At 72.5% G+C, this 56,721-nt stretch carries 47 protein-coding genes (2 of these 47 only partly in view); 28 read left to right on the top strand and 19 right to left on the bottom strand.

Annotated features, from left to right (window positions below; genetic code table 11):
- Positions 1-297 carry the 5' portion of a cell division protein SepF gene (locus ACH4LD_RS14245; protein WP_103812297.1) on the bottom strand. The gene continues 141 nt to the left of window position 1, outside the view, so the window shows 297 of its 438 coding nt (coding positions 1-297); the start codon lies at positions 295-297; its stop codon lies off the left edge, out of view.
- Between the two features lie 266 nt (positions 298-563).
- Between ACH4LD_RS14245 and ACH4LD_RS14240 the strand changes: the two genes are divergently transcribed.
- Positions 564-1,844 (top strand): DUF5685 family protein, encoded by a 1,281-nt coding sequence (locus ACH4LD_RS14240; protein WP_398055700.1) that lies wholly within the window; start codon positions 564-566, stop codon positions 1,842-1,844.
- Positions 1,845-2,343: 499 nt separating this feature from the next.
- Here ACH4LD_RS14240 and ACH4LD_RS14235 read toward each other — a convergent pair whose 3' ends face one another.
- The gene (locus ACH4LD_RS14235) at positions 2,344-9,240 is read right to left on the bottom strand and encodes a polymorphic toxin-type HINT domain-containing protein (RefSeq protein ID WP_398055701.1); all 6,897 of its coding nucleotides are present in this window, start codon (positions 9,238-9,240) and stop codon (positions 2,344-2,346) included.
- Between the two features lie 411 nt (positions 9,241-9,651).
- Here ACH4LD_RS14235 and ACH4LD_RS14230 point away from each other — a divergent pair, with 411 nt between their 5' ends.
- A complete protein-coding gene (locus ACH4LD_RS14230; RefSeq protein ID WP_398055702.1) occupies positions 9,652-10,719 on the top strand; it encodes a Tat pathway signal sequence domain protein in 1,068 nt (355 codons plus the stop codon).
- 19 nt (positions 10,720-10,738) lie between these two features.
- Here ACH4LD_RS14230 and ACH4LD_RS14225 read toward each other — a convergent pair whose 3' ends face one another.
- Positions 10,739-11,659, bottom strand: a complete 921-nt coding sequence (locus tag ACH4LD_RS14225; protein ID WP_398055703.1) for an ABC transporter substrate-binding protein — start codon at positions 11,657-11,659, stop codon at positions 10,739-10,741.
- 486 nt (positions 11,660-12,145) lie between these two features.
- Here ACH4LD_RS14225 and ACH4LD_RS14220 point away from each other — a divergent pair, with 486 nt between their 5' ends.
- The 9 genes from ACH4LD_RS14220 (at position 12,146) to ACH4LD_RS14180 (ending at position 24,787) form a co-directional block, all read left to right on the top strand.
- Positions 12,146-13,003 (top strand): amino acid ABC transporter permease, encoded by an 858-nt coding sequence (locus ACH4LD_RS14220; RefSeq protein ID WP_132786366.1) that lies wholly within the window; start codon positions 12,146-12,148, stop codon positions 13,001-13,003.
- The gene (locus ACH4LD_RS14215) at positions 13,000-14,760 is read left to right on the top strand and encodes an FAD/NAD(P)-binding protein (RefSeq protein WP_398055704.1); all 1,761 of its coding nucleotides are present in this window, start codon (positions 13,000-13,002) and stop codon (positions 14,758-14,760) included. Before ACH4LD_RS14220 ends, ACH4LD_RS14215 begins: the two co-directional genes overlap by 4 nt.
- Positions 14,757-15,518 (top strand): amino acid ABC transporter ATP-binding protein, encoded by a 762-nt coding sequence (locus ACH4LD_RS14210; RefSeq protein ID WP_132786368.1) that lies wholly within the window; start codon positions 14,757-14,759, stop codon positions 15,516-15,518. The genes ACH4LD_RS14215 and ACH4LD_RS14210 overlap by 4 nt, the downstream gene beginning before the upstream one ends.
- Positions 15,519-15,696: 178 nt before the next feature.
- A complete protein-coding gene (locus ACH4LD_RS14205; RefSeq protein ID WP_398055705.1) occupies positions 15,697-16,779 on the top strand; it encodes an LLM class flavin-dependent oxidoreductase in 1,083 nt (360 codons plus the stop codon).
- Positions 16,776-18,155 (top strand): NtaA/DmoA family FMN-dependent monooxygenase, encoded by a 1,380-nt coding sequence (locus ACH4LD_RS14200; RefSeq protein WP_398055706.1) that lies wholly within the window; start codon positions 16,776-16,778, stop codon positions 18,153-18,155. The genes ACH4LD_RS14205 and ACH4LD_RS14200 overlap by 4 nt, the downstream gene beginning before the upstream one ends.
- A 24-nt stretch (positions 18,156-18,179) precedes the next feature.
- On the top strand, positions 18,180-18,977 hold the full coding sequence (locus ACH4LD_RS14195) for a DUF1684 domain-containing protein (RefSeq protein ID WP_398055707.1): 798 nt from the start codon (positions 18,180-18,182) through the stop codon (positions 18,975-18,977).
- Positions 18,978-19,167: 190 nt separating this feature from the next.
- Positions 19,168-20,070, top strand: coding sequence for a S1 family peptidase (locus ACH4LD_RS14190; RefSeq protein ID WP_398055708.1), 903 nt, complete (start codon positions 19,168-19,170; stop codon positions 20,068-20,070).
- 200 nt (positions 20,071-20,270) lie between these two features.
- Complete coding sequence (locus ACH4LD_RS14185; protein WP_398055709.1) at positions 20,271-23,792, top strand: DNA polymerase III subunit alpha; 3,522 nt, start codon at positions 20,271-20,273, stop codon at positions 23,790-23,792.
- On the top strand, positions 23,789-24,787 hold the full coding sequence (locus ACH4LD_RS14180) for a DNA polymerase thumb domain-containing protein (RefSeq protein ID WP_398055710.1): 999 nt from the start codon (positions 23,789-23,791) through the stop codon (positions 24,785-24,787). Before ACH4LD_RS14185 ends, ACH4LD_RS14180 begins: the two co-directional genes overlap by 4 nt.
- On the opposite strand, the gene ACH4LD_RS14175 is transcribed toward ACH4LD_RS14180, so the two are convergent.
- Positions 24,765-25,139 carry a cupin domain-containing protein gene (locus ACH4LD_RS14175; RefSeq protein ID WP_398055711.1) on the bottom strand — a complete coding sequence of 125 codons (375 nt, stop codon included), beginning with the start codon at positions 25,137-25,139 and terminating at the stop codon, positions 24,765-24,767. The genes ACH4LD_RS14180 and ACH4LD_RS14175 overlap by 23 nt on opposite strands.
- 102 nt (positions 25,140-25,241) lie before the next feature.
- Between ACH4LD_RS14175 and ACH4LD_RS14170 the strand changes: the two genes are divergently transcribed.
- The 3 genes from ACH4LD_RS14170 to ACH4LD_RS14160 all read left to right on the top strand — a co-directional run bounded on the left by ACH4LD_RS14170 (position 25,242) and on the right by ACH4LD_RS14160 (position 27,407).
- Positions 25,242-25,688, top strand: coding sequence for a MarR family winged helix-turn-helix transcriptional regulator (locus ACH4LD_RS14170; RefSeq protein ID WP_398055712.1), 447 nt, complete (start codon positions 25,242-25,244; stop codon positions 25,686-25,688).
- Between the two features lie 168 nt (positions 25,689-25,856).
- The gene (locus tag ACH4LD_RS14165) at positions 25,857-26,717 is read left to right on the top strand and encodes an alpha/beta fold hydrolase (protein ID WP_132786374.1); all 861 of its coding nucleotides are present in this window, start codon (positions 25,857-25,859) and stop codon (positions 26,715-26,717) included.
- A 231-nt stretch (positions 26,718-26,948) separates the two neighbouring features.
- Positions 26,949-27,407: a GNAT family N-acetyltransferase gene (locus tag ACH4LD_RS14160; RefSeq protein ID WP_398055713.1), complete on the top strand. Its 459-nt coding sequence runs from the start codon at positions 26,949-26,951 to the stop codon at positions 27,405-27,407.
- 11 nt (positions 27,408-27,418) lie between these two features.
- On the opposite strand, the gene ACH4LD_RS14155 is transcribed toward ACH4LD_RS14160, so the two are convergent.
- Positions 27,419-27,553, bottom strand: coding sequence for a hypothetical protein (locus tag ACH4LD_RS14155; RefSeq protein WP_014671792.1), 135 nt, complete (start codon positions 27,551-27,553; stop codon positions 27,419-27,421).
- A 138-nt stretch (positions 27,554-27,691) separates the two neighbouring features.
- Here ACH4LD_RS14155 and ACH4LD_RS14150 point away from each other — a divergent pair, with 138 nt between their 5' ends.
- Positions 27,692-28,312: a class I SAM-dependent methyltransferase gene (locus ACH4LD_RS14150; RefSeq protein ID WP_398055714.1), complete on the top strand. Its 621-nt coding sequence runs from the start codon at positions 27,692-27,694 to the stop codon at positions 28,310-28,312.
- A gap of 22 nt (positions 28,313-28,334) precedes the next feature.
- On the opposite strand, the gene ACH4LD_RS14145 is transcribed toward ACH4LD_RS14150, so the two are convergent.
- Together ACH4LD_RS14145 and ACH4LD_RS14140 are read right to left on the bottom strand one after the other, a co-directional pair.
- Positions 28,335-28,835 carry a DUF402 domain-containing protein gene (locus ACH4LD_RS14145; protein WP_398055715.1) on the bottom strand — a complete coding sequence of 167 codons (501 nt, stop codon included), beginning with the start codon at positions 28,833-28,835 and terminating at the stop codon, positions 28,335-28,337.
- Positions 28,816-29,745 (bottom strand): GNAT family N-acetyltransferase, encoded by a 930-nt coding sequence (locus ACH4LD_RS14140; RefSeq protein WP_398055716.1) that lies wholly within the window; start codon positions 29,743-29,745, stop codon positions 28,816-28,818. Before ACH4LD_RS14140 ends, ACH4LD_RS14145 begins: the two co-directional genes overlap by 20 nt.
- Positions 29,746-29,816: 71 nt before the next feature.
- Here ACH4LD_RS14140 and ACH4LD_RS14135 point away from each other — a divergent pair, with 71 nt between their 5' ends.
- Entirely contained in the window at positions 29,817-30,188 is a 372-nt protein-coding gene (locus ACH4LD_RS14135; protein WP_014671788.1) for a GntR family transcriptional regulator, read from the top strand.
- Between the two features lie 75 nt (positions 30,189-30,263).
- Here the strand turns inward: ACH4LD_RS14135 and ACH4LD_RS14130 are convergent, their stop codons facing one another.
- Positions 30,264-31,031, bottom strand: coding sequence for a DUF72 domain-containing protein (locus ACH4LD_RS14130; RefSeq protein ID WP_132786379.1), 768 nt, complete (start codon positions 31,029-31,031; stop codon positions 30,264-30,266).
- Positions 31,032-31,046: 15 nt separating this feature from the next.
- Positions 31,047-32,141 (bottom strand): DUF5925 domain-containing protein, encoded by a 1,095-nt coding sequence (locus tag ACH4LD_RS14125; protein WP_132786380.1) that lies wholly within the window; start codon positions 32,139-32,141, stop codon positions 31,047-31,049.
- A 218-nt stretch (positions 32,142-32,359) separates the two neighbouring features.
- Between ACH4LD_RS14125 and ACH4LD_RS14120 the strand changes: the two genes are divergently transcribed.
- Entirely contained in the window at positions 32,360-33,166 is an 807-nt protein-coding gene (locus tag ACH4LD_RS14120; RefSeq protein WP_132786381.1) for an SGNH/GDSL hydrolase family protein, read from the top strand.
- 88 nt (positions 33,167-33,254) lie between these two features.
- Here the strand turns inward: ACH4LD_RS14120 and ACH4LD_RS14115 are convergent, their stop codons facing one another.
- From ACH4LD_RS14115 to ACH4LD_RS14100, 4 genes are all read right to left on the bottom strand, one after another.
- A complete protein-coding gene (locus tag ACH4LD_RS14115; protein ID WP_398055717.1) occupies positions 33,255-34,904 on the bottom strand; it encodes a serine/threonine-protein kinase in 1,650 nt (549 codons plus the stop codon).
- Between the two features lie 29 nt (positions 34,905-34,933).
- The gene (locus tag ACH4LD_RS14110) at positions 34,934-36,604 is read right to left on the bottom strand and encodes a nickel transporter (RefSeq protein WP_398055718.1); all 1,671 of its coding nucleotides are present in this window, start codon (positions 36,602-36,604) and stop codon (positions 34,934-34,936) included.
- Between the two features lie 38 nt (positions 36,605-36,642).
- Positions 36,643-38,232: a tetratricopeptide repeat protein gene (locus ACH4LD_RS14105; protein ID WP_398055719.1), complete on the bottom strand. Its 1,590-nt coding sequence runs from the start codon at positions 38,230-38,232 to the stop codon at positions 36,643-36,645.
- A gap of 85 nt (positions 38,233-38,317) precedes the next feature.
- Positions 38,318-39,886: a DUF4331 domain-containing protein gene (locus tag ACH4LD_RS14100; RefSeq protein ID WP_398055720.1), complete on the bottom strand. Its 1,569-nt coding sequence runs from the start codon at positions 39,884-39,886 to the stop codon at positions 38,318-38,320.
- A 209-nt stretch (positions 39,887-40,095) separates the two neighbouring features.
- On the opposite strand from ACH4LD_RS14100, the gene ACH4LD_RS14095 reads away from it, so the two are divergent.
- The 3 genes from ACH4LD_RS14095 to ACH4LD_RS14085 all read left to right on the top strand — a co-directional run bounded on the left by ACH4LD_RS14095 (position 40,096) and on the right by ACH4LD_RS14085 (position 41,876).
- Positions 40,096-40,638, top strand: coding sequence for a sigma-70 family RNA polymerase sigma factor (locus ACH4LD_RS14095; RefSeq protein WP_103812322.1), 543 nt, complete (start codon positions 40,096-40,098; stop codon positions 40,636-40,638).
- The gene (locus ACH4LD_RS14090; RefSeq protein ID WP_398055721.1) at positions 40,635-41,480 is read left to right on the top strand and encodes an anti-sigma factor domain-containing protein; all 846 of its coding nucleotides are present in this window, start codon (positions 40,635-40,637) and stop codon (positions 41,478-41,480) included. Before ACH4LD_RS14095 ends, ACH4LD_RS14090 begins: the two co-directional genes overlap by 4 nt.
- Before the next feature lie 126 nt (positions 41,481-41,606).
- A complete protein-coding gene (locus ACH4LD_RS14085; RefSeq protein ID WP_132786386.1) occupies positions 41,607-41,876 on the top strand; it encodes a hypothetical protein in 270 nt (89 codons plus the stop codon).
- A gap of 41 nt (positions 41,877-41,917) precedes the next feature.
- On the opposite strand, the gene ACH4LD_RS14080 is transcribed toward ACH4LD_RS14085, so the two are convergent.
- Genes ACH4LD_RS14080 through ACH4LD_RS14070 form a run of 3 tightly spaced genes read right to left on the bottom strand, consistent with a single transcriptional unit; the run spans position 41,918 to position 44,894 of the window.
- A complete protein-coding gene (locus tag ACH4LD_RS14080; protein WP_132786387.1) occupies positions 41,918-43,114 on the bottom strand; it encodes a CaiB/BaiF CoA-transferase family protein in 1,197 nt (398 codons plus the stop codon).
- 47 nt (positions 43,115-43,161) lie between these two features.
- Complete coding sequence (locus ACH4LD_RS14075) at positions 43,162-43,941, bottom strand: ABC transporter permease (RefSeq protein WP_132786388.1); 780 nt, start codon at positions 43,939-43,941, stop codon at positions 43,162-43,164.
- Positions 43,938-44,894, bottom strand: a complete 957-nt coding sequence (locus ACH4LD_RS14070; protein WP_398055722.1) for an ATP-binding cassette domain-containing protein — start codon at positions 44,892-44,894, stop codon at positions 43,938-43,940. The genes ACH4LD_RS14075 and ACH4LD_RS14070 overlap by 4 nt, the downstream gene beginning before the upstream one ends.
- Positions 44,895-44,957: 63 nt before the next feature.
- Here ACH4LD_RS14070 and ACH4LD_RS14065 point away from each other — a divergent pair, with 63 nt between their 5' ends.
- A complete protein-coding gene (locus ACH4LD_RS14065; RefSeq protein ID WP_398055723.1) occupies positions 44,958-45,689 on the top strand; it encodes a TetR/AcrR family transcriptional regulator C-terminal domain-containing protein in 732 nt (243 codons plus the stop codon).
- A gap of 17 nt (positions 45,690-45,706) precedes the next feature.
- Here the strand turns inward: ACH4LD_RS14065 and ACH4LD_RS14060 are convergent, their stop codons facing one another.
- From ACH4LD_RS14060 to hmgA, 3 genes are all read right to left on the bottom strand, one after another.
- Positions 45,707-46,861: a type ISP restriction/modification enzyme gene (locus tag ACH4LD_RS14060; RefSeq protein ID WP_398055724.1), complete on the bottom strand. Its 1,155-nt coding sequence runs from the start codon at positions 46,859-46,861 to the stop codon at positions 45,707-45,709.
- A 108-nt stretch (positions 46,862-46,969) separates the two neighbouring features.
- Complete coding sequence (locus tag ACH4LD_RS14055) at positions 46,970-47,716, bottom strand: GntR family transcriptional regulator (RefSeq protein WP_132786392.1); 747 nt, start codon at positions 47,714-47,716, stop codon at positions 46,970-46,972.
- Positions 47,717-47,762: 46 nt separating this feature from the next.
- On the bottom strand, positions 47,763-49,109 hold the full coding sequence (gene hmgA / locus ACH4LD_RS14050) for a homogentisate 1,2-dioxygenase (protein WP_132786393.1): 1,347 nt from the start codon (positions 49,107-49,109) through the stop codon (positions 47,763-47,765).
- Positions 49,110-49,260: 151 nt separating this feature from the next.
- Here hmgA and ACH4LD_RS14045 point away from each other — a divergent pair, with 151 nt between their 5' ends.
- The 7 genes from ACH4LD_RS14045 to ACH4LD_RS14015 all read left to right on the top strand — a co-directional run.
- Complete coding sequence (locus ACH4LD_RS14045; protein ID WP_398055725.1) at positions 49,261-49,782, top strand: hypothetical protein; 522 nt, start codon at positions 49,261-49,263, stop codon at positions 49,780-49,782.
- Positions 49,783-50,263: 481 nt separating this feature from the next.
- Positions 50,264-50,881: a TetR family transcriptional regulator gene (locus tag ACH4LD_RS14040; protein WP_398055726.1), complete on the top strand. Its 618-nt coding sequence runs from the start codon at positions 50,264-50,266 to the stop codon at positions 50,879-50,881.
- A gap of 117 nt (positions 50,882-50,998) precedes the next feature.
- Positions 50,999-51,355, top strand: a complete 357-nt coding sequence (locus ACH4LD_RS14035; RefSeq protein ID WP_398055727.1) for a hypothetical protein — start codon at positions 50,999-51,001, stop codon at positions 51,353-51,355.
- 29 nt (positions 51,356-51,384) lie between these two features.
- On the top strand, positions 51,385-53,625 hold the full coding sequence (locus ACH4LD_RS14030; RefSeq protein ID WP_398055728.1) for a molybdopterin oxidoreductase family protein: 2,241 nt from the start codon (positions 51,385-51,387) through the stop codon (positions 53,623-53,625).
- 124 nt (positions 53,626-53,749) lie between these two features.
- Positions 53,750-55,138, top strand: a complete 1,389-nt coding sequence (locus ACH4LD_RS14025; protein WP_398055729.1) for a CitMHS family transporter — start codon at positions 53,750-53,752, stop codon at positions 55,136-55,138.
- A 17-nt stretch (positions 55,139-55,155) separates the two neighbouring features.
- Positions 55,156-56,394: an MFS transporter gene (locus tag ACH4LD_RS14020; protein ID WP_132786398.1), complete on the top strand. Its 1,239-nt coding sequence runs from the start codon at positions 55,156-55,158 to the stop codon at positions 56,392-56,394.
- A gap of 102 nt (positions 56,395-56,496) precedes the next feature.
- On the top strand, positions 56,497-56,721 hold the 5' portion of the coding sequence (locus tag ACH4LD_RS14015) for a hypothetical protein (RefSeq protein WP_132786399.1). It continues 477 nt past the right edge of the window; 225 of the gene's 702 nt are visible here — the first part of the coding sequence; it begins with the start codon at positions 56,497-56,499; the stop codon falls past the right edge of the window.

The following is a 56,721-nucleotide window of genomic DNA, read 5'->3' as shown; positions in this document are numbered from 1 at the left end:
GAAGTCCACGACCCGCTTGGCGTCGCCGGGCTCCATGTTGGTGAGGTTCATGATGACCGGGACGCCGTCCCGGAACAGCTCGCCGATGGCGCGGGCGTCCCGGAAGCTGTCCGGGGTCACCGTGCCGATCCGGCGGCCCTTGTCCTCGGCCGTGTCCGTGGCCACCTTCACCCGGGGGTCGGTGACCCAGGCGTCCCCGGACTCGGTGCCCTCGGAGTAGTCGTCGTCGTAGTAGCGCTCGTCATCGTTGTCGTCGACGAGGCCGAGCCACGCACTCGCCTTGCGTACCGATCCCATGGACGCCTCCTCTCACAGCGGTCTTTCTTGCTTTCCGCATCCCTATGGTCATCCATGATGCGGACGGCGCGCCAAGTGGATAGACGCCGCGCGGGGGGTTTGTGACGGTACTGGTGCACAGCGGATCCGTCGAGAGTCCTTGTGCCCCAAGGGGCGAGACTCATACGGCTGCTGACTGAGAGTGAAATATGATTGTCTGCGGCGGACGGGTGATGCACGGTGCGTACGGGTGAACGCCAACGTCGTATCACAGTACGGGGGATGTCGTGTTCGGAATCGTCAGGCCCTGCGCCCACCGGCTCGGTGAGCGGTTCAGGGCCGACTGGATGGCGCACTTGTGCGGGCTGTGCCTCGCCCTGCGTCGCGACCACGGTCAGTTCGCACGGATCGTGACAAATTACGACGGGCTTCTCATATCGGTACTGACAGAGGCGCAGACCGGCCCGCTGAGCGGCACCCGCCGGACGGCCGGGCCGTGCGCGCTGCGTGGCATGCGGACCGCGTCCGTCGCACAGGGTGAGGGCGCGCGGCTCGCCGCCGCCGTCTCCCTCGTGCTCGCCTCCGCGAAGGTGCGCGACCATGTCGCCGACCGGGACGGACTGCTGGCCCGCGCGCCGGTCGCCGCCGCCGCACGCCGGCTCGCCGCGAACTGGGGCCGGGCCGGCGAGCGCGGCGGGGCGGCGGTCGGGTTCGACACCGGTGTCCTTGTCGACGCCGTCGACCGGCAGCCCGGCGTGGAGGCCCTGGCCGGGCCCGGCACTCCGGTCCTGACGGTCACCGAGCCGACCGAGACCGCGACCGCCGCGGCCTTCGCGCACACCGCGCTGCTGGCCGGACGGCCGGACAACGCCGGGCCGCTGGCCGAGGCCGGACGCCTCTTCGGCCGGCTCGCGCACCTGCTGGACGCCGTGGAGGACCGGGGGGCTGACGCCGTGTCGGGTGCCTGGAACCCGCTCACCGCGACCGGCACGCCCCTCACCGAGGCGCGCCGGCTCGCCGACGACGCCCTGCACGGCATCCGGCTCGCCCTGCGGGACGCCGAGTTCCACGACGGCCGGCTCGTCCACCTCCTCCTCGTCCACGAACTGCGCCGCTCGGTGGACCGGGCCTTCGGGACGGCACCGGGGTGCGCGGCCGATCGGCACGGGGGGCACGGGGGACCGCGGGGTTCCTACGACGCGGGGACGCAGCCGGGGCCGTACGGAGCCGGAGGGCCGCAACAGCCGTACGGCGCCGGTGCCCCGCTTCCGGGCAATCCGTATGCCGACGGCGGTTCTGCCGACGGAGGCGGCGGTTTCGGCGGGGGCGGTGGCGGTTTCGGCGGCGGCTTCGGTCCGCCGCCCGAGCCGGTCAAGGGCCGACGCGGTTTCTGGGCGGGCTGCGGCATGTTCTTCGCGCTGTGCTGCACCTGCAGGATGTGCTGCGCCGAGGAGTACGAAGGCCCGTGGTCCCGCAAGAAGCGGGAGGGCTGCTGCCGAAACTGCGACTGCTCCTGCCCCGGCGGCTGCGACGGCTGCGACTGCTGCTGCCCGTGCGACGGTTGCTGAGGCCGTCGCCGGGGCTCTCCGCGGGCGGGCCGTAGAACGCGGAAAGCTCCACCGAGCCGACGGGCTGGTGGAGCTTTCCGCAACGGCTGATCCGGCGACCGCTACAGAGGGCCTTCGGCCGGCGGGCCCGACTGATCTCCGGAATCAAGGCTCCAGGATTTCTCAAAAGCCGCCTTCGCCACTCCGGCCGTGACCCGCAGCTCTCTCCACTCCGTTGACGTTCCGAGAGCGGCCTCGTCCCAAATGGAATCCGGTCCCGCGTTCACGGCGTCGACTCTTTCGTCGACTTCCAGAAGCAGGAGGAGATCCTCTTGCCTGAGTGAACCATCGGCTGCTCTGGCGCGCGCCGTATGCAGTACGTCATCGAATTGGAGCAGGAGCTCGTCCGTCCCGACGCCCGCCTCCCGCACGTACGCGGTTTGACGGTCCGGTGGAGCGCTGAGCAGCCCCAACACGGTCAGAGTCCACCGGCGGAAGTCCGCCAGCCTTCGGTCACCGGTCACCGGATGATGCCTCCCAGGTCCCCTTCCGGACCGACGACCCTCCAATAGGCGCCGGGGCCGTGATGTCCGCCACCGGGATTCCATCGGAGCATACGTCCAGTCGGATCTCCGCGGTCCGTGTACTCGCGGACCACCCAACCGCCACCAGCGTTGTGCCCCCTTCCCAGACCTTCTTCCACCCAGCCCTTCTTGCCTGCGAAGAACGGACGAACCTGATCCGGTGTGACGCCCCCGCTGAGGACCGAAGGCGTGTCGAAAATGTCATCCGCGGAACGGATTCCAGGAAGCCTGCCCGCCTCCCTGCTGAGCTGCTTGCGCAACCGCTCGGCATCGGCGGCACTCGTGGGGCAGCTGGAATTGTGCACCAGTACCGGTGTCCCACCCGCCAGCACATAGTACGTGTGGACGTTCTCGACCGTGAGGTTGTACGTGCGGGCGTGCGTCGTGAACGGGTGGTTGGTGGTGATGATGACCGTGTGGCCGTCGTCCGTGCGCAGGGTCATGCCCGGCTTGAGGTCGCCGGCCTGGACCCAGTCGTGTTGTGACGGGGACCAGAAGGGGTGTTCGCGGGTCGCCGTCAGTTTCTCGATGCCGTCCTCGGTGGCGATGGACAGCTCGTTGAAGTGCTTGTCGGTGTCGGTGACGATGCGGCGGGTCACCCGTTGCGAGGTGGTCCTGCCGGTCTCCGGGTCGGTGGTGAGGACCTTGTCACCGACCTTGACGTCCTCGATGTCCTTGGTCGTCCTGCCGTCGCCCATCAGGACGTCCGTGCCGGCGAGGAAGCAGTTGCACCCCTTGGTGAGCTTGGCGACCCACTCCTCGGCGGCCTTGGCGCCCTTCTTCAGCACGGAGTCGGGCACCAGCTTCAGCGCCTTGCCCAGGGGCAGGTCGGTGCCGGCGATGAGGCAGCTGGAGACCCCGGAGCCCGAGAGGCAGTCCTTCCACGCCTTGGGGTCGGGCAGGAAGGTCGAGGCGAGCGCCTTGATGACCGTCACCTGGGCGGTGATGTCCAGGGGCTTGTACACGATCTTCTTGCCGAGCGGGGGCAGGTCGCTGCCCGTCTTGACGATGCTGTGCAGCTCCCCCTGTCCGTTGTAGACGTAGTTGGAGTACTCGTAGTGGTAGGACCAGGTGCCGTCACCGTTCGGGGTCATCCAGTCCCGGTAGGACTGGTCACCGTGGTCGCAGCCGTACTCGCACGGCGTGATGGGCCGCAGTCCGTCGGGGTCGCTGTAGGTGACGGGGTTGTTGAGGGAGTACGAGTAGCCGTTGAGGTACTGCGGGTCGTACGGCGAGTTCAGCGGGTCCGGGCTGAGGAACCGGCCCAGTTTCGGGTCGTACACACGGGCGCCCAGGATGGACAGGCCCGTCGCGTCGTCCTCGGTCTTGCCGAGGAAGCCCCGGTCCGAGCCGGACGGCAGGGCGGTGCCGCCGTTCTGGGCGCCGAAGGGCAGGTAGCGCCGGCGCTGCGCGGTGCCCGTGCCCGCGTCGACGGTCAGCTGGGTCGACGCCTGGGTGTCGGACATGATCCAGCTCAGCTTGCTGCTGGTCTTGTCCACCGCGGTGCGCATCGCCACGGTCGTGGTGCCGTCGCCGTAGTAACGGGTGGCCTTCGGAGCGGCGCCGGGTGCCTTGTGGATCTCCTGGCCCGTGAGGTACAGGACGGTCTCGTCCGTGGACTTCCGCTCCAGGAGGTCACCGGACGCGGCGTAGACGTACCCCGTGGTGGCGGCGCCGGAGACGGACGTCATCTGGTGCAGTTCGTTCCAGACGAGGGTCGTCTGCTTCCCGCCGACGGTGCGGCTCTTCATCTGGCCGTCGTCGTCGTAGTCGTAAAGGTCGGTGCCCGCCGGGGTCTTCACCGAGGTCACGGCGTGCGGGTGGGCGGCGCCGGCGGTGTACGTCGACTGGTCGGCGGAGTAGCCGGGGTAGACGTAGTCGTTGACCTGGGAGCCCGTGGCGGTGGTGTTGGTGACCTTCTGCAGGTTGCCGATGCCGTCGTAGGTGTAGTCGAGCTGGTAGGGGTCCTTGCCGGTGGCCAGGTCGGGGGAGAAGGGACCGGCGCAGCCGGTGCTCGCCCCGGTGGTCCAGGCACGGCTGAGGCGGTTCAGCTCGTCGTACGTGGAGCACTGGTGCTGCCCGGTGATCCTGTCGGCCAGGTCGGTGGTCTGGCCGGCGTTGTCGTAGACGTAGTCGTCGTTCTGGACGGTGCCCTTCGTGCTGCTGGTGGTGGTGATGTTCTTCAGCCAGCCGGTGCCGTCGGCGTCGTCGTAGGTGTACGAGCGGCGGGCCGTGGTCGTGGTCGTGGCCGTGGTGCCGTAGGTGCGGTCGGTCAGCCGGCCCAGGCTGTCGAAGCCGGTGGAGTCCACGTAGACCGTGCTGTTCAGGTCGCTGGTGACCTTCTCGGGGTTGCCGAAGCCGTCGTACTGCGTGGTGACGGTCTCCTGCGGCAGGTCGCCGACGGCCGGGTAGGTGATGCTGGTCTGCCGGCCCAGCGCGTTGTAGGCGGACTTCGTCGTGTAGGTGTTCTCGAAGCCCGTGCCGTCCGCCGGGACGGTCGTCTGCGCCTCGGTGGCATTGCCGTCGGCGTCGTAGGCGTTGATCTTGTCGGTGTAGGCGTAACCACCCGCGTACGACGTCGAGGTGGCCGGCCTGCCGATGCCGCCCGCAGCCGTGTCGTAGGTGTTGCGGGTCAGCACCTTGGTGCCGTTCTGCACGGTCAGCGGACGGTTGAGGTGGTCGTAGGTGTAGGTCAGGACCGTGCCGCCCGCGTCCTTGACCGTCTCGACGTTGCCGTTGTCGTCGTAGGTGATGACGCCCGTGCCGTTGAGGTCCGCGTCGGGGTCCTTGCCGCCTGTGCGCTCGCCGAGCCAGTTGTAGGCGTAGGTGGTGACGTTCCCCTTGGAGTCGGTGATCTTGGAGAGCTGACCGCTGCGGTTGTACTCGTAATACGTCGTGTACGTGGACGGACCGAACTCGACGACCTTGCTCACCTGCCCGAACACGTCGGTGTAGGTGTTGGTGCGCTCACCGGCGGGAGGCACCGTGGTGGTGTAGTCACCGTGGTAGTTGGTGATCGTCCGGCCCTGGGCCTGCGGATCGCCGTTCACCGTGATCCGGGACTCGGTGGTGCGGCCGGCGTAGTCGATGACCGCGTCGGTGTAGGACGGCAGGCTGTCCACGGTGGGCAGGACCATGCCCGACCCGGCCGCGCCGGAGTTGTAGAACGCGGCACTGGTGCCCGTGACGTTGCCCGACGTGTCGTAGCGGGTCGAGATCACGGTCCGTCCGGTGCCGGTGGGCGCCGGGACCTGGGTCTCGCGGGCACGGCCGAGGCCGTCCAGGTAGTCGTAGCTGGTCAGGACCTTCCCGGCCGACTGCAGCGTGGTCGTGGTGACCTTGGGCGGGACGGTCGAGACCAGGTCCGGTACGCCCTCGCTGTTGTCCGAGGTGGTGATGTCGTACTGGTACCTGAGGGTGGGGGTGCCGTCGGGGTAGGCGGAGATCTGCGAGGGCTTGAACACCTTCGAGACGCGGCCCACGGAGTCCAGGACGATACGCGTGGTCTGGTTGTTCGGGTCCTGGATGCGGTAGGGCGCTCCCCACAGGCGGGAGTACCAGGTGGTGGTGGTCTGCGGTGTGGCCGGGCCGCTGCCGTCCGGGTCGGGCGTGGTCACCTTGACACCGTCGACCGGCCAGGAGGTGGCGGGCTGGTAGGTCGTCGTGGTGGTGTTCTGCTCGCCGTCCGTCGTGGAGATCTGCCGGCCGGCCTGGTCGAACTTCGCCCTGGTCTCGCGGTAGTGCGTGGCGTCCGTGTAGGCGCGCACCGCGGTGGGGTGCCCGTCGGTCGGCTTGTCGGTGTCGACCGAGGTCGCGTCGTCGTACAGGGTGACGGCGTAGGCGTCCTGGTTGGCCGAGGACCTGGCCGCGCAGTCGGCGGCGTAGTGCCGGGTCTCGTCGGGCAGCACCATCCAGCGCTGGACCTGCGAGCCGGGGAAGTAGTCGGTGTTGTAGGCACGGCCGAAGGTGGTGCACCGGTTGTCGTCGGTGTCCGACAGGCCCCAGTCGTTGGTGCGCATCGGCAGGCCGTACTTGGTGCTGGCCGGCTCCGTGTCGTCGAACTCGTTCTTGACGGTGTGCTCGCGCCAGCCGCTGGAGGTCAGCTCGTCCGTGGTGGTCTTGGAGTCGCGGACGAAGCGGGCGTCGGGCAGGCCCTCGTACTGCGCGGTGTCGTAGGTCCAGTACTCGTGCCAGACCCGCTTGTGCGACTGGCCGGAGCCGTCGCGGTTGCTCGATTCCAGCACCTTGCCGTTGAGCCAGGGGGAGTCGGTCACCGCGGGCCGGCCGCTGTCACCGTCGTCGACGGTCACGCTGCGGGTCTTGGACGGGTCGTCCTTGTCGGTGCGGTCGCCGTCCATGCCGCGGTACAGCCAGTAGTAGGTGGAGGCCGCGTTCGACTTGGTACCGGTGTGGACCTCGACCTGCTGGTAGCCGCGCCAGTCGGTCCAGGACTCGTCCTTGTCCTTGGTCAGCGGGTCGTTGGGGAACGCCCACGCGGGCTTGCCGACGTAGTCGTAGGTGGTGGTCATCACCGGGTCGCCGTCGTTGCCCGAGCCCGAGCCGGGGCCGGGGTCGACGCTGACCTTGGCGACGACGTACTTCTTGAACCAGCCCGTCTTCTCGTCCGTGGCCCCCTCGGGCACCCAGCGCTGCTTGAAGCAGGCCTGGGTGTTGTTCGACTCGCTGGGCGGGTTGTCGATGTCGCAGGCGTCCTGGGCGTCGTAGTTGCGGTAGGTGACGTTGACGAACGAACCGAGGTCCTGGTGGATCTGGGTGACCCGGCGGAAGTTGAGCACACCGCCGCCGAGCTGGTTGTCCCGCCACTCACCGTTGATGTTGATGGTGGGCAGGGTGATGTCGGTGCCGTCGCCGTAGCCCCTGCGCTGGACGTAGTCCAGCCACAGGGTGTTGTCGATGGTGCCTTCCGGGTCGGGCAGCCCGTACTTCATCTGGTACTGCATCGCCGGGTCCCAGGCGGAGCTGTCGTCGTCCCGGACGAAGGTCTTGACGTCCCACAGCATCTTCGTGGCGAAGAACGTCGGCGAGTACGTCTCACCCTTGATCGTCCGGCAGCCGTCGTCGGCACTCGTGCCGTCGCACATCAGGTCCGTGGGCACGTCCGGGTAGGAGTCCGGGTGGTCGGAGATGCCGGGGCAGTCCGCCGGCTCGCTCGCCAGCGGGTCCTTGTCCGCCATCCGCTCAACGCAGCGGCCCACGTAGCGAAGGTCCACCTTGGCGGGCAGTTGCGCGCCGGGTATCTGGGCGGCCCAGCCGTACTCGATGCGCACCGGATAGGCGGCGGAGTCGTAGACGCGCGCCTGGTCGGCGAGCAGCACGGAGCGGTAGTGGTTCTGCTCCTTGTCGTAGAAGTAGGCGGTCTCCACCTCGTCGGGGTCGACGACCCGGTCCAGGCCCCAGCGGTAGGCCTGGGTGCTGACGCCGACACCGCCGTTGTAGCCGGGCTCTCCCGGGTTGTTGCCGAAGACGGGGACGGTCAGTACCGAGTCCGTGGCGGCGTCGGTGCGCTCGGAGCGGCCCCAGCCGAAGTAGTAGCGCATGCCGTCCTGGGTGGAGACCACCCAGTACTCGTCGTCCGCGCCATGACCTCCGGTCAGGTGCTGCACCCGCCAGCCCGGGTCGTCCTGCACGTGGTAGGAGCCGGTGCCGTTGTCGTCCTGGACCAGGTTGGAGGTGACGCCGTTGAAGTTGATGACGTAGACGGCCCCGTCGGGCTCCTTGGTGGAGTTGGGCGAGTCCCAGCACAGGTCGCCGACCCAGCCGGTGCCCGTGCCGTCGTCCTGGCAGCCCCGGTAGCGGCGCTCGATGAAGCCGATGCCGCTCAAGTCCCAGCCGAGGCCGGTCCAGTTGGCCTGGGTGTTCTGGGCGGAGGTGAGGGCGTCCACCGACTGGGAGTTGTACGACAGTGCCAGCTGTGGCGCCTGGCCCGCGGGCGGCTTGGGCACGTCGAAGGGCAGGCTGTAGGAGAAGGCGCCGGAACCGGTCGAGACGTTCCAGGAACCGGACGGCTTCAGCGAGGACGCCCGGTAGTCACCGGCGTCGGAGGACGACGTGGACGCCAGCGTGTACACCGTCGCACCCGACGTCGTGGCGGCGCTCAGCGCCGAGGACGGGAACGTGGACTTCGCCGTCCGGTCCGGCTGGATGACGGAGATGGCCGGCTCGGGGTCGCCGTCGGCCTGCACGGTCGCGGTGATGGTGCCCTTGGCCACGTCGTTGTGGACCGGCACGGGCCGCGGGTCGGCCGTCGAGCAGCCCTTCGCCTGCGGTGTGGTCAGCGCGCAGGCGGGCAGGGCGACGATGTGCAGACGGGCGGCGAAGTTGCCGCCGTAGGCGTACTTGAACTTCGAGTAGTCGAAGGTGACGTTCACCGGGCCGGGCGTGCCGCGGCCGTCGCGCCGGGTGAGCTGGACGCCCATGCCGATGCCGTTCGTCCGCTTCAGCCCGGTCCGGTCCAGGACCTTGACGTCGACGTCCGTCGGGGCGGGGACCGCGATGGCGGACCGCTGCGTGGCCAGGGTCGTCGCGGGGGCGGGCCCGACGTGCACGGTGGCCGCGTCCGAGGTGTCGCCGGCCGGTGTCACGGGCAGGGTCCTGCCCGGCTTCAGACCGGACAGGGTGAGGCGGGCGTGCGCCGCCTTGGGCCACACCGGCCGGACCGGCTTGGTCTGTGTCGGCTCGGCGCCGTCGCGCGGCACGCCGCCGGCCGCCTGCGCGGGCACGTCGACCGGTTGCTTGCGCCCGGCCGCGGTCGCCTCGGCCGTTCCCGCGGCCTGGGCCGCGGGCGCAGCCAGCAACGATGCCGCCAGCGCCATGGCCAACGCCCAGGGGGCGCCTCTTCCTTGTCTGTGCGCGCGTCGCACGGACCATCCCCAACCCGAAGAAGGCCGGGACCCGGTCCCGGCGCGTGTGCAAGGCAAAGGCCACATGGCGTCGGGCTGTCGGTGGAGTGAGAGCCGCGTGAAGCCAGGCCAACGCTGCACGTTAAGCAGGACATGGCTCCAGCGAACAGCCCCTCAAATCGGACCGATGAGCCACAACCCGCTCTTCACGTTACGTTTACAGTTGTGTTCTGGATCACGTTTGCTCTCGTGGTCTCCACGAGGCCCCGGAGCTGGGCGGACGAGGCTGGCGCGGGCCCGGCCGGCATGGTTCAATCCTGCGTCGCACACATCGTGCACACATCAAGGCCCGGTCCCGGGCCGACGAAACGTCCCGGAGATCACATGAAGCGCGAGACGTCCGGAGGTCCGAGCCGGCGCCAGATACTGCTGCGTGTCGGCGGGTTGACGGCGGCGGCCGTCGTCGGGTCCGCCGTCCTCGACCAGGCCGGCACCGCGTCCGCGGCCGTCACCACGTCCAAGCGCTTCGATCTCACCGACGGGTCCGACGAATGGTTCCGGGAGATCCCGCTCAACGAGACCCGGATCCTCCAGTCGTTCGCTTTCGACAACACCAACAAGCACCTGTACACGGCCCAGTTGGTGCAGGGCGGCCGCATCCTGCCCGGGGAGACACAGGCCTACAGCGGCGCCGACCGGTCGAAGAACGGCGATCTGTGCATCACCCGTCTCGACTGGCAGGGGTACATCATCGGCCGGATGTACCTGAAGGGCTTCGGGCACGGGGTGTCGATCGGTGTCGAGCCCTCGGGGAACAGCGCGTACCTGTGGACCGAGTGCGACTCCGTGCCCGACAGCGAGAACAACGGCTACGGCACCCGGATCGCCCGGTTCAAGTTCGCCAACGGCACCGTCGTCCAGCCCAACTCCGCGCAGGTCACCCGGTTCACCCCGGTTCCGGGCTCGGACCACAACACCGTCGCCATCGACCCGGTCACCAACCGGATCGTCCACCGTCACCGCGTCAGCGGCACCTGGAAGTACGGCCTGTACGACCTGGCCACGTTCAAGGCCGGCACGTTCACCCCGCTGGCCACCATCACCCAGCCCGCTGTGCTCACCGGCCCCACCTTCCAGGGCTACACCAGCATGGGCCAGTACCTGTACACCATGGACGGCACCGCCTACACCTACGACGCCGACGGCAACCGGACCAGCACCAGCAACACCTATGTCACGTCCATCGACTGGAACACCGGGACCGTCTTCGAGCGCCGGCTCAGCAAGGCGGGCGAGAGCCTGTTCTACCGGGAGCCGGAGGGGCTGGCCATCCAGATCCCCGACATGAGCACCCCGGCCGTCGCCCGCCTGCACCTCGGCTTCGGTTCCGAGGAGTCCCTCACCCAGACCGACAAGAAGGCCAGCTTCTACTACAAGGACCTGCTCGTCTGACGCCTGGGAGCGGGAGGCTTCAGTTCTTCAGTTCCGGCGGGCTGATCCGCGACTTCTCGATGGCTGAACCCGTGGTGCCCCACTTCTTCAGGATCCTGTCGTAGGTGCCGTCGGCCAGCAGCCTGTTCACCGCCGCCTGGAACGCCGGCGCCAGTTTCGTGCCCTTCTTGAAGGCGAAACCGACGTCCAGGCGGTGGTACTCGTTGAGGAACTTCAGGCCCTGCTGGTGCGCCACGGCGTACCGCAGGCCGTTGATCGTGGACATCACGACGTCGCTGCGGCCCTGCTGGAGCGAGGACCAGATCGCGCTCTGCTCGGCGTACGTCTGCACCTGGTACGGCTTCTTGCCCGCGTCGGCGCACACGTGCTTGCCGGCCTCCAGCGTGGCCTCGAACGTCGTGCCGGCGCCGGTGGCGACGTTCAGACCGCACAGCTGCTTCAGGTCGGTGATCTTCGAGAGCTTGCTGTCCTCGCGGGTGGCGAAGCCCTGGCCGTCGTTGACGTAGGTGACGAAGTCGATGGTCCTGCGGCGCTCGTCCGTGACGCCGAAGTTGCTCGCGCCGAAGTCGTACTTGCCGCTGTCCAGGGCGGGCAGGATCGCCTCGAAGCTCGCCTGCTCGATCTTCAGCTTGATGCCGAGCACCCGGGCGGCCGCCTTGGTGAAGTCGACGTCCTGGCCGGTCAGGGTCCTGCCGTCGGCGAGGTAGGTGGTGCCGGGCGGGGTGCCGCCGACGCTGACCGCGACGGTGAGGCTCGTGGTGCCGGCGGGCAGCAGCTTCGCCGCGGCGTCGTCCTTGCGCAGGGCGGAGACGACGTCCGTGGTGGGCACCTCGCCGGCCTTGGCCGCCACCCCGGAGGCGTCCGAGCCGCCCGAGCCGTCGGAGCCGGAGCCGCAGGCGGTGAGGAGCAGCGCGGCCGAGGTGATGGCGACAAAGGGCATGAAATGGCGATAAGCGGGCGTGCGCATCGGGTAGCGGTCTCCTGAGGCGGAAGGTGTGCGGAAGCGCGAGGGAAAGGGTGTGCGGAAGCGCGAGGGGAGGGGTGCGCGTGTGAAGGCGGAGAGCAGGCCGGGAACCGGCGGGAGAACGCGAGCAGGCCCGCCCGGAGGGCAGGCGGGAGCAGGGGGTCAGCTCAACAGGACGAGGACCACACGCGACCGAAGTCGATGTGGGAGCGGGTGACCAGCCACTGCTGTGGATGCATGGGCCAAGTGGAACAGGCATCCGGTTCCGCGTCAACCGACTTGAGATGTACTGCTCACAGTATGGACAACCTTGACAGTGGACGGAAACGGCCCCGTACTCTCGGGGTACGGCCCTGCTGAGGGGCTCGGCCGTGTCCGCGCCGCGCGGCGCGCTCCCGTGTGAAGGCACCACCCGTTCTGACGACTCAGCGCGTCCACGGCGACGCGCGTCACGGAGCCTTCATGTCATCGGACACCCTCGCCAAGATCCCCACCGTCCCGGACACGCCCGAGCCCGCGGACGCCCCGCGGATCGTCCCGCAGCGCCGGTACGGCCAGTGGGCGGCGGCCGTCGTCGTCCTCGCGCTGCTCGGGTTCGCCGTCAACTCCGTCCTGCGCAACAAGGCGTTCCAGTGGGACGTGGTCGGCGACTACTTCACCTCGGACTCCGTCCTGCGCGGGCTGTGGCTGACGCTGTGGCTGACCGCGGTCGTGATGGTCCTCGGCTTCGCCCTCGGCACCCTGCTCGCCGCGTTCCGGCTCTCCGCCAACCCCGTGCTGCGGGCGGTCAGCTGGGGATACGTGTGGCTGTTCCGGTCCATCCCGATCCTGGTGCAGCTGCTGCTGTGGTTCAACATCGGGGCGCTGTACCCGAGGGTGTTCGGGGTGAGGACCGTCGACCTGCTCAGCCCGGTCGCCGTCGCCATCATCGGCCTCACCCTGCACGAGGCCGCCTACGCCGCCGAGGTCGTCCGCGGCGGCATCCTCTCCGTCGACCGCGGGCAGATCGAGGCCGCCCAGGCGCTCGGTCTGAGCCGGTGGCGGCGCTGGCGGCGGATCGTGCTGCCGCAGGCGATGCGTGCCATCGTGCCGCCCGCCGGCAACATGCTGATCGGCACCCTCAAGGGCACCTCGATCGTCAGCGTCATCGCCGTCAACGACCTGCTGTTCTCCGCCCAGTTGATCTACCACCGCACCTATCAGGTGATCCCGCTGCTGATGGTCGCCACCCTCTGGTACGCCGTCGTCACCACCCTGCTGGGCATCGCTCAGACGTTCGTCGAGAAGCACTACGCGCGCGGTACGGAGAACGCCCGATGAGGCAGCAACTGGTCGTCGTCGGAGCCGGGCCGCGGGGGACCGGCCTCCTCGAACGCCTCGCCGCCAACGCGTCCGAGCTGTACGCCGGTCCGGGCCTCGACATCCACCTGGTCGACCCCCACCCGCCCGGTGGCGGGCGCATATGGCGGCAGGCGCAGTCGCCGCTGCTGTGGATGAACTCGCAGGCCGAGGACGTCACCATGTTCACCGACGACACGGTGGCCATGGCCGGCCCGGTGCGCGAGGGCCCCACCCTGCACGAGTGGGCCCGGCTGGACGGCCGTACCTTCCCCGACCGGCAGCTCCAGGGCCGCTATCTGCGCTGGGTGTACGAACGGGCCGTCGCCGACCTGCCCCCGAACGTCACCGTCCACCACCACCCCCACCGCGCCCTCCGGGTCGACGGGCCCCGCGAGGGCCGCCAGCGGGTGTGGCTGGAGGGCCGTCCGCACCCGCTCCCGGCCGACCTGGTGATCCTGGCGATAGGTCATCTGGACAGCGAACTCGACGCCGAACAGGCCGAGTTGGCCGCCTACGCCCGCGAGCACGGCCTGGTGCACCTGCCGCCCGACTTCACCGCCGACAGCGACCTGTCCGCACTGGCGCCCGGCGAACCCGTCCTCGTCCGCGGCTTCGGGCTGGCCTTCGTCGACCTGATGGTGCTGCTCACCGAGGGGCGCGGCGGACGGTACGAGGGGGAGACGTACCGTCCCTCGGGGCGGGAGCCGGTGCTCTACGTCGGCTCGCGGCGCGGGGTGCCGTACCACTCGAAGATCGGCTACGACTGGACCGGCGACCGGCCCCCGCTGCCCCGTTTCCTCGGCCCGGCCGAGGTCGCGGAACTGCTGGCCCGGCCCGGCGGCCTCGACTTCCGGCGCGATGTGTGGCCCCTGGTCGAGAAAGAGCTGGGCTTCGCCCACTACCACCGGCTGTTCACCGCCCACCCCGGGCGTACGGCGATGGCCTGGGCCGACTTCGAGGAGAAGTACGCGGCGGCCGGCGACCCCGCCGAGACCCGGGCGCTGGTCGCCGCCGCCGTACCGGACCCGGCCGACCGGCTCGACCTCACCGCGCTCGACCATCCCCTGGAGGGCGTTCGGTACGCCTCGCACGACGACTTCCAGGACGGGCTCAGGGACTACATCGAGGACGACCTGCGGCGCCGCCACGATCCCGCCCACAGCCCGGACCTCGGGGTGTTCCTCGGGCTGCTCTCCGTCTACGGGCAGCTGGTGCGGCTCGGGGACATCGGGTCCTGGTGGCACGGGTTCTTCAGCTACCTGGCGTCCGGGCCGCCCGGGCCCCGGCTGCGGCAGATGCTCGCGCTGTCCCGGGCCGGACTGCTCCGGTTCGTCGGGGCCGACATGGCCGTCACCGCCGAGGGCGGGGTGTTCCGGGCCACCAGCCCCACGGTGCCGGGCTTCTCCGTCGAGGCCCGGGCGCTGGTGGAGGCGCGGCTGCCCGCGCCCACCGTCCGGCGCGCCCGCGACAGCCTGCTGCGCGGACTGCACGCCGACGGCGCCGCCGAGACCCCCGACGGGCTGCTCCGGGTCGACCCCGGCGACGGCCGCGTCCTCGACCGCGCAGGACGCCCGCACCCCCGGCGCTTCGCGCTCGGTCCGTACACCGACACCCGCGCCCCCGGCGCCTTCACCCGCCCCCGCACCGGCGGGCCCGCGTTCCGGCAGAACGACGCGACCGCCCGGGCGGTGCTGGCCTTCCTCAGCGGCTCACTCGTAAAGGAACTCGCGCGATGAGTGTCATGGTCGACATCAGGTCGGTGCACAAGAGCTTCGGCTCGCTCGACGTGCTCCGGGGCATCGACCTCCAGGTGCGCACCGGTGAGGTCACCGTCGTGCTCGGCCCCTCCGGCTCCGGCAAGTCCACGCTGCTGCGCACCATCAACCACCTGGAGAAGGTGGACCGGGGCGAGATCAGCGTGGACGGCGCGCTGCTGGGGTACCGGCGGGCCGGGGACAGGCTGTACGAGCTGCCCGAGCGCGAGGTGCTCCGCCAGAGGACCCGGATCGGGTTCGTCTTCCAGAACTTCAACCTCTTCCCGCACCTCACCGTCCTGGACAACGTCGTCGAGGCGCCGGTGTCCGCGCTGAAGCGGCCCCGGAAGGCGGCGGTGGAGAGCGCGCACCGGCTGCTGGAACGGGTCGGGCTCGGGGACAAGGCCGACGCCTATCCGCGGCAGCTGTCCGGCGGACAGCAGCAGCGGGTGGCCATCGCGCGGGCGCTCGCGCTGGAGCCGAAGCTGTTGCTGTTCGACGAGCCGACGTCGGCGCTCGATCCCGAGTTGGTGGGGGAGGTGCTCGACGTCATCCGGGACCTGGCGGCGCAGGGGACGACGATGATCGTCGTCACGCACGAGATCGCGTTCGCCCGGGAGGTCGCCGACACGGTGGTGTTCATGGCCGACGGGCGGATCGTGGAGCGGGGGGCGCCGGACGAGGTGCTGGGCGCTCCGCGGGAGGAGCGGACCCGGGCGTTCCTGGCGAAGGTGCTGTGAGGGTGGGGGCCGTGGCCGTGGGACGCGGTGGGTTCGGCACCGCCGGCGCGCTTCGTCGTGGTGGCGCGCCGTCGCGGCGGCAACACACCGTGCGGTTGCGCTCGGAGTCCTGGCGGCGACGAGGGGCGCGGCGGAGGCGAAGAGCGCGGTGGTGCCCGGGGGCGCGGAGGTGTCCGGTATGAGCAGTCTGCTGCATCTCGCCGCCGCTCTCGATCTGCCCGGGATTCCCGACGCCGGGGCCTACGTCGAGCTGGGCCGGCTCGCCGAGCGCGGGGGGCTGGACTTCGTGACGCTGGACGACTCCTTCGCGCGGCCGGGGCCCGACGCGCTCGGCGTCCTGTGCCGGGTGGCGCCCGCGACCCGGCGGATCGGGCTCGTGCCGACGGTCACCACCACGCACACCGAGCCCTTCCAGGTGCAGGCCGCCGTGGCCACCCTGGACTGGGTCAGCCGGGGACGGGCCGGCTGGCGGATCGACGTGTCCACCACCGAGGGCGAGGCCCGGCTGTTCGGCCGCCGGCACACCGCACCGGCCGAGGCGCTCTGGCAGGAGGCCGGTGAAGTCGCCGACGTGGCCGCCAGGTTGTGGGACAGCTGGGAGGACGGCGCCGAGATCCGGGACGTGGCCGGCGGCCGCTTCCTCGACCGGGACCGGCTGCACCGCGTCGACTTCACCGGCACCGCGTTCTCGGTCCGGGGCCCGTCGACCGTGCCCCGGCCGCCGCAGGGCCACCCCGTCCGCGTGGTCGACGCCACCGACGGCCCCGCCCGCGCGGTCGCCGCCCGGTACGCGGACGTGGCCCTGGTGCGCGTCGCCGCCCCCGCACAGGCCGCCGGAGTCCGGGACGAACTGCGGGAGCGGGCACGGGCGGCCGGGCGGAAGCCGGACGCGCTGCGGGTCCTGGTGAGCCTGCTGGTGGACCTCGGCGACGGCGAGCACGCGGCCGAGCCGGGACACGGGGGCGGCGGCCCGCGGCCCACCGGGCGGGGCCCGCTGTACCGGGGCGGCCCGGTCGACCTCGCGGAGCTGGTCGCCGCCTGGCACGCCGACGGGGTCACCGACGGCTTCCACCTCGTCCCCGTCGAGCCGCGCCGCGATCTGGAGCGGCTGGTCAACGGCACGGTGGCGCTGCTCCAGCACCGCGGACAGTTCCGCACCTTCTATCCGGGCAGCACCCTGCGCGAGCACCTGGGCCTGACCCGGCCCGCCAACCAGTACGCCGTGCCCGGGGCGACGGCCGCGACCGGGGGAGCGTCATGACCGTGCGCCGGCGGCTGCATCTGGCGGTCGCGCCCCCGGGAGCCGTGCACGCGGAGGTCCGGCATTCGGAGGCCGTGCACACGGAGGTCCGGCATCCGGAGGCCGTGCACCCGGGGGCCGACGACGCCGACGGGACCGGGCCGGTCGTAGGACCCGGTACCGAAGTATGGGCCGGCGCGCCCGTCGGATCGCGGCTCGCGTTCGCCTCCTTCGAGCGGCTCGCCCGCGCCGCCGAGCGCGGCCTGTTCGACTTCCTCCTGCTCGACGAGGAGCCGCCGCTGCCGGAGCACCGTGGACGGCTGCACGAACTGGACGCGGTGGGCGGCCCGGAACCGGTCGCCGTGCTGAACGCGCTCGCCGGGGTCACCGCGCGGCTCGGGCTCGCCGCCACCGTGAACGCCGTCTTCGGTGAGCCGTACGACCTTGCCCGCAGGCTGGCCACCCTGGACCACCTCAGCGCCGGCCGGGCGGGCTGGCGGGTGGCGGTCCCCGCGGACCCCCGCGCGGCGGCGGACGTCCGCTCCGGCGGCTCGCCCGATCCGTACGCCCGGGCCGCCGAACTCCTCCGCGCGGCGCGCCGGTTGTGGGACTCCTGGAGTCCCGAGGGGGTGCCCCGGCCGTTCGTCCACCGCGGCCGGCACTTCGACATCGCCGGCGAGTTCGGGCTGCCCCGCTCGCCCCAGGGGCGGCCGGTGGTGATCCAGGCGGGGGAGTCCGAGCGGGCCCGGGAGCTCGCCGCCGCCTCGGCCGACGTACTGCTCGTCCGGCACGGCCCGCTGGAGGCGGCCCGCTCCCGCTACGCCGGCCTCAAGGGACGCCTCGCGGGACACGGCCGTACCGCGGGTGACCTGAAGGTCATGTGCGGGATCACCGTCGTCCTCGGGGACACCGCGGCGGAGGCGCAGGAACGCGCCGCCGGGATCCGGCGGCAGCGCATCACCCCGCGGTACGCGCTGTACGCGCTGGAGCGGATCTGGGGGACGGACCTGTCCGGGTACGACCCCGACGGACCGTTCCCGGAGACCGCCCCCCGCATCCGGGACGGCCGCACGCGCGCGCTCGCCGAGAAGTGGCGGGCGCTGGCCGGGGAGAAGGGGCTGTCCCTGAGGGAGACGGTGATCGAGGCGAGCGGCCGGCAGTCCTTCGTCGGCACGCCCGAGGCGGTCGCCGACGACCTGCACCGGTACGTCCGGGAGGGGGCCGCCGACGGGTTCGTCCTGGTCCCGCAGGTCCCGGCCGACGGACTGGAGGAGTTCGTGGACCGGGTGGTGCCGCTGCTCCAGGAGCGCGGCGCGTTCCGCACGGAATACCGGGGCGGCACACTCCGCTCCCATCTCGGGCTGTCCTCGCCGGTACCTCCGGCAGGGGAACGCTGATCATCGACGAAAGGAACCGACGGCATGACGACGGACGCGTCCGACGCCTGGAAGCAGTGGCACGAGCGGCGCGTGGAGCAGGTCTCGGCGCCCTACGGGCCGCTCGCGCTGACCGCGACGCACTGGATCGAGGACTATCCGGATGGTCGAATTCCGGACATTCCCGGGAACTGGGTGGCGGACGAGGGCGGGGTGGTGCTCACCGCCGCCGGGACCGACGGCCTGACCGTGGACGGCCGGCCCTTCGCGGGTGAGGTCAGGCTGGCCGCCGACCGCGGTCCGGAGGCGCGGGCGCGGGTCGCGCTCGGCGGGAAGCGGCTGGTCGTGCTGGTGCGCGAGGGCGTCTGGGGAGTGCGGGTGTACGACCCCGGCTCCGCCGCCCGGCAGGCCTTCCGGGGCATCGAGGCCGGGCCCTACGACCCCCGCTGGTCGGTGCCGGGGCGGTTCACGCCGTACGAGGGCACGCGGACCGTCCGGCTCGGCAACGCGGACGGTCGCGAGCGCGGCTTCGACCTCGCCGGGGAGCTCACCTTCACCCTGGCCGGACAGGAGCGGACGCTGAAGGTCGCGCGGCAGGGGGACGGGCTGCTGTGGGCGGTGTTCGCCGACGCCACCAGCGGCGACACGAGCTTCCGGTTCCGCTTCCTCTTCTCGCCGGCCCCGGACGCCGAGGGGCGCACGACCGTCGACTTCAACCGCGCGCAGCTCCCGCCGTGCGCCTTCGCCGACCACTTCATCTGCCCCTTCCCGCCCCCCGGCAACACGCTGGACGTGGCGATCGGGGCGGGGGAGCGCCACCTGAGCGGGCCGCGGTCGGCGTAGCCGGCCTCGGCCGGACGTGTGGGACGGGTCCGACGGCCGAAAGGCACCCTTGTGCCGACCGGCCGTTCGGCCGAATACTCCCCCTCAGCGCTTGTCAGGGGCATGCATATTCGAATCCGGTCGACCCTGGCTGCGCCTCACGGGCCCCGACCCCACGCGGGCCCCCGACTTCCCTTGGAGGGAACGACAAGTGAGGATCAAGCGCACCACTCCCCGTGGCGGTACGGCGAGACGGGTCCGGCTGACCGCCGTGGCCACCGGCTTCCTGGCCGCGGCCGCGTTCGCCGCCCCCACCGCGAACGCCAGCGACGTCCACACGTTCAGCGCCACCCAGCTCACCAAGGCGAGCGACTCCGTCCGCCAGGCCGACGTCCCCGGCACCGCCTGGGCGGTGGACAGCAAGTCCGGCCGCGTCATGGTCACCGTCGACAGCACGGTGTCCCAGGCCGAGATCGCCAAGATCAAGAAGCAGGCCGGCGCCAACGCCGACGCCCTGGTCGTCAAGCACACGCCGGGCAAGTTCAACAAGCTGATCTCCGGCGGCGACGCCATCTACGCGAGCAGCTGGCGCTGCTCGCTGGGCTTCAACGTCCAGGACTCCAGCGGCAACTACTACTTCCTGACCGCCGGGCACTGCACCGACGGCGCGGGCACCTGGTGGTCGAACTCCTCCCACAGCACCACGCTCGGCACCACGGCCGGCTCCAGCTTCCCCGGCAACGACTACGGCATCGTGCGGTACACCAACAGCTCGGTGACCAAGTCCGGCGCCGTGGGCAGCCAGGACATCACCAGCGCGGCCACGCCCTCCGTGGGCACGACCGTCTACCGCCGCGGGTCCACGACCGGTACGCACAGCGGCCGGGTCACCGCGCTCAACGCCACGGTCAACTACGGCGGCGGCGACATCGTCTCCGGCCTGATCCAGACCACCGTCTGCGCCGAGCCCGGCGACTCCGGCGGCCCGCTGTACGGCGGCACCACGGCCTACGGTCTGACCTCGGGCGGCAGCGGTGACTGCACCTCCGGCGGCACGACGTTCTTCCAGCCGGTCACCGAGGCGCTGAGCGCCTACGGGGTGCACGTCTACTGACGGCTCACCTCCACTGACGGACGACACCGGGAAGCCCCCGCGCGCGCACGCGTACGGGGGCTTCCTGGTGCGTTTGCGCAGGTGAGGGCCGCTCGAACGGATGTCGTACACATGTTCGGGAATGGGGGTATGGTGGGGGTGGGGAAACTGGGAACTGATGTTCGAGAGCCGTTCGGGGCTCACGAGTGCGGGAGGTGTGCGTGCCGGGCTTCGCGCATCTGCGCACCGTCTCCGGGTTCTCCCTGCGGTACGGGGCGTCCCACCCGGAGCGGCTGGCCGAGCGTGCCTCCGAGCGGGGGATGGACGCCCTCGCCCTGACCGATCGCGACACCCTCGCCGGGGCGGTGCGCTTCGCCAAGGCCTGCGCCGGCGTGGGGGTCCGTCCGCTGTTCGGGGTGGACCTGGCGGTGGCGACGGCGGAGTCCGTACGGCGTGACCGGCGGCGTACGCCGGTGCGCGGAGGCGCCTTCGTGGACGAGTCGGCCCCCCGCGTGACCTTCCTCGCCCGGGACGGCGCCCGTGGGTGGGCCGGTCTGTGCCGGCTCGTCACCGCGGCGCACGCGGGTGAGGGCACTCCGCTGCTGCCCTGGGCCGGCCAGCCCGGCGACGGTCTGGTGGTGCTGCTCGGGCCGGGGTCGGACGTGGGGCGCGCGCTCGCCGCCGGGCGGCCCGACCGGGCGGCCGAGCTGCTCGTGCCGTGGCGCGAGATCCACGGCGACGCGCTGCGGCTGGAGGCCGTCTGGCACGGCCGGACCGGCACGGGGGACGGTTCCCTGCGGCTGGCGGCCCGCACCGTCGGGTTCGCCGCCGAGCAGGGGGTGCGGCCGGTGCTCAGCAACGCGGTCCGCTATGCCGATCCCGGGGCGGGGCCGGTCGCCGACGTGCTGGACGCCGCGCGCCGGCTGGTGCCGATCGACCCCCGGGGGGAGCTGGACTCCGGCGAGGCGTGGCTGAAGGACACGCAGACCATGCTGGGCGTCGCCGAGCGGGTCGTGGAGGCCGCCGGGTTCCGGCGGGACACCGCCCACCGGCTGCTGGAGCAGACCCTGGCGACGGCCGCCGAGTGCCGCGTCGACCCCGAGCGCGACCTCGGCATCGGCACCGTCCACTTCCCCGAGGCGCACCTCGTCGGTGCCGGCCGGCGCACCGCGCAGCGGGCGCTCGCCTCCCGGGCGGCGGAGGGGATGCTGCGGCTCGGGTACGGCGGCCGGCGCGCGTACTGGGAGCGGATGCACCGGGAGCTGGACATCATCGCCCACCACGGCTTCGCCTCCTACTTCCTGACGGTGGCCCAGGTGGTCGACGACGTCCGGGAGATGGGGATCCGGGTGGCCGCCCGCGGCTCCGGGGCCGGGTCGCTCGTCAACCATCTGCTCGGCATCGCGCACGCCGACCCGGTCGAGCACGGGCTGCTGATGGAACGCTTCCTGTCCAAGGAGCGGGTGGTGCTGCCGGACATCGACATCGACGTGGAGTCCGCGCGCCGGCTGGAGGTCTACCGGGCGATCATCGGCCGGTTCGGCACCGAGCGGGTCGCCACCGTCTCCATGCCGGAGACCTACCGGGTCCGGCACGCGATCCGGGACGTGGGCGCCGCGCTGTCCATGGACCCGGCCGAGATCGACCGGATCGCCAAGTCCTTCCCGCACATCCGGGCGCGCGACGCCCGCGCGGCGCTGGAGGAGCTGCCCGAGCTGAAGCGGCTGGCGGGGGAGCTTCAGCGGGGAGGGGAGAAGTACGGCAGGTTGTGGGAGCTGGTCGAGGCGCTCGACGCGCTGCCGCGCGGGATCGCCATGCACCCGTGCGGGGTGCTGCTGTCGGACGCCTCCCTGCTCGCCCGTACGCCCGTGGTGCCGACCAGCGGTGAGGGCCTGCCCATGTCGCAGTTCGACAAGGAGGACGTGGAGGACCTCGGGCTGCTCAAGCTGGACGTGCTGGGCGTGCGGATGCAGTCGGCGATGGCACACGCGGTCGCCGAGGTGGAGCGGGTGAGCGGGGAGCGGATCGACCTGGACGCGGTGCCCCCGGGGGACCCGGAGACCTACCGGCTGATCCGGTCCGCCGAGACCCTGGGGTGCTTCCAGATCGAGTCGCCCGGGCAGCGGGACCTGGTGGGGCGGCTCCAGCCCGCCGGCTTCCACGACCTGGTCGTCGACATCTCGCTGTTCCGGCCCGGGCCGGTCGCCGCCGACATGGTGCGGCCGTTCATCGAGGCGCGGCACGGGCGGGCGCCGGTGCGCTACCCGCACCCGGACCTGGAGGAGCCGCTGAAGGGGACGTACGGGGTCGTCGTCTTCCACGAGCAGATCATCGACATCGTCTCCATCATGACCGGCTGCGGGCGCGGCGAGGCCGACCGGGTGCGGCGCGGGCTGTCCGACCCGGAGTCGCAGGGGCGGATCAGGGTGTGGTTCGCCCAGCAGGCGGCGGCCAAGGGGTACGACGCGGAGACGATCCGGCGGACCTGGGAGATCGTGGAGGCCTTCGGGTCCTACGGCTTCTGCAAGGCGCACGCCGTCGCCTTCGCCGTACCCACCTACCAGTCGGCGTGGCTGAAGACCCATCACCCCGCCGCCTTCTACGCCGGGCTGCTCACGCACGACCCCGGGATGTACCCGAAGCGGCTGCTGCTGGCCGACGCGCGGCGGCGCGGGGTGCCGATCCTGCCGCTGGACGTGAACGTCTCCGGGGTCGCACACAGGATCGAACTGGTGTCTGAATCACCGGCGGTGTGGGGGCTGCGGCTCGCGCTCTGTGACGTCCACGGCATCAGCGAGGCCGAGGCGCGGCGGATCGCGGAGGGGCAGCCGTACTCCTCGCTGGTGGACTTCTGGGAGCGGGCCCGGCCCAGCCGGCCGCTCGCCGGGCGGCTCGCGCAGGTGGGCGCGCTGGACGCCTTCGGCGCCAACCGGCGTGATCTGCAACTGCACCTGACCGAGCTGCACCGTGGCGCCCGGGGCGGTGGCGGTGGCCAGCTCCCGCTGGCCGGCGGCCGGAAGACCGCGCCGGCCGGACTGCCCGACCTGACCTCGGCGGAGCGGCTCAGCGCCGAGCTGGGCGTGCTGTCCATGGACGCCTCGCGCAATCTGATGGACGACCACCGGGAGTTCCTGACGGAGCTGGGCGTGGTCTCCGCGCGCCGGCTGCGCGAGGCCCGGCACGGCGAGACCGTGCTGGTCGCGGGCGCCAAGGCGGCCACCCAGACCCCGCCGATCCGCTCCGGCAAGCGGGTCATCTTCTCCACCCTGGACGACGGGACGGGACTGGTGGACCTGGCCTTCTTCGACGACTCGCACGACGCCTGCGCCCACACCGTCTTCCACTCCTGGCTGCTGCTGGTGCGCGGAGTGGTGCAGCGGCGCGGCCCGCGCAGCCTGAGCGTGGTGGGCTCCGCCGCCTGGAACCTCGCCGAACTGGTGGAGGTGCGGCAGGAGGAGGGACTCGACGGGGTCGCGGCCCGGCTGGCCGGACCGTCCGGCGCGGACGGCTCCCCGGCCGGGGACGACGGCGGTCCGCTCCGGGCCCGGCTCGCCGGTTCCGAGGGGCTGCCCGCGCCGGCCGGCTCCGCGGCCCATGACCCGATGGAGGGCCGGACGATCCGCATGCCCACGGGGTACGAGATGCACCCCTGGGCCGACCTGCGGCCCGCAGGTCAGGACGCCGCTCAAGGACCGGCGTCGATACGGAAGTTGTGGCACCAGAGTCCGGGGAGTGCGGGATGACCATTCTCTGCGTACGTTTCCAGCTGCCGCCGGCGTACGAGGCGGCCCTGCCGGAACTGCTCGGGTTGCTGGAGGAGTTCACCCCGGTCGTGGAGGCGCTGCCGCCGGACGGGGCGCTGGCCGATCTGCGCGGCGCCGAGCGGTACTTCGGGCGCAGCGCGGTGGAGCTGGCCTCGGTGATCCGGGTGCGGGCCCTCGCGCGGTACGGCGTCGACTGCGCGATCGGCGCCGGTTCGGGCCCGATGCTGGCCCGCGTGGCGCTGCGTCACGCCCGGCCCGGTGCGACCTGCGCGGTGCCCGAGGACGCGGTCGCCGAGTTCCTCGCCGACAAGCCCGTCGCCACGTTGCCCGGCGTCGGCACGGCGACCGCCCGCACCCTGGACGAGTACGGCCTGGACACCCTGGGCCGGGTCGCCGCCGCGCCGCTGTCCACGCTCCAGCGGCTGATCGGCGCCAAGGCGGGGCGGGAGCTGCGGGAGAAGGCGAGCGGCATCGACCGAGGCCGGGTCGTCCCGAACGCCGTCTCGCGGTCGCTGGTGACGGAACGGGCCTTCGGTATCGACGAGCTGGACCCCGACCGGCATCGCCGGGCGCTGCTGTCGGCCGCCGAGGAGATCGGCTCCCGGCTGCGCGCGGTGGAGAAGGTCTGCCGCACCCTGACCCTGACCGTGCGCTACGCCGACCGCTCCTCGACCACCCGCAGCCGCACCCTGCGGGAGCCGACCGCGCACTCCGCGGACCTGACCAGGGCGGCCTACGGCATGTACGAGGCGCTCGGCCTGCAACGCGCCCGGGTCCGCGCGCTCGTCCTGCGCGCCGAGGGCCTGACCGCCGCCGACCAGGCCGCCCACCAGCTCACCTTCGACCCCGTGGACGAGAAGGTCCGCCGCGTGGAGGAGGTCGCGGACCGCGCGCGGGCGAAGTTCGGGCCACGGGCGGTGATGCCGGGGACACTGGCCCTGGCGTGCGCGCTCAGTTGGCCCAGGGCGGCGTGAGACGAGTGCCGTCGGCCAGGTGCGCCTCCAGGCCGATCGAGGTGGTGACCCAGGAGATCGGGGTGTGGCCGGTGGGATTCTCGACGGCCAGGGTGGCACCGGGGTTGACGATCACCGTGTCGCCCGCCGCGATCCGCTCGGTGTGACCGTCGAGCGTCATCAGCAGTTCCCCGACGAGCAGATGGAAGATCTCCTCCCGGTTGACGGTGTGCGCGGGCGCCTTCGTCCCGGGTGGGATCTCACCGCGCCAGGCGCACAGTTCCTTGCTTCCGGAGAGCGGGGTGGCGTACGAGACGAAGCGGGCGCCGTGGATCTCGTGGGTGACGGCTTCCGAGGAGCGGACGACGGGCATGGCGATGTTCTCCGTCCGGACGAGCTACGAGGCAAATGGTCAAGCTGCTTGACTATATGGTCAAGCAGCTTGAGCGTCTCGTCAAGGGTGTTCAATGCCTGGGTGCACAACTCCGACGCCCTGGCCCTGTCCGCCGCCCTGCTCGCCGTGGCGGGTGACCTCACGCAACGCATCAACGACGGGGTGGTGGCCCGTGGCTTCACGGACGTCCGGCCCGCCCACGGCTTCGCCTTCGCGCGGCTCGCCCCGGGCGGCGCCACCGTCACCGACCTGGCAGCGCACCTCGGAGTGACCAAGCAGGCGGCGAGTCAGCTGGTGGACGAGATCGTGCGCAAGGGGTACGCCGAGCGGAGGCCGCATCCCGGGGACGCGCGAGCCCGGCTGGTCGTGCTGACCGAGCGCGGGTGGGCCTGCACCCGGGCGGCGGAGCAGGCGGCGGCCGAGGTGGTCGGGGGATGGACCGAGCTGCTGGGTGAGAGTGAAGTGCGCGTACTGCGGGACCACTTGGCGCGGATCGCTCCCCGGGGCCCGATCCGTCCGGCCTGGTGACGGCTCGTCAGCCTCCCGGCACCTCCCCGGTTGTCACTGGAAGTTTTTACTGACGCGTAACTTCACACTTGCACTACTCGCTCGTAACTTGACGAGTGAACAGCATCCCGTGATCCGGATCACAGGGTCAGGCCGTGCACCTCCCGTGAGCCGCAAGGAGATCACACGATGCTGCCCTGGAAACGAGTGCTCAGACCCCTCGCCGCGCTGCTCCTCGCCACCGCCGTCGCCGTCGTGCCGGCCGCCACCGCCGGCGCCTCCGACGCCCCCAGCTCCGGCTGGAACGACTACACCTGCAAGCCCTCCGCCGCCCACCCCCGCCCCGTCGTCCTCGTCCACGGCACCCTGGGCAACTCGGTCGACAACTGGCTCGGCCTCGCCCCCTATCTGCAGACCCGCGGATACTGCGTCTACTCCCTCGACTACGGCCAACTGCCCGGCGTCCCCCTCTTCCACGGCCTCGGCCCCATCGACAAGTCGGCCGGACAACTGGCCGCCTTCGTCGACAAGGTGCTCGCCGCCACCGGAGCCGCCGAGGCCGACCTGGTCGGTCACTCCCAGGGCGGCATGATGCCCCGCTACTACCTGAAGTTCCTCGGCGGAGCCGCCAAGGTGAACGCCCTCGTCGGCATCGCCCCCGACAACCACGGCACCGACCTGGACGGCCTCACCCACCTGCTGCCGTACTTCCCCGGCGCCGAGGACCTGCTCAAGGCCACCACCCCCGGCCTCGCCGACCAGATCACCGGCTCCGCCTTCCTCACCAAGCTCAACGCGGGCGGCGACACCGTCCCCGGGGTGCGCTACACGGTCATCGCCACCCGGTACGACGAGGTGGTCACCCCCTGGCGCACCCAGTACCTGAGCGGTTCCGACGTCCACAACGTCCTGCTCCAGGACCTGTGCCCGCTCGACCTCTCCGAGCACCTCGCGATCGGTCTGTTCGACCGGATCGCCTTCCACGAGGTGGCCAACGCACTCGACCCGGCCCACGCCACCGCCACCACCTGCGCGTCCGCCTTGAGCTGACGTGCCGCCGGGGCCCGTCCGGCCTGAGCCGCCGGACGGGCCCCGGAACCCTCGCCGGCGGTGACCGCCGCCGTCGGCACGGGCCGGGGTGGTGCGGGCTCGGATCCCGTGGGGTGATCCGAAGCTAACCCGGGCAAGTCGCGGAACCGCCTGCTCGGAGCGGGCGGAGAGGATTCTTATGGTCCGCTTAAGGACGCGCTCAGACTGCGATCAGGTGGATAGCGTGCCGACATGATCGACAACGACACGGAACGGATCCGGCCCGCCGTCGCCGGCGACGTACCGGCCGTGAGAGCGGTGACGGACGCGGCCTACCACCCCTACATCGCGCGCATCGGTGTGGTGCCCCAGCCCATGGAGGCGGACCACATGGCGGACGTGGCCGCCGGCAAGGTGTTCGTCACCGGCGAACCCGTCGTCGGGCTGGTGGTGGTCGAGGCGTTCGCCGACCACCTCTTCCTGGACAGCATCGCCGTCCACCCCGACGCCCGCGGCACGGGCGTCGGACGGCGGCTGCTCCGCTTCGTCGACGCACACGCGCGTGCACAGGGACTCGAAGAGATCAGGCTCTACACGAACGCGATGATGTGGGAGAACCGGAAGATCTATCCCAGGTACGGCTACGAGGTCGTGGCGCGCAGGGTCGACGGCCCTTACGACCGGATCCACTACCGCAAGCGGCTGCGCTGAGACGCGCCGTGTCAGCCGTCGGGCCACCAGGTGCGGGCGATGTCCTTGCGCACCTCGGGGCGTCCCGCCGGGCGCTCCTCCGCCTCGTCGCGGATCCGGCGGCTGTCCGTCCTCTTCAGGGGCTTCTGCACGGTCGTACGGCGCATGACTGCCTCCTTCAGTGCCCACCGGGTTCCGTGTTGTCACGGAGGTAGACGCTTTCGGCGAGAGTTCCTCATCGGTGCCGGTCTGTCAGTGGCGGCTGTCACGTCCGCACTGTCAGTGGCGTGTGTCACTCTCCGGGAATGACGAGCGAGAACACGCACACAGTCGCGGCTGCCCCGGAAGCGGACTGGGATGCACAGGCCGCCTCCTTCGACGACGAGCCGGACCACGGCCTGCGCGACCCCGAAGTGCGCGCGGCCTGGGCGGACCGGCTCCGGACCTGGCTCCCCGGACACCCCGCGGACGTCCTCGATCTGGGCTGCGGCACCGGCAGCCTGTCACTCCTCGCCGTCGAGCAGGGGCACCGGGTGACGGGTGTCGACCGGTCCCCGGCGATGGCCGAACGGGCCCGGGCCAAGCTCGCCGGGCACCCCGCCACGATCCTGTGCGGGGACGCCGCGGCCCCGCCGGTGGGGGAGCGGCACTTCGACGTCGTTCTCGTACGGCATGTGCTGTGGGCGCTGCCTGACCCGGCCGGGGTGCTGCGGCACTGGCGGGAGCTGCTCCGCCCCGGAGGCCGGTTCGTGCTGGTCGAGGGCGTGTGGGGGACTCTCGGCCCGGTCGGCGTGCCGGCTGCCCGGCTCACCGCCCTGCTGGAGCCGCTGAGCCGGGACGTGCGCCTGGAGCGACTGTCCGACGACTCCCTGTTGTGGGGCAAGGACGTGGACGACGAGCGGTACGCGGTGGTGGCCACCGTGTGACCCCGGGGTGCCGGGGCGGCGGTCAGGCCAGCAACTGCGCGAACCCGTCGGGACGGACCGCCAGCGCCTCCAGCGCGTCGAGGGCCGCCACCGCGGCGGACGCGGCCTGCGGATCCATCTCCGTGAGGCCGCTCTCGGCGAACTCGTCCTCGTCCAGGCGCCGTACGTCCCGCCCGTCGGCGGAGCGCCACAGGTCCAGGTCGAGATCCTCCACGACCAGCTGCGTGCCGGAGCTGACCGCGGGACGCGTGACGTCGCAGTACCAGCCCTTGACCGAGCCGTCCGCCGCGCGGACCTCCTTCACCGAGTACCACCGGTCGCGCCAGTAGTACTCGGTGAACACGTCACCGGGCTCGAACCGCACGAACCCGAAGTCCCGGACCCCCGAGCCCGCCCAGGGCGCGCGTACGGCGATCCGGTTGCCGTCGTCCCCGAGCAGCTCCGCCGGGTAACGGATCTTCGTGCGGCCCGCCTTGACCAGGACGACCTCCAGCCGGGCCGGCTCAGCCGAGTTCGCGGACATAGCGCACCTCCGTCGCGCGGACCTGGTACCCGAGCCACTTGTTGATCGCGATCATGGGAGCGTTGCCGGTGTCGTTGCCCGTGAAGGCCTCGGTGACTCCGGCGGCGCGGGCCCGGTGCAGAGAGTGGATCTTGGCGAGCTTGGCCAGGCCACGGCCCCGGTGGGCGCGGGCGGTGCCGGTCATCGCCGTGGAGTAGCGGCCGTCGCCGTCGGTGTAGGCCACGGTGAAGGCGACCGGACGGCCCTCGGCACAGGCGGCCGTGGTCAGCTCCCGGTTCAGCAGCGGGTGGTTCCAGCTCTCCGCGAGCCAGGCGTCGTAGTCGGTGAACTCGTAGTCCACGTCGCTCGGTTCGTCGCGCACCGTCTCCGCGTCCAGCTCGAACAGCGGCCGGGGGTCGTCCGCGAAGTCGGCGGCCGTGCGCAGTTCGACGCCGGGCGGGAGCTCCGGGAGCGGTGGCAGCGTGCCGTCGGCCAGGTCCAGGCGGAGGAAGTGCGCGGTACGGCCCCGACGGTAGCCGCGCCGCTCGGCGAAGGCCTGGTTGGCCGGCTCGTCCAGGGCCCAGGCGAACAGCTTGGTCGCGCCCACCTCCGCGAGGTACTCCTCGGCGGCCCGCACCAGCAGCCGGCCGGCACCGCGGTGGGTCCGGTCCGGGCGGACGTAGACGTTGAGGGCGCCCTGGCCCGGGTCGGGGCTCTCGGGGATCAGGTGCACCTGTGCCGTGCCGATGATCTCGCCGTCCTCCTCCGCGACGAGCGGCAGGAAGCGGGCGTCCGGGTGCGTGTGGGCCACCGTGTGCCGGACCGAGTCCGGCGTGAACAGGATGTACGGCAGGGCGAGGCGGCGGACACGGGCGAATCCCTCGGCGTCCGAGGGGACGTCGGGGCGCAGGGGACGCACGAGGACTGTCATGAGGAGGCACCGTACGGGCCGGGAGGACCGGGTGCCTCTCATTTTCCGGCAGGTGCGGGACAATCGGCCGTGTGAGCCTGAAGATCCGCATCGATGACAGCGCGCCCCCGTACGAGCAGGTGCGGGCGCAGATCTCCGAGCAGGCGCGGTCCGGCGCGCTCCCGGTGGGGTACCGGCTGCCGACCGTGCGGGGACTGGCCGAGTCCCTGGGGCTCGCGGTGAACACGGTCGCGAAGGCGTACCGGGCGCTGGAGGGCGACGGGGTGATCGAGACGCGGGGGCGCAACGGCACGTTCGTGGCCGCCGCCGGCTCGGCCGCGGTGCGGGAGGCGTCCCTGGCCGCGCAGGCGTACGTCGAGCGGGTGCGGCGGCTCGGGCTCGCCGAGGACGAGGCGCTGGGCGCCGTGCGCGATGCTCTGCGGGCGGCCTACGGGGAGGGCTGAGGCGGGTCGGGCACCGCCGGGTTCCGCCGTCGCGGCCGGGCGCCGTCGCGGTGGGAACGACGAGCGGGACACGTGTCAGAGTTCCGCCGGTTCCGGTGTCCTCGTCACCGTCAGGCCCGCCCGCCGCGCCGCCCGGGCGAACGTCACCGCGTCCTGGACCGCCGCGCCCCCGGGGTCGTTGTTGAAGTACGCGTACACGTCCTCCGCGTCCGACCAGGTCGTCGCGACACGGTCCACCCAGGTGTCCAGGGAGCGGCGGCCGTAGCGCGGCCAGGGCTGGGCGCGGCCCTGGTGGAAGCGGACGTAGCCCCAGTCGGCGGTGCGCCACAGCGGGGTGACCGGGCGGGCCAGGACGTCCGCCCAGCACAGGGCCGCGCCACGGGACACCAGCACCTCGCGCACCTCGCCCGTCCACCAGGAGTCGTGGCGGGGTTCCACCGCGACCCTCGTACCGGCCGGGAAGCAGGCCAGGCAGGCGTCCAGCAGCGGCGGGTCGGCGCGCAGGGTGGGCGGGAGCTGGAGGAGGACCGGGCCCAGGCGGTCGCCGAGGCCCGCCGCGTGGGTCATCAGCCGGTGCACCGGCTCCTCCGGGTCCTTGAGCCGCTTGATGTGGGTGAGGTACCGGCTGGCCTTGACCGTGACCACGAAGTCCGGCGGGACGCGGCCGCGCCAGGCGGCGAAGGTGTCGTACGACGGCAGCCGGTAGAACGCGTTGTTGATCTCCACGGTCGCGAACAGCCGGGTGTACTCCTCCAGCCACAGCCGCGCCGGCACCCCGGCCGGGTAGACGTGATCCCGCCAGTCCTTGTACTGCCAGCCCGACGTGCCGACCAACAGGGTCATACCCTCATCAAAGCACTACAGGTACAGGCCCGCGTCCGCGCCCTCCCGGGCCCCCGGCACCGAGGTCGGCGCGGTGCCCCGGCGCAGCGCGTACAGCTCCGCGAGGGTCGCGCCGTCCCGGCCGACGCCCTCCTCGGTGCCGAGCCACCTCACCGCCTCCGGCCGGGTCAGCGGGCCGACCTCGATCCGGGCCAGGCAGCGGCCGGGGCGGACCACGGCCGGGTGCAGCCGCTCCAGGTCCTCGTTGGTGGTGACGCCGACCAGGACGTTGCGGCCCTGGCCGAGCAGGCCGTCGGTGAGGTTCAGCAGCCGGGACAGGGCCTGGCCCGCCGTGTGCCGGGCCTCGCCCCGGATCAGCTCGTCGCAGTCCTCCAGCAGCAGCAGGCGCCAGCGGCCCTTGCCCGCGCCGTCGTCCTCCCCGATGGCGATGTCCATCAGATAGCCGACGTCGGAGAAGAGGCGCTCCGGGTCCAGGACGCAGTCGACCTGGCACCAGTCGCGCCAGGACCGGGCGAGGGTGCGCAGGGCGGAGGTCTTGCCGGTGCCGGGCGGGCCGTGGAGCAGTAGCAGCCGGCCCGCGATGTCCTCCGGGGTCGTCTTCATCAGGCGGTCCATCGCGTCCGCCACCGGCGCCGTGTAGTTGGGCCGGACCTCGTCCCAGGTGCCCGCGGAGATCTGCCGGGTGGTGCGGTGCGGGCCGCGCCGGGGGGAGACGTACCAGAACCCCATCGTCACGTTCTCCGGCTGCGGTTCCGGCTCGTCGGCCGCGCCGTCCGTGGCCTGGCCGAGGATCCGCTCGGCCAGTTCGGCGCTGGTCGCGGTGACCGTGACGTCCGCGCCCCGGTTCCAGCGGGAGACCAGCAGGGTCCAGCCGTCCCCCTCGGCGAGGGTCGCGCTGCGGTCGTCGTCGCGGGCCATCCGCAACACCCGGGCGCCCTCCGGCAGCAGGGTCGCGCCCGAGCGCACCCGGTCGATGTTCGCGGCGTGCGAGTACGGCTGCTCGCCCGTCGCGAAGCGGCCGAGGAACAGCGCGTCGACGACGTCGGACGGCGAGTCGGAGTCGTCGACGTGGAGCCGGATCGGCAGAGCGTCGTGTGGGTTGGCAGACATGCCGCCATGATCCGCCACGGATGCACTCCTCGCACGGCATTTCCGTCGCTTCGCGCTGACGAGGCGTCAACCGACAGGGGCCGCACGGGCAATAGATGAGCGGTGAACGTCTTGGGTCGATCTTGTTGAGACGGCAAAAGTCTTGGCATGAACACTTCCTGTCAACACGCGTAGCTGGTACGACAGTTGAGGCAGAGATCCTGCTAAAGGGAGGTTCCATGAGACGTTCCCGACTTACCGGATTCGTGACCTCGCTCCTCCTCGCCGCCGGCCTCGGTCTCACCGGGGCCGCTTCGGCGCAGGCGTCCTCGACCGCCGTGACCGGCGGCTACGTCGCGCTCGGTGACTCCTACTCCTCCGGGGTGGGCGCGGGAAGTTACATCAGCTCAAGCGGCGACTGCGACCGCAGCACCAAGGCCTACCCCTACCTGTGGAACGCCGCCCACAGCCCCTCCTCGTTCGCCTTCAACGCCTGCTCCGGCGCGAAGACGGACGACGTGCTCGCGGGCCAGCTCGGCTCGCTGAACTCCTCGACCTCTTTGGTGTCCATCACCATCGGCGGCAACGACGCCGGTTTCGCCGACGTGATGACCACCTGTGTGACCAGCTCGGACAGCACGTGCCTGTCCCGCATCAACACCGCCAGGGCGTACGTCGCCAACACGCTCCCCGGCAAGCTGGACACCGTCTACAACGCGATCAGCGCCAAAGCCCCGTCCGCCCGGGTGGTCGTCATCGGCTATCCCCGCTTCTACCTGCTCGGCCAGACCTGCCTCGGCCTCTCCGAGACCAAGCGGTCCGCGATCAACGACGCCGCCGACTACATGGACAACACCATCAAGGCCCGCGCCACCGCCCACAACTTCGTCTTCGGCGACGTCCGCACCACGTTCTCCGGCCACGAGATCTGCTCCGGCGACTCCTGGCTGCACAGCGTCAACTGGCTCGACATCGGCGAGTCGTACCATCCGACCGCGTCCGGCCAGTCCGGCGGCTACCTGCCGGTGCTGAACAACGCGGCATGATCCGTTCAGGCTCACCCGGCAGGGTGACGTCCCCAGGGTGACGTGCTCAGGGTGACGTCCCCAGGGTGACGTGCTCAGGGTGATGTGCTCAGGGTGAGGCCGAAGGTGAGGCGGAGGTCCCGGACGACGGGGTCTCCGCCGCCGTCGTACACGTCACCGAGAACGGCACCGAGTTCGACGTCGCCCGCACCGGACGGCGCACCTCGACGCCCATCTCGTTCCCGGCCGTCCCGCCCCCGGCGTCCGCCGTCACCGTCACCCGCTGCTCCCGCGTACGCGCACCACCCACCGGGAACGACAGCGTCTTCCACCCGGGGTCCGACACCGATCCGTGCGCCGGTACCCACCGGTACTCCACCTGCGCGGGCAACCGGCCCACCGTGAACTCCGCCGTGAACGCGGGCGCCTGCGCGGCCGGCGGCGGACAGGTCCCGGAGTACTCCGTGTGCGCGCCGGTGAGGGTGACGCGCACCGACTGGGCCGGCCCGCTGCTCGCCGACGCGCTGCTCCGCGAGGGCGAGGGAGTCCCGGTGTCCGTGTCCGTGCCGCCGCTCGGCGTGGGGGAGTGCGCAGGGCCGCCCGTCCGGCCGGTGCTCGCGCTGTCGGTCCCGTGTCCGCCCCCGTCGTCGCGATCCAGCAGCGCGTACGTCAGCCCCGCCAGCGCCAGCACGACCGCGAGCACACCCGCCACCAGCACGACGCCGGCCCGCCGGTCCCGTTCCGGCCGCCGGTCCGGCCCGGCGGCGGCCGTGGTCGCCGGGTCCGGGTAGCCGGTGGGCAGCGGCAGCGGCAGCGGCAGCGGCAGCGGCGGGGTCCGGTACGGCTCCGGGGGCGGGGCGGACGCCACCGGCGCGTACGGCGGCACACCGGGTGCGGTGTCCGCCCGCACCGACCCGCCCGCCGCGACCAGCCGCAGCTCCCGCTCCGCCTGTTCGGCGGGCAGCCGCTCGGCCGGGTCCTTGCGCAGCAGCCCCTCGACGACGGGCGCGAGCGGTCCGGCCCACAGCGGTGGCGGCAACTCCTCGTCCACCACGGCCCGCAGCGTGCTGAGCGGGGTGTCCTGCCGGAACGGGGAGATCCCCTCGACGGCCGCGTACAGCAGGACCCCCAGCGACCACAGGTCGGACTCGGGTCCCGGAGTCCGCCCCAGGGCACGCTCCGGCGCCAGGTATTCGGGCGAACCGATCACCTCACCGGTCATGGTCAGCGCGGAACTGCCCTCCACCGTGGCGATCCCGAAGTCGGTCAGCACCACCCGGCCGTCGTTCGCCAGCAGCACGTTGGCCGGCTTCACGTCCCGGTGGAGCACCCCGGCGGCGTGCGCGGCGCGCAGCGCGGACAGCACCTCGGCGCCGATGTGCGCGGCCCGCCGTGGTGGCAGCGGACCCTCTGCCTCCAGCTGGTCGGCGAGGGACAGCCCGCGCACCAGCTCCATCACGATCCACGGCCGCCCGCCCTCCAGCGCCACGTCGTACACCGTGACCACGTTGCGGTTCGCGACCCGGGCCGCCGCCCACGCCTCGCGCTCCAGGCGCGCGTACAGCCGCTCGACCTCGTCGCCGGGCAGCCCGGCCGGTGCCCGCACCTCCTTCACGGCCACCTCGCGGTGCAGCACCTCGTCCCGGGCCCGCCACACGGTCCCCATGCCGCCCTCGCCCAGCGGGGACAGCAGACGGTAGCGGCCCGCGACCACACGTTCCGGACCCGGCTCCTCGGACACGGGCGCCCCCCAAGGCATCTCGCGCGAATCCTCCCCAGAAAAGTAGCTCAGCCCAGCGCGGATGCGGCCCCCCTGAGCACCAGTCCCGTGCCCAGCGCCAGTACGACCAGGGCCGACCCGAGCGGCAGGGCCCGGCGGGCCAGGACGGCCACCGGATGGGCGCTCCAGCGCGGGCGCCGCTCCAGCACCCGCACCGCCCCCGCACCCAGCCGTACGACGGCGAACCCGGCGGTGGTGAGGGTCAGCGCGAGACCGGCTCCGTACGCCACGACGAGCAGCAGCCCGAACCAGGCCTTGCCGAGCGCGGCGGCACCGACCAGGACGACCACGGCGGACGGGCTGGGCACCAGCCCACCGGCGAACCCGAGCAGGATCGTGCCGCGGAGTGTGGGCGCGGTGGGGTGGGTGTGGGTGTGGCCGCCGTGGGTGTGGGTGTGGCCACCATGGTTGTGCCCACCATGGCTGTGCTGGTCGTGGGTGTGGGTGTGGCCACCATGGTTGTGCCCACCATGGCTGTGCCCGTCGTGGGTGTGCGTGTGGTCACCGTTGCTGTGCGGGTGGGGGTGTGCGTGGCCCCCATGGGTGTGTTCCACACCGTCGTGGTGGTGATGGTGGTGGGCGGCGCTGTGTCCGCCGCCCACAGTCGCCAGTTCCCGCTGTTCCGCCGGTTCCTGGACCGCGACGGTCGCCCGCACACGGTCGCGCCAGGCACGGCGGACGAGGGTGACGCCCGCCGCCAGCACCAGGACGCCGCCGGCGAGGCCCAGCCAGGAGATCACCGCCGGTGTGGCCGCCGAACCGGCCGTGACCAGGAGGCCCAGGGCGACCACACCGAGGGTGTGGGTCACGGTGACCGAGGCGGCCATCGGCAGCACGTCCCGTGGCCGCGCCCGCCCCCCGCGCGCCGCCGCCGTCGCGGCCATCAGGGTCTTGCCGTGGCCCGGCGCGAGCGCGTGCAGCGCGCCCAGGGCGACGGCGATGAGCAGGGCCAGACCGGCGAAGCCGACGGTGAGGTCGTGCCGGGCCACGAGGTCGTCCAGGGCCCGGGTCCAGCGGTCGGCACCCCGGGGGAGCACGCCGGCGCCCGGGGCCGCCTGCCGCTCCCTGTCCGCCGAGAGCGCCGGGCCACCGGGCCGCACCCGCAGCGAGGCGGTCCCGGTGTCGGCGGGGGAGGACAGCAGGTCCTGGGGGTAGGAGGTCAGTTCCCGGGACACCGACTCCTTCGGCACGTCGGTGGCGGTGAGCGTCATGCGGTCGCCCCGCGCCGTGATCTCCCGCCAGCCGGGCCCGCCGGCGGCTCCCGCGCCCCGGAAGCCGAGGGTGACCGTGCTCGCGCGGGGCAGCGGGGCGGTCAGCCGGCACTCCACGCGCAGGGTGTCGAGGCCGGCCTGGCCGGGACGCGTGCGCGCGCTGCCGCGGACGGCCGTGAGGGCGGTCGGGCGCCCGTCGACCCGGAGGCCGCTGCCGGCGGCGGCCCGTGCGCACCGCTGCCGGGCCCAGGCGCCCAGCCCCAGCCGCTCGATGTCGGCCTTGGCCTGGGTCGCCGGGATCTCGGCGAGGTCCTCCACATGGTCGACGCGGAGCTGTCCGGGAGCGGCGACCAGGCCGTCGTAGCGATTGACGGTGAAGTTGCCGAGCGGGTGCGCGTTCGCGGTGCCGGCCGGGAGGAGGGCCAGGCCGCACAAGGCGATCAGCACGCACAGCAGACGGGGTGTCATCCGGCGCGGACGCGGTTCCGACGGGCGTGGACGCGGTGTCACTCGGCTCCCTCCAGCGCCTCGCGGGCCCGCGCCGCACCCAGCGGGGAGAAGCCGGGGTTCAGCTCCAGGGCCGAGGTGAGCCAGGCGCGGCCGGCCGCCCGGTGTCCGGTGGCCAGCTCGATCACGCCCCGGTGGTAGCGGAAGGCGGCGCTGCGGTAGCCGGTGGCGGTGGCCCGGCGGGCGTAGGGCAGGGCCTCGGCGTCACGGCCGCTCACGTGCAGCGCCCAGGCGAGGGCGTCGGCGGTGTGCACGGTGTGCCGACGGGCCCATTCGGCGCGGGCCGCGCGCAGGGCGGCCCGCTTGTCACCGTGGTCGGCGGCGGCCAGCGCGGTGTCCAGGTCGGCGTTGACGCCGTTGGCGCGGGCCAGGGCGGTCCAGGCGTCGACGAGGGCGTACTGCCGCCGGGCCCGCGCCCGGTCACCGGCCGCGCCGCGCGCCTCGTACAGCTCGCCCAGTTCGACCAGCGGGCCGGGCAGCGGGGAGCGGGCGACCACCGTCTCCATGTCCGTGATCGCCCCGGCACGGTCACCGCTCGCCGCCCGCGCGCGGGCCCGGCCCTCCAGCGCCGGCAGGTAGCCGTCGTCGGCGGCCAGGGCACGCGCGTAGTGAGTGAGCGCCGCCTTGTAGTCGCCCTGGTTCCAGGCGAGTTGGCCGAGCTGTGTGGCCACGTACGCGGTGTCGCCCGGCGAACCGGCGGCGGACAGCGCCTGCTCCAGGACCCGGCGTGCCGTGGTCACGTCCCCGCGCAACTCGTGCACGTACGCGTACCGGGTGAAGACGGGTACGCCCGGCTTGCGCGCGTCGGCGGTCCCCGCGGCCTCGGCGGCGTCGTCGTACCGGCCGAGCTCGACCAGGGCGTCGATCCGGGAGGACAGCGCGCGCTCGCTGTACGGGTTCCGGCGCAGGGCCGCGTCCGCGAACGCCAGGGCGTCCTTGAAGTCGTGCCGGGCGGCGGCGAGGGCGGCGCGGCCGGCCAGGGCCTGGTCGCCGTCCGGCGCCAGCGACTGGGACCGCCGCAGCGCCTGTTCCGCCCGTGGGTACCGGGACGGGTCGCCCTTGGTCCGCGCCTGCTCGACGTAGGCCAGACCGAGGGTGGCCCAGGCACCGGCGTCCTTCGGCTGGGACCGCAGATGCGTCTGGAGCGCGGTGACGCTCGCGTCCAGATCGCCCCCGCCGAGGACACCCGGGTCGACGGCGCCGACGGATACCGGCGCGGACGCCGGCACCCGGTCCGCACCGAGCGCGATCGCACCACCGGTCAGCGCCACCGCCAACAGGGCCGCGCTCAGCGTCAGTTGAGCCCGCCCCCGCCACAGCCGCCCGAGAGCGCCGACCCGCCGCACGGCGCCGACCCGCTCGTCGCCACCGCACGAGGAGGCCGCCCCGGAAGGTGTCGTGCTGGAGGGCGCGGTCGCCACATCGGAAGGTGTCGTCCTGAAGGGCGAAGGCGAAGGTGAGGGCGAGCGCGAGAGCCCCGATGCGGACGGTCCCGGCGACTCGTCCTCGGCCGTACCCACCCTTCGCCCGTCCTCCGGCTCCGCCACCCTCTGCCCGTCCTGCTCGTCGTCCTGCCCGCGCGGGCCCATGCCTTCTCCTCCGTCGGTCGTGTGGGAGGCGCGGCCCGCCGTGGGGGAGAGGAACACGGGCCGCGCCGGTCTGGGTGGGTGCGGGTCAGTACGGGCGCTGCATGCGCCGGCGCCACCAGGCGAAGGCGGTACCGATCAGCAGGATCCCGGCCGCACCCGAGGCCGCCGACGCGGCGATCAGCACGGTGTTGCCGGAGCCGCCGGAGGCCCCGGCCGGCTGGAGGGCGTCCCCGAGCCGGCTGCGCACGTCCGTCCCCGCCGTCGTGCCCTTGGCCAGCGAGCCGCGCGAACCGGACGTGGGCTGGGCGACGTACGGGAAGTAGTTCTCGAACTTCTTGTCGTTCTTGTCGACCGCGTCGCCCAAGTCGTTCTTGGAACCGACCAGTTCGCCCTCGACCACCTGGAGGGACGCGTCGATCACGTCGTCGGTGAGCCGACGGCCGTTCGGGAAGCCCGCGTTGTCGCCGTCCAGCACCCCCAGCCGCTTCGGGTGCATGCTCGGCTTGACGGAGGTGTTCAGCCGCAGCTCCTCCGAAGGCCGCACGTTGGGCGGCTGGTTGAGGCCCTTGACGCCCTTGAGGAAGACGTCGACCAGGTCGTTGCGCGGCTCGGCGGGTGCCTTGATCTTGTAGATCGACTCGATGAGCTTCGGCAGCTCCGGGTTGGTGACGTTCTTCAGGAACTGCGCGTCGTACGCGGGCTGGGACGCGTTGAACCTGTCCTTGTCCTTCTGCGGGTTGACGACCTCGTTGACCAGCGGGTTGCCGAGGCGCGAGACCTGGCTGTAGTAGCCCTGCGCGTTGCGCCGCTGGGTGGTCGACCAGACGCCGACGACCGGCTGGTGGGCGGACTCGCGGATCAGCTCGTTCGGCACCTGGAGGGCGATGGTGTTGACGTTGTAGCCCTTGAGGGTGTCCCGGCCGACCTCGGTGAGGTTCCCGCCGTACAGCAGGTCGAAGACGCGCAGGTCCAGGAAGAACGGGTCGTCCGCCTGCCCGGCGAAGGTCGCGGCGCCGCCCGCCGTCCTGTACACCGCCTGCGCGCGCAGCTTGCCGTAGTCCGGCATGGACGCCTTGCCGACGTTCGACGGCGCCACCGGCACGTCGTCGGCCAGCTTGGTCTTCGACATCTCGTGCCCGCCCCGGAGCCTGATGAGATCGATGTCGTAGGTCTGGGTGACGTTGAGGTCGGGGTCGTCCAGGCTGGTGACCGGGCCGGTGTTGTAGAGGAACGTGTTCCCGTTCTTCGTACGGGTCCTGAAGGTGTAGCGGAAGACCAGGTCGCCCTGCGCGTCACCGTTGTTGTCGATGTGGAGGTCGTACTGGGCGTCGTCGGCGAACGTGTAGAAGTTCGGTCCGCCGGCCGGCTCCTCGAAGGGGATCCAGTTCGCCACGATCGTCGTCGTGTCGGGCTTGTCCGGGCTCACGAACGCGTACAGGTCCGTGTTGTCGTACTGCGGGGTGCCCGAGATCAGCGGGGCCTCCCGGTGGGAGGAGGCGGCGGCCGTCCCGGGTTCCAGCGTGGCGACGCCGGCGGCCGTGAGCCCTCCGGCGGCCAGCGCCCCGCAGATGAGCGTGACCAGGCCCGTGCGTCCGGTGCCGCGCCCGGAGTGCGCCCTCCTGGCGAGGGCGCCCCTGGAGAAGAGAGGTGTCATGCCGTCCGTCCTCAGTGCCGACTTGCCTTTGACGGACGGGTATACGGAGCGGGGACGCCGATCGGATTGGTCGGACGGGAAAAACTTTTCGCCGCCCCCGGACCCGCGTTTTCGGCCCGCTGATCCGTACCCCCTCGGGGAGGTGTGTCACGGTGCGGATGCGCGGTGCGCGAGGAAGAGCCGGCTGCGGCCACGGAGAGGGGGCCCGCATGCAGGCGGACGAGCTGCTGGTGCTCGTGGCCGGCGGCGATCACAGGGCGTTCGAGGAGCTGTACGCACTGGTCTCCGGGCCGGTGTTCGGACTGGTGCGACGGGTGGTGCGGGACCCCGCCCAGTCCGAGGAGGTCGCCCAGGAGGTGCTGCTCGAACTGTGGCGCTCCGCGGCCCGGTTCGACCCCGGCCGGGGCAGCGCCCTGTCCTGGATCCTCACCCTCGCCCACCGCCGCGCCGTCGACCGGGTGCGCAGCGCCCGCGCGGCCGGCGAACGCGAGCAGCGCGAGGCCCTGCGCGCCGGGGAGCCCGCGTTCGACCACGTCGCCGAGGAGGTCGAGGCCGGCCTGGAACGCGAGTGGGTGCGCCGCTGCCTGAACCGGCTCACGGCCCTGCAACGCCAGTCGGTGACCCTGGCCTACTACGACGGGTACACCTACCGTGAGGTGGCCGAGCGGCTCTCGCTGCCGCTCGGCACGGTCAAGACGCGGATGCGCGACGGACTCACCCGGCTGCGCCAGTGCCTGGGAGGCGCCGCATGAGCATCCTCGGCAGACTGCTGCGCCGCGAGGACCCGCACTCCCTCGCCGCGCCCTACGCGCTCGACGCGCTGGAACCGGGCGAGCGGCGTCGCTTCGAGAAGCACCTGGCGGGCTGCGACCGCTGCGCCGCCGAGGTGCGGGAGCTGGCCGAGGACGCGGTCCGCCTCGCCTGGTCGACGGCGGCCCCCGCGCCCCCCGCCCTGCGCGAGCGGGTCCTGGCCGCCGTCCGTACCACCCCGCAGGAGCCGGCGCGCGGCCACGCGGGCGCACGGGACCGGACGCCGGCCCGGGAGCGCGCGCCCCAGCTGCCGCCGCACGTCTGGGGCACCCAGCCCCCGCCGGGCCGCGCCCGGACGTCCCGGGCACGCCGCCCCCTCTTCGTCCCGTTCGCCACGGTCACGGCCGCCGCGGCGCTCGTCGTCGCCTCCCTCTTCGCGGTCCAGGCGCACCGCACCGAGGACCGGCTCACCGCCGAGCGGGTCCGGGCACGTGAGATCGCCCACGTTCTGGCCGCTCCGGACGCCCGCGCGGTGAGCAGCGAGGACGCGCGCGGCCGCAGTATCGGAGTAATCGCTTCCGCCTCCGAGCGGGAGGCCGTCGTCACCCTCAGCGGGTACGGCGCCCCGCCCGGCGGGCGCGTGCACCAGCTCTGGCTCATGCGTCCCCGGGTGCAACCGCGCTCCCTGGGCCTCCTCGCGGGCGACACGCCCTTGGTCGCCAAGGGTCTCGACGCCTCCTCGACGTCACTCGCCGTGACCGTCGAGCCTGACGGTGGATCAGCACGGCCCACCGGTCAGCCCATTGTCCAACTCACCCTGAAATCGGTCGGATTCGGAGAGTAGTCAAAGGTGGATGATCAACCACCTTACGGGGAAGGTGAATCCTGTGGCCGAGATACACGCGTGCCCCACCGGGGCGATAGGGTTACCCTGCCCGGGCCGGGTGGACTCGTACGGGTGGGGAGTGACATGGAGCAGATAACAGTGCGCAGCAGGGCCAGGGTCCCTGCGATCACCTGCGGGAGCAGTGCGACCAGTTCGCGGCTCGACCGCCATCTGTCGGTGCTGGCGGGTCCCGCCATACCGCAGCGGGAGACGGTCGAGGCGACGTCGCTGATGCGTGAACTGACGGCGCGGGACTCCGTGCGGCAGCGCAGCGACCGGGGCACGCGAATCGGCCGCGTCTCCCTCTTCGCGCCGCTGCGCCGGCTGCGCCGTTCGCTGTTCGGCGGTCACTGACCGCACCGCAGGGCCCCTGACCCGAGCAGGGGCGCCCGCGCTCAGGCCGCCACACCGTCCCGGCGCAGCGCTGCGATCTCGTCGTCCGTCATCCCCACGGCACGCAGCAGCGCTCCGGTGTGCTGTCCGAGTGCGGGCACGTCACCCATCCGTGCCTCGTCCCCGCCCGGCAGCGTGATGGGGGGCAGCAGCGCCTTCAGCGGCCCGGCCGGCGACCCCACCTGACGCCACCGCTCCCGGGCCGCCAGCTGCGGATGCTCCGCCAGCTCGCGCACGTCCCGCAGCCGGGCGCAGGCGATGCCCGCCTTCTCCAGCCGGGCCAGCGCCTCGTCCGCGTCCAGTACCGCCAGCGCCCCCGCGACCAGGGCGTCGGTCCGCTCCCGGTGCGCCACCCGCGCCGCATTGGTCGCGTACACGGGATCGGTGCCCAGTTCCGGGCGTCCTATGACCTGTTCGGCGAGCCGTCGCCACTCCCGGTCGTTCTGCACCGACAGCAGCACCCGCCCGCCGTCCGCCGTCGGATAGGCGTCGTACGGCGCGATCACGGCGTGCGCCAGCCCGGTGCGGGCCGGCGGCTGCCCACCGTGCAGCGCGTGGTGCAGCGGATGGCCCATCCACTCGGCGAGCGCCTCCAGCATGGACACCTCCACCGGCCCGCCCCGCCCGGTCGTCCCGCGCCGCACGAGCGCGGCCAGCACACCGGAGAACGCGTACATGGCCGCCGCGATGTCCGCGGCCGGGATGCCCGCCTTCACCGGCTGTTCCGGTGTCCCGGTCACCGACACCAGACCCGCCTCGCACTGCACGAGCATGTCGTACGCCCGCTTGTCCGTGTACGGCCCCGAGCCGCCGTAGCCCGAGATGTCCACGGCGATCAGCCGCGGGTGCGCGGCGCACAGCGTGGCCGCGTCCAGGCCGAGCCGGGCCGCCGCGCCGTGCGCGAGGTTCTGCACGAACACGTCCGCGTCCGCGACCAGCCGCCGTACGACGTCCAGGGCGCGCGGGTCCTTGAGGTCCAGCGCGATGGACTCCTTGCCGCGGTTGCACCACACGAAGTGCGAGGCGAGACCGCGGGCCGCGGTGTCGTAGCCGCGCGCGAAGTCGCCGCCGTCGACCCGCTCCACCTTGATGACCCTGGCCCCCAGGTCGGCGAGCTGCCGGGTCGCGAAGGGCGCGGACACGGCCTGTTCGACGGCGACGACGGTGATGCCGTCCAGGGGCAGCGGGAGATGATCCATGGGGTGGATGATCTCCCCTGACCGGCGGCTCTGTCAGCAGTGCGGACTCATTCGGCCCGGGCGTACCTGCGTACGGCGAGCGGCAGGAACACCGCGGTGAGGGCGAGGCTCCAGACCAGTGACCCCGCGACCGGGTGGGCCACCGGCCAGGCGGCGCCCTCCGGGACGGGCGCGTTGCCGAAGAGGTCCCGCAGGGCGGTGGTCACCGCGCTGATCGGGTTCCACTCGGCGAGCGCGCGCAGCCAGCCCGGCAGGTTTCCGGTGGGGATGTACGCGTTCGACAGCAGTGGCAGCACGAAGGAGGCGGCGCCGAGCTGCCCGGCGGCTTCCTCGCTGCGGGACAGCAGGCCCAGGAGGATCCCGGCGCAGGTGCAGGCGAACCGGAAGAGCAGCAGCAGCCCCACGGCACCGGCCGCCCCGGCCGCGGACCCCTCGATCCGCCAGCCCACCGCGAGCCCGGTGAGCAGCAGCGGCACCGTCCCGACGGTCGTGACGAGCAGGTCCGCGACGGCCTGCCCGAGGGGGACGGCGGCCCGGCTCACCGGCATCGTCCGGAACCGGTCCATCACCCCCCGGTGGGTGTCCTGTGCGGCCTGGAACATGCCGGTCATCAACCCGCCGGCGGCCGTGGCGACTAGCAGCCCGGGCACCAGGAAGGAGCGGTACTCGCGGCCGGGCACCGCCAGGGCGCTGCCGAACACGTAGCCGAAGAACAGCAGCATGTTGACCGGCATCAGCTGGGTCAGCACCGCCAGCCCCGGGTTGTTGCGGACCCGGCGCAGCTGCCGGCCCGTCATCGCCAGTCCGTCGTACGCCAACGCGCTCACGCGGCACGCTCCTCACGGTCGGCGGACTCACCGGTGAGCCGCAGGAAGACGTCGTCGAGGGTGGGCGGCCGGATGCCGGCGTCCAGCAACGGCACACCGGCCGCGTCGAGTTCGCGCACCAGGCGGGGCAGGGTCAGCGTCGGATCGGTGGTGACCGCGCCGACCGCGCCGCGCTCACGGTCGAACACGGGCTCCCTGCCGGTCAGCCGGTCGAGCACGGCCGCCGCCCGGGCCAGCGCGCCGGCGTCCGCGACCACCGCCTCCACATGGGACCCGATGAGCGCCTTGAGCTCGGCGGGCGAGCCGGTCTGGGCGACCCGGCCCCGGTCCACCAGGGCGATGTCGTCGGCGAGCTGGTCGGCCTCCTCCAGGTACTGGGTGGTCAGCAGCACGGTCGTGCCGTCCGCCTTCAGCTCGCGCACCGCCTGCCAGATGCGAGCGCGGCTGGCCGGGTCGAGTCCGGTGGTCGGCTCGTCCAGGAAGAGCACGTCGGGACGGCGCAGCAGGCTCGCGGCGAGGTCCAGCCGGCGCCGCATGCCGCCCGAGTACGCCGCCGCCTTCCGGTCCGCCGCCTCGGTCAGCCCGAAGCGCTCCAGGAGCTCGTCGGCACGGGCGGCCGGCCCGCGCACCCGGTGCAGGCGGGCGAACAGCCGCAGGTTCTCCCGGCCGGTGAGGTCCCCGTCGACCGAGGCGTACTGCCCGGTGACCGCGATCCGGCGCCGCACGGCCGCCGCCTCCCGCACGAGGTCGTGCCCGGCGATCCGCGCCGAGCCGCCGTCCGGGCGCAGCAGCGTGGTCAGCAGCCGCACCGCGGTCGTCTTCCCCGCCCCGTTGGGCCCCAGCAGCCCGCAGACCGTGCCCTCGGCCACGGCCAGATCGAGCCCGCGCAGGGCCCGCACAGCGCCGAAGCGCTTCTCCAGACCTTCACTGAGTACAGCGTACGTAATTGTCATGCCGGGACCATACCGCACTACGTACGGCGTACGTAACTAGGATGGTGACCGAGGTGATGAGCGATGGCAGTCCGAGGGGCCGTCCCCGAAGTGATCTGGGCGCGCCCCGAGCGCACCGGACGGGGCCCGAAACCGGCGTACACGCGCGACGACGTCGCCGCCGCCGCCGTCCGGATCGCCGACGCGCGGGGGCTCGACGCGGTGTCCATGCGGCACGTCGCGGCCGAGCTGGGCTGCGGCACCATGTCGCTCTACAACTACGTCCCCCGCAAGGAGGACCTGTACGAGCTCATGGTGGACGCGGTCGGCGCGGAGCACGAGCTGTGGGAGCCGGGCGGCGACTGGCGCGGCGACATGCGCCGGGTGGCCCACCAGACGCGCGAGCTGATGCACCGCCACCCCTGGCTGCCCCGCCTGATGTCCCCGGTGTACGGCTTCAGCCCGAACGCCCTGCGCTACCTGGAGCACTGCCTGGCCTGCCTGGACCCGCTGGAGACGGCGTACGGCACCAAACTGGAGTTCATCGCCATGCTGAACGGCATGGTCACGACCTACGTCCGCAACGAACTCGACACCGCCGAGCGGGCGCGGGCCCTGCCGTGGTCGGAGGACGAGGAGAACGCGGTCCGCATCGCCCACCTGAGCCGCCAGATCGCCTCCGGCGCGTATCCGCGCATGGCGGCGGCGTTCGCCCAGGACCCGGGTCCGATCGATCTGGAGGCGGTGTTCGAGCGGATGGTGGAGAGGGTCATCGACGCGTTCGCGCCGCGCCGGCCGGGCGGATGCGGCACCTGATGCGGGCTGACCGGTGGCTAGAGCAGCACGAACTGTCCGTCCGGGCCCTCCTCGTGGTGGTCGAGGACCGAGGCGGGGTGGCGGGAGGACTGTGGTACCGGCAGGACGCCCGCCTCCCGCAGCTCGGCCGCCGTGACCGGTGACGTCACCCTCAACTCGTCGCGCGACGACCGCAGTTCCGCCAGCAGGGCGAGGACCGTGATCAGCTCCAGCAGCTCCGACGTCCAGGTCTGCGGCCAGACCGCGGGACGGATCGCGGCGAGCGTGCCCGGCTCGACCGGCGCGGTGCGCACCGCGAACCAGCTCTCCAGGACCCGCACCCCGGCCACCTCGTAGTCCCATGCCTCGGGCGGGACGGGCGAGATGCGGCCCTCGTCCAGGTGCAGGGTCTCCTCGTCGCGGTCGTAGTGGAGGGCGAGCGGACGGTTCGGCAGGGGCGCGCGGACGTAGGGGCGCCGCCCGCCGGGCAGCTTGGGGCGCTCGCCGTCCCGGCGCATCAGCCACAGCGCCCGGCGGCCCGCCTCCACGCCGGACGCCCACAGCCCGGGGTCGTCGGTGAGGGGGACGGTGAGGCCGGGGCCGGCCGTCATCAGGATCCAGGCCAGCACGTCCGGTGCCGAGGGGCGCGTGCCCAGACGGGCCGTCAGGTGGTCCAGCAGGCCGGGGGCGAGGTTCGGTTCCGCCCTGCCGGGGCGGCGGTAGAGCGGACGGACGCGGCCCGGGCGCAGCGTGGGCAGGAGCCCGGTCGCCAGCAGCGGGGCGCCGGCGTCACCCGTCTCGACCGTGAACACCTGGTGCGCGTCCGCCACCCGCCACAGCTCGGGACGGGCCGTGTCGATCAGCCGGTGGTCCGGGATCAGCCACTGCTCGTCGAAGGGAGCGGCCAGCACCCGCACCGGCTCCGGGCAGGGCCCCTCGGCGCGCGCGAGCCGCTCGGTGCCGGCGGGTGAACCGGGCAACTGACCCACCGCCGACTGGAGCGTACGGGCGCGGGTGGGCTCGAACAACGCCTCCCGGTCCGGGCCCTGGGCCTTCAGCAGCGCGTCCCAGCGGGCCCTCAGCGAGACCGGGTCCGGTGCCGTCGGCCAGGCGCGGCCCGGCCGCAGCGGTGCGACGGACCACGGCATGAGGTCCGCCAGCAGCGGAGCGTCGTCGTGCGTCACGCACGGCATGCTACGACAGCGGGTAGCGCCCCCGAAGGGGCACGGGGAACCGCGCGACCCACCGCGACGGGCCCCGCGGACGACGGACGGCCCCACCCGGCTGGGCCGGCGGAGCGTTCACGCGTCGAGCGTGACGGTGAACGAGAAGCGGTCGCCCCGGTAGTGGATGACCGCCACGTCCAGCACCCGGCCCTCGCTGTCGTACGTCACCCCGGTGTAGTGCAGGATCGGGCTGAGCAGCGGGACGTCGAGCAGCCGGGCCGTCTCCGGGTCGGCGAGCCGGGCCTCCACGGTGTCCGTGATCCGGCTGATGTCCGCCTTCACCATGTCCCGCAGCACCTTGGTCATCGGCCAGCGGACCAGGTCCTCCGGGTCGATGCCCTCGGCCAGTTCCGGGCGGATGTGGTTGACGGCGTGGTTGGTCGGCTCGCCGGTCTTCTCGTCGCTGCGCAGCCGGTGGTACGTCGCCACCTCCGCGAGATCCGGGAAGTACTCGGCGAGCCCGGCCGGCACCGGCACGCGACCGTGGCCGAGCAGCTCGGTCGTCATCCCGGACTGCTGGGCCACGATCGCGTCCACCGAGCCCAGCAGCCGGACCGGGGCCCCGCGCCGCGCTCCGGGCTCGATGAACGTGCCGCGCCGCCGGTGCCGGCTGATCAGACCCTCGTCCTCCAGCTCCTTCAACGCCTGCCGCATGGTCAGCACGCTCACCCCGTAGTGCTCCGCCAGCCGCTCCTCGGTGGGCAGGCGCAGCGGATCCTCGGGGGAGCGGCCCAGTATCGAGGCGCGCAGCGACTGCGACACCTGGTACCACAGCGGCAGCTTGCGGTTCAGGACGATCGAATCCGGGGCGAAGGAGGTCACGCGGTTATCCGTACCTGGCGGAGAACGTCCGGCGCAACGGAGGCGGTCAGCCCCTGAAGTGCCGCTCCAGTCCCTGCCACACGTCGTCGTAGCGCCGCTGGAGGTGGTCGGCGCCCGCCGCCTGCGGGGTGAGGGCCACCGGCCAGCGGGTCTCGAACATGAACGCCAGTCCGTCGTCGAGCTTCTGCGGCTTCAGCTCGGCCGCGCTCGCCCGGTCGAACGTCTCCCGGTCCGGGCCGTGCGCCGACATCATGTTGTGCAGCGAGCCGCCGCCGGGCACGAAGCCCTCCGCCTTGGCGTCGTAGGCGCCCTCGATCAGGCCCATGTACTCGCTCATCACGTTCCGGTGGAAGTACGGCGGCCGGAACGTGTCCTCGCCCACCAGCCAGCGCGGCGCGAAGACCACGAAGTCCACGCCGGCCAGGCCCGGGGTGTCCGACGGGGAGGTCAGCACCGTGAAGACGGAAGGGTCCGGGTGGTCGTAGGAGATGGTGCCGATCACATTGAACCGGCGCAGGTCATAGATGTACGGCACATGGTTGCCGTGCCAGGCGACCACGTCCAGGGGGCTGTGGTCGTAGGTCGCCGTCCAGAGGTTGCCGCAGAACTTGTTCACCACCTCCACCGGCCCCTCGACGTCCTCGTACGCCGCCACGGGAGCCCGGAAGTCCCGGGGGTTGGCGAGCCCGTTGGCACCGATCGGGCCCAGGTCGGGCAGCCTGAACGGAGCCCCGTAGTTCTCGCACACATAGCCGCGGGCCGACTCATCGAGCAGCTCCACACGGAAGCGCACTCCACGGGGGATCAGCGCCACATGGCCCGGCTCCACATGGAGCCGGCCGAACTCGGTGTGCAGCAGCAGCCCGCCGCGCTCGGGCACGATCAGCAGTTCGCCGTCGGCGTCCGAGAAGATCCGCTCCATCGAGGCGTTGGCGTGGTACAGGTGCACGGCCATGCCCGTGCGCTGGGTCGCGTCGCCGTTGCCGCCCAGCGTCCAGAGGCCGGCCAGGAAGTCGGTGCCGGCCGGGGGCTCCGGCAGTGGGTTCCAGCGCAGCCGGTTGGGGTCGGGCACCGCCTCGGTGAAGGGAGCCGTGCGGATCGCGCCGTTGCCGGTGCGGGTGAACGCGGGGTGCGCGGCCGAGGGGCGGATGCGGTAGAGCCAGGAGCGCCGGTTGTGCGCACGCGGCTCGGTGAACGCCGTACCGCTCAACTGCTCCGCGTACAGGCCCAGCGGCGCGCGCTGCGGCGAGTTGCGGCCCTCGGGCAGGGCGCCCGGCACCGCCTCCGAGGCGTGTTCGTTGCCGAACCCGGTGAGATACGACAGCCCCTCGGCGGTCTTCCGTGCTCCCCCGCGCTCGAACACGCTCGCGCGGGAGGTGCCCCCATCGCTCATGATCGCTCCTTGTGCTCCCGATTCCTATGCATCACCGTAGGAATGAGTGGGGGTCCGCGCAAGAGGGGTCGTGGTCCTCCCCGCGGGGTAGGGCGGGAACCAGACTTCAGGGGGATCCGGAGCGCCGCGCTGCTGTTCTACGCTCCCGGTCATGTCGTGGACGAAGTGGACGCGTGGAGCCCTCGCCGCGCTCGCGGTGGGCGTCCTGCTGCCGCTCGGAGCGGCGGCCTGCACCAGCGGTGAGGCGCACGGCGGGACGACCGTCTCGCCGTCGCCCGTGGGGAAGGTGCTGGACGACACCGACGAGACCGGCCGGAACCTGCGCGAGGTGGCCCAGCGGAACGCCCCCGAGGCCGCCGTGGAAATCACTCCGGACTCGGCCGGCGGCTGGGACGTCCGGCTGACCCTCCGTCACTTCCGGCTCTCCGCGCCCGGCACCCGGCCGGCGGCGGCCATCGGCCGTGGGCTCGCCCACCTGTTCGTCGACGGCCACCGGGTCGCCCGGCTGCGCACACCCACGTACCACCTGGCCGCCGGTCTCGTGTCGCACGGCACCCACCAGGTCACCGTCCGCCTGTACGCCGACGACGGCACGGTGTGGGCCGTCCGCGGCAAGCCGGTCCAGAGCACCGCCGACATCACGGTGTCCGACGCGGAGACGGGCACGGGATGAGCGCCGCCCGGAACGCCGACCTCACGGGCGGATGAGGTCACGGTCCCGTGCGCCGGCGGGATGGGGACCATCGGTTCTGTGTGCCGCCGGTGGATGGGGAGCACGGCGTCCTGTGCCGCCGGTGGATGAGGCCGCGGCCCTTTGCGTCGCCGGTGGATGACGGCCACGGCTCTCTGTGCCGCCGGTGGATGACGGCCACGGTCCTCTGTGCCGCCGGTGGATGACGGCCACGGCTCTCTGCGTCGCCGGTGGATGACGGCCACGGCTCTCTGCGTCGCCGGTGGATGACGGCCACGGTCCTCTGTGCCGCCGGTGGATGAAGGCTACGGCCCTGCGCGTCACCAGCGTATGGGGAGCGTGGCGTCCTGTGCCGCCGGCGGGCGAGGGGCACCGGCACCCGGCGCCGCCGGCGAATGAGTGCAAGGGCCACCTGTCTCCGTACTGTGGGGGGAGGTTCACCGGACCCCGGCGGAAAGGCATCATGAAGCCCGTGCCCCAAGCGACATCGCTCCGCCGCGCGCCCGTCCAGCGGCGCAGTGCCGAACGGCTGACCAGGATCCTGGACGCCTGCGCCGAACTCCTCGACGAGGTCGGCTACGACGCCCTGAGCACGCGCGCGGTCGCCCAGCGCGCCGGCGTGCCCATCGGCTCCGTCTACCGCTTCTTCGGCAACAAGCGGCAGATGGCCGACGCCCTCGCCCAGCGCAACCTGGAGCGGTACGTCGAGCGTGTCACCGAGCGGCTGAAGAAGGCCGGCAAGGGGGACTGGCGGGCGGCCATGGACGCCGTCCTGGACGAGTACCTGGCCATGAAGCGCACGGCGCCCGGCTTCTCCCTGGTGGACTTCGGCAACCAGATCCCGGTCGGCTCCCGCCACACCGAGCCCAACACCCGGGTCGCCGACCGGCTCACCGACCTGCTCGGCGGCTATCTCGGCCGTACCCCGGACGCGGACCTGCGGCGGGTCTTCCTGGTCGCCGTGGAGAGCGCCGACACCCTCGTCCAGCTCGCCTTCCGGATCGATCCGCAGGGCGACGAGGCGATCATCACGGAGACCCGGGAACTGCTCCGGGCGTATCTGGGGCGCGTGCTGGACTGAGACACGGACCGACGCCGGTCGACGTGTCACCCGACGGCCGGCCGGGGCGACTGGGGTGCCCCCCCAGGGCCGTGGCCCGGTCGGTGTGCCCCCCCAGGGCGGTGGCCCGGGGTCGGTGTGCCCCCGAGGCCGGCGAGGGTCGACCGGAGTGTCCTCGCAAGGCCGGCGGCCGTCGGCCGACGTGTCACCCGACGCCCGACGCCCGACGCCCGACGCCCGACGCCCGACGCCCGACGCCCGACGCCCGACGCCCGACGCCCGACGCCCGACGCCCGACGCCCGACGCCCAGCGTCCAACGCCCGGCGTCCAACGCCCGGCGTCCAACGCCCGGCGTCCAACGCCCGGCGTCCAACGCCCGGCGTCCGTCGGCCTCAGCGCGCGTCCGGGTGGACGGGGTGCACACAGGGCCTCCCCTCCGTGCATACCGGTCGGTATGCTCAGCCCAGCCGGTCCGCCCGCTCGTGCGCGGGTGACCCCGTCGCCGACCCCTCCGGGAGGACCCGTGTCCCGCACCGCCCTGCGAATCTGCCCCCTGTGCGAGGCCACCTGCGGGCTGAGCCTCACCGTCGAGGGCACCCGCGTCACCGGCGCCCGAGGTGACCGGGACGACGTCTTCAGCAAGGGGTTCATCTGCCCCAAGGGCGCCGCCTTCGGTGCCGTCGACGGCGACCCCGACCGGCTGCGCGCCCCGCTCGTCCGGGAGAACGGCAGCCTGCGCGAGGCCACCTGGGAGGAGGCCTTCGACGCGGTCGCCGCGGGCCTGCGCCCGGTGGTGGAGCGGTACGGACCCGACGCCGTGGGCGTGGTCCTCGGCAACCCCAACGTGCACACCATGGCCGGCGCCCTGTACCCGCAGGTCCTGCTCGGCGCCCTGCGCACCCGCAGCCTGTTCACCGCCTCCACGGTCGACCAGATGCCCAAGCACGTCTCCAGCGGGCTGCTGTTCGGCGACGCGGGCGCCATCCCGGTGCCGGACCTCGACCACACCGACCACCTGCTGCTCATCGGCGCCAACCCCCTTGAGTCCAACGGCAGTCTGTGCACCGCCCCCGACTTCCCCGGCCGGCTCAAGGCACTCAAGGCGCGCGGCGGACACCTCACCGTCGTGGACCCGCGCCGCACCCGCACCGCGAAGCTCGCCGACCGCCACCTGGCGATACGCCCCGGCACCGACGCCCTGCTGCTCGCCGCGACGGCCCACACCCTCTTCACGGAGGACCTGGTCGACCTCCGCCACCTGGCCCCGCACGTCGAGGGGCTCGACGAACTCCGGGACGCACTGGCCGACTTCACCCCCGAGGCTGTGGCGCCCGCCTGCGACCTGGACGCCGGTGTCATCCGCACCCTCGCCCGCGAGCTCGCCGCCGCCCCGACCGCCGCCGTCTACGCCCGCATCGGCAGCTGCACCGTCCCGCACGGCACCCTGGCCAGCTGGCTGGTCGACGTCCTGAACATCCTCACCGGCAACCTGGACCGGCCCGGCGGCGCGCTCTTCCCGCAGGCCGCCACCGACCGCACGCCCCGCCCTGCGGGCCCCGGCCGCGGCTTCGCGCTCGGCCGCTGGCACTCCCGGGTGAGCCGGCACCCGGAGGCCAAGGGGGAGTTGCCGCTCGCCGCGCTCGCCGAGGAGATCGACACCGCGACCGACGAGGAGGCCCCGGTCCGCGCGCTGATCGCCGTCGCCGCCAACCCCGTGCTCTCCGCGCCCGACGGGGACCGGCTCGACAAGGCCCTGGAGTCCCTGGACTTCATGGTCAGCGTCGACCCGTACCTCAACGAGACCTCGCGCCACGCCCATGTCGTCCTGCCCCCGCCGCCGCCCTCCCAGAGCCCGCACCACGACTTCGCCTTCAACACCCTGGCCGTGCGCAACCAGGTCCGCTACACCCGCCCCGCCGTCCCGCTGGAGCCCGGCCGCATGGCGGAGACCGAGATCCTCGCCCGGCTGGTCCTGGCCGCCACGGGAATGCACGGGGCCGACCCCGCCGCCGTCGACGCGATGGTCATCGACCAGACCCTCGGCAAGGCCGTCCAGGACGCGCACGGGCCGGTGCACGGACGCGACCCGCAGGAGCTCGCCGCCCGGCTGACCGGCGACAACGGCCCCGAGCGACGGCTCGACATGATGCTGCGCCTCGGCCCGTACGGCGACGGCTTCGGCGCCCGCCCCGACGGGCTGACCCTGGAGAAGCTGCTCGCCCACCCGCACGGCATCGACCTCGGCCCGCTGCGCCCGCGCCTGCCGCAGCCGCTGAAGACCCGCAGCGGCAGGGTCGAGCTGCTGCCCGGGCCCATCGCCGGCGACCTGCCCCGGCTCCGCGCGGCCCTGCGCGAGCGGCCCGCGGGCCTCGTCCTCGTCGGCCGCCGCCATCTGCGTTCCAACAACAGCTGGATGCACAACGTGCCCGCGCTCACCGGCGGCAGCAACCGCTGCACGGTGCACATCCACCCGGAGGACGCGGCCCGCCTCGGCGTCCGGGACGGCGCGGACGTCCGGGTGAAGGGCGCCGGGGGAGAGGTGGTGGCGCCCGCGGAGGTCACCGACGGCGTCCGGCCCGGTGTGGTGAGCCTGCCGCACGGCTGGGGCCACGACCGTCCCGGCACCCGGCTGCGCCACGCCTCCACCGACCCCGGCGTCAACGTCAACCAGCTGCTCGACGGCAGCCTGCTCGACCCGCTGTCGGGCAACGCGGTCCTCAACGGCGTCCCCGTCGAGCTCACGGCGGTCACAGCACTGCCGTGACCTGGACTTTCGCGCTTATTGCTCGCGCGTCAACATCTTGTTAACGCCGTTTGAACGGACCTAACGTCAACGCACCGCCGACCCCCAGGTGGGATGTTCAAGGGCGAACGTTAGGTATCCATTCATGCTGACCATCCTCGGCTTCGCCATGATCGCGACCTTCCTGGTCCTGATCATGCTGAAGAAGATGTCGCCGATCGCGGCGCTCGTGCTCATACCCGCGCTGTTCTGCGTGTTCGTGGGCAAGGGCGCCAAGCTCGGCGACTACGTCATCGACGGCGTCACCGGCCTCGCCCCCACCGCGGCGATGCTCATGTTCGCGATCGTCTACTTCGGTGTGATGATCGACGTCGGCCTCTTCGACCCGGTCGTGCGGGCCATTCTCAGGTTCTGCAAGGCCGACCCGCTGCGGATCGTGGTCGGCACGGCGGTCCTCGCCGCGATCGTCTCCCTGGACGGCGACGGCTCCACCACCTTCATGATCACCGTCTCGGCGATGTACCCGCTGTACAAGCGCCTGAAGATGTCCCTGGTCGTGATGACCGGCGTCGCCGCCATGGCCAACGGCGTGATGAACACGCTGCCGTGGGGCGGCCCCACCGCCCGCGCCGCCACCGCGCTGAAGCTCGACGCCAGTGACATCTTCGTGCCGATGATCCCGGCCCTCGCCATGGGCCTGCTGTTCGTCTTCGCCCTCGCCTACGTCCTCGGCCGCCGCGAGCGCAAGCGGCTCGGTGTGCTGACGCTGGACGAGGTGCTGGTGGAGGAGACCGAGACGGTGCTGGTCGGCGCCGGCGCCGGCAAGGACGTCACGAAGGCCGGCGGTTCCGGCCCGGGCGTGGACCTGCCCGACGGGCCCGAGGACGAGAGCTTCCAGGGCCTGGACCCGGACCGCTCCACCCTGCGCCCCAGGCTCTACTGGTTCAACGCGCTGCTCACGGTCGCGCTGCTCACCGCCATGATCATGGAGTGGCTGCCGATCCCGGTCCTCTTCCTGCTCGGCGCCGCCCTCGCCCTGACCGTCAACTTCCCGCACATGCCGGACCAGAAGGCCCGGATCGCCGCCCACGCCGAGAACGTCCTCAACGTCTCCGGCATGGTCTTCGCCGCCGCCGTCTTCACCGGCGTACTCCAGGGCACGGGCATGGTCGACCACATGGCGAAGTGGCTGGTGGACAACGTCCCCGACGGCATGGGCCCGCACATGGCCCTCGTCACCGGCGTGCTGAGCATCCCGCTCACCTACTTCATGTCCAACGACGGCTTCTACTTCGGTGTCCTGCCGGTGCTCGCCGAGGCGGGCCAGGCGCACGGCGTCTCCGCGGTGGAGATCGCCCGCGCCTCGATCATCGGCCAGCCCCTGCACATGTCCAGCCCGCTCGTCCCGGCCGTGTACGTCCTGGTCGGCATGGCCAAGGTGGAGTTCGGCGACCACACCCGGTTCGTGGTCAAGTGGGCCGCCCTCACCTCGCTCGTGGTCCTCGGCGCGGGCATCCTGTTCGGCATCATCTGACCCCCTTGGAGGACGTCATGGGGCCCGGTGGGAACCGCGGCTGGCTGCTCCGCCTCGTCATCGCCTTCGGCTGCGCGCAGGGGGCGGTGTCGATGGCCCGGCCCGCCGTCTCCTACCGGGCCCTCGCGCTGGGCGCCGACGAACGGGCGGTCGGTGTCATCGCGGGTGTCTACGCGCTGCTGCCGCTGTTCGCCGCCGTACCGCTCGGCCGCCGTACCGACCACGGCCGCTGCGCGCCCCTGCTGCCGGCCGGTGTCGTCCTCATCGCGGCCGGCTGCGCGCTCAGCGGGCTCGCCGGCTCGCTGTGGGCGATGGCCCTGTGGAGCGGGGTGATGGGACTCGGTCACCTGTGCTTCGTGATCGGCGCCCAGTCGCTGGTGGCCCGTCAGTCCGCGCCGCACGAACAGGACCGCAACTTCGGCCACTTCACCATCGGCGCCTCCCTCGGCCAGCTCATCGGTCCCGTCGCCGCGGGCGCCCTCATCGGTGGCCCCGACATGGCCCGCAGCAGCGCGCTCGCCCTCGTGGTGGCGGGCGCGGGCGCGGCGGTCGCGTTCACCTCGCTGTGGCGCATCGAGGACCGTACGGCCGTGGGCTCCCGTGCGCGCGGCGGCGGACGGGTGCCGGTCGGTGGCATCCTGCGCGCCCGGGGCGTGCCCGCGGGCATGCTGATCAGCCTGTCGGTGCTGTCGGCGACCGACATCCTCACCGCCTACCTGCCGGTGGTCGGCGAGCACCGGGGGATCGCGCCCTCGGTGATCGGTGTCCTGCTCAGTCTCCGGGCGGGCGCCACCATCGCCTGCCGGCTCGTGCTCACCCCGCTGCTGCGGCTGCTCGGCCGGCCCGCGCTGCTCACCGTGACCTGCCTGCTGGCGGCCCTGCTGTGCGCGGGGGTGGCGCTGCCGGTGCCGGTGTGGGCGCTCGGCGCGATGCTCACGGTCCTCGGCTTCTGCCTGGGCGTCGGCCAGCCGCTGTCGATGACGACGGTGGTGCAGGCCGCGCCGGCCGAGGCCCGCTCCACCGCGCTCGCCCTGCGGCTGACCGGCAACCGGCTGGGCCAGGTCGCCGCCCCGGCCGCCGCGGGTCTGGTCGCCGGTCTGGCGGGCGTGGCTGCGCCGTTCGTGATGCTGGGGGGTCTGCTGCTGGTGTCGTCGGCAGTGGCGCTGCGCTCGCCGGGCCGGCCCGAGGGGTCGTCCGGACAGGTGACCGGGAAGCGGCCGAAGCGCCCGGGGTTGCGCCGCACGAGCGATCTCTGACGGCGCGTCGGGCGTCGGTGCCATGGGCCACGCGGCCCATGAAGGAGAGTCCAGGCGAACGAGCGATTTGTATGAAAATCGTCTGAACTCGGAGGAGCGCGCATGCCCACCATGACCCCACGTGCCGTCGGCCCCCGCGCGGGCGCCACAGTCGTCCTCACCGCCCTCGCCGCGGCGGGCGCGTCATGGGTGGCGGCGCCGAGCGCGGTGGCCCAGGGCGAGAACGGCGACATCAGGATTCACGACGAGCGTCACCTCCACGGAACGCCGCTCGTGGGGTCGGCCAAGGACGATCCCGTGGTCTGCCGGTTCTATCTGGAGGCCGTC

Origin of the sequence: Streptomyces sp. NPDC017676 (assembly GCF_044329325.1) — a bacterium.
Lineage (GTDB): Bacteria > Actinomycetota > Actinomycetes > Streptomycetales > Streptomycetaceae > Streptomyces.
This window is presented reverse-complemented; position numbering and strand designations above follow the sequence as displayed.

Coding starts and splice junctions, on each gene's coding strand:
- ACH4LD_RS14235 (WP_398055701.1), bottom strand. CDS start 9,240: ATGGCGCTGGCGGCATCGTTGCTGGCTGCGCCCGCGGCCCAGGCCGCG.
- ACH4LD_RS14230 (WP_398055702.1), top strand. CDS start 9,652: ATGAAGCGCGAGACGTCCGGAGGTCCGAGCCGGCGCCAGATACTGCTG.
- ACH4LD_RS14225 (WP_398055703.1), bottom strand. CDS start 11,659: ATGCCCTTTGTCGCCATCACCTCGGCCGCGCTGCTCCTCACCGCCTGC.
- ACH4LD_RS14220 (WP_132786366.1), top strand. CDS start 12,146: ATGTCATCGGACACCCTCGCCAAGATCCCCACCGTCCCGGACACGCCC.
- ACH4LD_RS14215 (WP_398055704.1), top strand. CDS start 13,000: ATGAGGCAGCAACTGGTCGTCGTCGGAGCCGGGCCGCGGGGGACCGGC.
- ACH4LD_RS14210 (WP_132786368.1), top strand. CDS start 14,757: ATGAGTGTCATGGTCGACATCAGGTCGGTGCACAAGAGCTTCGGCTCG.
- ACH4LD_RS14205 (WP_398055705.1), top strand. CDS start 15,697: ATGAGCAGTCTGCTGCATCTCGCCGCCGCTCTCGATCTGCCCGGGATT.
- ACH4LD_RS14200 (WP_398055706.1), top strand. CDS start 16,776: ATGACCGTGCGCCGGCGGCTGCATCTGGCGGTCGCGCCCCCGGGAGCC.
- ACH4LD_RS14195 (WP_398055707.1), top strand. CDS start 18,180: ATGACGACGGACGCGTCCGACGCCTGGAAGCAGTGGCACGAGCGGCGC.
- ACH4LD_RS14180 (WP_398055710.1), top strand. CDS start 23,789: ATGACCATTCTCTGCGTACGTTTCCAGCTGCCGCCGGCGTACGAGGCG.
- ACH4LD_RS14175 (WP_398055711.1), bottom strand. CDS start 25,139: ATGCCCGTCGTCCGCTCCTCGGAAGCCGTCACCCACGAGATCCACGGC.
- ACH4LD_RS14165 (WP_132786374.1), top strand. CDS start 25,857: ATGCTGCCCTGGAAACGAGTGCTCAGACCCCTCGCCGCGCTGCTCCTC.
- ACH4LD_RS14160 (WP_398055713.1), top strand. CDS start 26,949: ATGATCGACAACGACACGGAACGGATCCGGCCCGCCGTCGCCGGCGAC.
- ACH4LD_RS14155 (WP_014671792.1), bottom strand. CDS start 27,553: ATGCGCCGTACGACCGTGCAGAAGCCCCTGAAGAGGACGGACAGCCGC.
- ACH4LD_RS14150 (WP_398055714.1), top strand. CDS start 27,692: ATGACGAGCGAGAACACGCACACAGTCGCGGCTGCCCCGGAAGCGGAC.
- ACH4LD_RS14145 (WP_398055715.1), bottom strand. CDS start 28,835: ATGTCCGCGAACTCGGCTGAGCCGGCCCGGCTGGAGGTCGTCCTGGTC.
- ACH4LD_RS14140 (WP_398055716.1), bottom strand. CDS start 29,745: ATGACAGTCCTCGTGCGTCCCCTGCGCCCCGACGTCCCCTCGGACGCC.
- ACH4LD_RS14130 (WP_132786379.1), bottom strand. CDS start 31,031: ATGACCCTGTTGGTCGGCACGTCGGGCTGGCAGTACAAGGACTGGCGG.
- ACH4LD_RS14125 (WP_132786380.1), bottom strand. CDS start 32,141: ATGTCTGCCAACCCACACGACGCTCTGCCGATCCGGCTCCACGTCGAC.
- ACH4LD_RS14120 (WP_132786381.1), top strand. CDS start 32,360: ATGAGACGTTCCCGACTTACCGGATTCGTGACCTCGCTCCTCCTCGCC.
- ACH4LD_RS14115 (WP_398055717.1), bottom strand. CDS start 34,904: ATGCCTTGGGGGGCGCCCGTGTCCGAGGAGCCGGGTCCGGAACGTGTG.
- ACH4LD_RS14110 (WP_398055718.1), bottom strand. CDS start 36,604: ATGACACCCCGTCTGCTGTGCGTGCTGATCGCCTTGTGCGGCCTGGCC.
- ACH4LD_RS14105 (WP_398055719.1), bottom strand. CDS start 38,232: ATGGGCCCGCGCGGGCAGGACGACGAGCAGGACGGGCAGAGGGTGGCG.
- ACH4LD_RS14100 (WP_398055720.1), bottom strand. CDS start 39,886: ATGACACCTCTCTTCTCCAGGGGCGCCCTCGCCAGGAGGGCGCACTCC.
- ACH4LD_RS14095 (WP_103812322.1), top strand. CDS start 40,096: ATGCAGGCGGACGAGCTGCTGGTGCTCGTGGCCGGCGGCGATCACAGG.
- ACH4LD_RS14090 (WP_398055721.1), top strand. CDS start 40,635: ATGAGCATCCTCGGCAGACTGCTGCGCCGCGAGGACCCGCACTCCCTC.
- ACH4LD_RS14085 (WP_132786386.1), top strand. CDS start 41,607: ATGGAGCAGATAACAGTGCGCAGCAGGGCCAGGGTCCCTGCGATCACC.
- ACH4LD_RS14080 (WP_132786387.1), bottom strand. CDS start 43,114: ATGGATCATCTCCCGCTGCCCCTGGACGGCATCACCGTCGTCGCCGTC.
- ACH4LD_RS14070 (WP_398055722.1), bottom strand. CDS start 44,894: ATGACAATTACGTACGCTGTACTCAGTGAAGGTCTGGAGAAGCGCTTC.
- ACH4LD_RS14065 (WP_398055723.1), top strand. CDS start 44,958: ATGGCAGTCCGAGGGGCCGTCCCCGAAGTGATCTGGGCGCGCCCCGAG.
- ACH4LD_RS14060 (WP_398055724.1), bottom strand. CDS start 46,861: ATGCCGTGCGTGACGCACGACGACGCTCCGCTGCTGGCGGACCTCATG.
- hmgA (WP_132786393.1), bottom strand. CDS start 49,109: ATGAGCGATGGGGGCACCTCCCGCGCGAGCGTGTTCGAGCGCGGGGGA.
- ACH4LD_RS14045 (WP_398055725.1), top strand. CDS start 49,261: ATGTCGTGGACGAAGTGGACGCGTGGAGCCCTCGCCGCGCTCGCGGTG.
- ACH4LD_RS14040 (WP_398055726.1), top strand. CDS start 50,264: ATGAAGCCCGTGCCCCAAGCGACATCGCTCCGCCGCGCGCCCGTCCAG.
- ACH4LD_RS14025 (WP_398055729.1), top strand. CDS start 53,750: ATGCTGACCATCCTCGGCTTCGCCATGATCGCGACCTTCCTGGTCCTG.
- ACH4LD_RS14020 (WP_132786398.1), top strand. CDS start 55,156: ATGGGGCCCGGTGGGAACCGCGGCTGGCTGCTCCGCCTCGTCATCGCC.